The organism is Geobacter sp. DSM 9736 (assembly GCF_900187405.1).
GTDB lineage: Bacteria > Desulfobacterota > Desulfuromonadia > Geobacterales > Geobacteraceae > DSM-9736.
Window position 1 is genome coordinate 1,922,501 of record NZ_LT896716.1, and the last position, 57,671, is coordinate 1,980,171.

General features: G+C 53.4%; 55 protein-coding genes and 1 other annotated feature (2 of these 56 running past the window's edge). Of the genes, 7 read left to right on the forward strand and 48 right to left on the reverse strand.

Going from position 1 to position 57,671, the window contains the following annotated elements; all coding sequences use genetic code 11:
- The 7 genes from CFB04_RS08690 to smc all read right to left on the reverse strand — a co-directional run.
- On the reverse strand, positions 1–273 hold the 5' portion of the coding sequence (locus CFB04_RS08690) for a TIGR00282 family metallophosphoesterase (RefSeq protein ID WP_088534906.1). It extends 516 nt beyond the left edge of the window; only the first 273 of its 789 coding nucleotides appear in the window; it begins with the start codon at positions 271–273; the stop codon falls past the left edge of the window.
- Positions 263–1,825 carry a ribonuclease Y gene (rny, locus tag CFB04_RS08695; protein ID WP_088534907.1) on the reverse strand — a complete coding sequence of 521 codons (1,563 nt, stop codon included), beginning with the start codon at positions 1,823–1,825 and terminating at the stop codon, positions 263–265. Before rny ends, CFB04_RS08690 begins: the two co-directional genes overlap by 11 nt.
- 67 nt (positions 1,826–1,892) lie before the next feature.
- Complete coding sequence (locus tag CFB04_RS08700; protein WP_088536756.1) at positions 1,893–2,468, reverse strand: 5-formyltetrahydrofolate cyclo-ligase; 576 nt, start codon at positions 2,466–2,468, stop codon at positions 1,893–1,895.
- A 286-nt stretch (positions 2,469–2,754) separates the two neighbouring features.
- Positions 2,755–3,036: a cell division protein ZapA gene (locus CFB04_RS08705; protein ID WP_088534908.1), complete on the reverse strand. Its 282-nt coding sequence runs from the start codon at positions 3,034–3,036 to the stop codon at positions 2,755–2,757.
- Positions 3,033–3,218, reverse strand: a complete 186-nt coding sequence (locus tag CFB04_RS08710; protein WP_088534909.1) for a cell division protein ZapB — start codon at positions 3,216–3,218, stop codon at positions 3,033–3,035. Before CFB04_RS08710 ends, CFB04_RS08705 begins: the two co-directional genes overlap by 4 nt.
- Before the next feature lie 56 nt (positions 3,219–3,274).
- Complete coding sequence (ftsY, locus tag CFB04_RS08715) at positions 3,275–4,345, reverse strand: signal recognition particle-docking protein FtsY (RefSeq protein WP_088534910.1); 1,071 nt, start codon at positions 4,343–4,345, stop codon at positions 3,275–3,277.
- A 77-nt stretch (positions 4,346–4,422) separates the two neighbouring features.
- The gene (smc, locus tag CFB04_RS08720; RefSeq protein WP_088534911.1) at positions 4,423–7,965 is read right to left on the reverse strand and encodes a chromosome segregation protein SMC; all 3,543 of its coding nucleotides are present in this window, start codon (positions 7,963–7,965) and stop codon (positions 4,423–4,425) included.
- A gap of 252 nt (positions 7,966–8,217) precedes the next feature.
- Between smc and CFB04_RS08725 the strand changes: the two genes are divergently transcribed.
- Entirely contained in the window at positions 8,218–11,430 is a 3,213-nt protein-coding gene (locus CFB04_RS08725; RefSeq protein WP_088534912.1) for an AsmA-like C-terminal domain-containing protein, read from the forward strand.
- Between the two features lie 107 nt (positions 11,431–11,537).
- Positions 11,538–11,951, forward strand: coding sequence for a hypothetical protein (locus tag CFB04_RS08730; RefSeq protein WP_088534913.1), 414 nt, complete (start codon positions 11,538–11,540; stop codon positions 11,949–11,951).
- Between the two features lie 45 nt (positions 11,952–11,996).
- Here the strand turns inward: CFB04_RS08730 and CFB04_RS08735 are convergent, their stop codons facing one another.
- From CFB04_RS08735 to cdaA, 4 genes are all read right to left on the reverse strand, one after another.
- Entirely contained in the window at positions 11,997–13,676 is a 1,680-nt protein-coding gene (locus CFB04_RS08735) for a radical SAM protein (RefSeq protein WP_088534914.1), read from the reverse strand.
- Complete coding sequence (locus CFB04_RS08740; RefSeq protein WP_088534915.1) at positions 13,654–14,088, reverse strand: (deoxy)nucleoside triphosphate pyrophosphohydrolase; 435 nt, start codon at positions 14,086–14,088, stop codon at positions 13,654–13,656. Before CFB04_RS08740 ends, CFB04_RS08735 begins: the two co-directional genes overlap by 23 nt.
- A gap of 105 nt (positions 14,089–14,193) precedes the next feature.
- Complete coding sequence (locus tag CFB04_RS08745) at positions 14,194–15,222, reverse strand: C40 family peptidase (RefSeq protein ID WP_088534916.1); 1,029 nt, start codon at positions 15,220–15,222, stop codon at positions 14,194–14,196.
- 88 nt (positions 15,223–15,310) lie between these two features.
- Positions 15,311–16,723, reverse strand: a complete 1,413-nt coding sequence (cdaA, locus tag CFB04_RS08750) for a diadenylate cyclase CdaA (RefSeq protein WP_088534917.1) — start codon at positions 16,721–16,723, stop codon at positions 15,311–15,313.
- Between the two features lie 220 nt (positions 16,724–16,943).
- Between cdaA and ubiE the strand changes: the two genes are divergently transcribed.
- Positions 16,944–17,651, forward strand: coding sequence for a bifunctional demethylmenaquinone methyltransferase/2-methoxy-6-polyprenyl-1,4-benzoquinol methylase UbiE (ubiE, locus tag CFB04_RS08755; protein WP_088534918.1), 708 nt, complete (start codon positions 16,944–16,946; stop codon positions 17,649–17,651).
- Between the two features lie 86 nt (positions 17,652–17,737).
- Here the strand turns inward: ubiE and CFB04_RS08760 are convergent, their stop codons facing one another.
- From CFB04_RS08760 to CFB04_RS08800, 9 genes are all read right to left on the reverse strand, one after another.
- The gene (locus CFB04_RS08760; RefSeq protein WP_088534919.1) at positions 17,738–19,246 is read right to left on the reverse strand and encodes a cytochrome c3 family protein; all 1,509 of its coding nucleotides are present in this window, start codon (positions 19,244–19,246) and stop codon (positions 17,738–17,740) included.
- 21 nt (positions 19,247–19,267) lie between these two features.
- Positions 19,268–19,933, reverse strand: a complete 666-nt coding sequence (locus CFB04_RS18325; RefSeq protein WP_231934474.1) for a cytochrome C — start codon at positions 19,931–19,933, stop codon at positions 19,268–19,270.
- Positions 19,934–19,975: 42 nt separating this feature from the next.
- Positions 19,976–21,187, reverse strand: coding sequence for a hypothetical protein (locus tag CFB04_RS08770; RefSeq protein WP_088534921.1), 1,212 nt, complete (start codon positions 21,185–21,187; stop codon positions 19,976–19,978).
- A 228-nt stretch (positions 21,188–21,415) separates the two neighbouring features.
- Positions 21,416–23,092: a hypothetical protein gene (locus CFB04_RS08775; RefSeq protein ID WP_088534922.1), complete on the reverse strand. Its 1,677-nt coding sequence runs from the start codon at positions 23,090–23,092 to the stop codon at positions 21,416–21,418.
- A 17-nt stretch (positions 23,093–23,109) separates the two neighbouring features.
- Positions 23,110–23,808, reverse strand: a complete 699-nt coding sequence (locus CFB04_RS08780; protein ID WP_088534923.1) for a cytochrome C — start codon at positions 23,806–23,808, stop codon at positions 23,110–23,112.
- A gap of 15 nt (positions 23,809–23,823) precedes the next feature.
- Positions 23,824–25,041: a hypothetical protein gene (locus CFB04_RS08785; protein ID WP_088534924.1), complete on the reverse strand. Its 1,218-nt coding sequence runs from the start codon at positions 25,039–25,041 to the stop codon at positions 23,824–23,826.
- 558 nt (positions 25,042–25,599) lie between these two features.
- On the reverse strand, positions 25,600–26,436 hold the full coding sequence (rsmI, locus tag CFB04_RS08790) for a 16S rRNA (cytidine(1402)-2'-O)-methyltransferase (RefSeq protein WP_088534925.1): 837 nt from the start codon (positions 26,434–26,436) through the stop codon (positions 25,600–25,602).
- 11 nt (positions 26,437–26,447) lie between these two features.
- Complete coding sequence (locus CFB04_RS08795; protein WP_088534926.1) at positions 26,448–27,269, reverse strand: NAD+ synthase; 822 nt, start codon at positions 27,267–27,269, stop codon at positions 26,448–26,450.
- Complete coding sequence (locus tag CFB04_RS08800) at positions 27,269–28,120, reverse strand: nitrilase-related carbon-nitrogen hydrolase (RefSeq protein WP_088534927.1); 852 nt, start codon at positions 28,118–28,120, stop codon at positions 27,269–27,271. Before CFB04_RS08800 ends, CFB04_RS08795 begins: the two co-directional genes overlap by 1 nt.
- Before the next feature lie 165 nt (positions 28,121–28,285).
- On the opposite strand from CFB04_RS08800, the gene CFB04_RS08805 reads away from it, so the two are divergent.
- Positions 28,286–28,729 carry a DUF2383 domain-containing protein gene (locus CFB04_RS08805; RefSeq protein WP_088534928.1) on the forward strand — a complete coding sequence of 148 codons (444 nt, stop codon included), beginning with the start codon at positions 28,286–28,288 and terminating at the stop codon, positions 28,727–28,729.
- Between the two features lie 76 nt (positions 28,730–28,805).
- On the opposite strand, the gene CFB04_RS08810 is transcribed toward CFB04_RS08805, so the two are convergent.
- The 10 genes from CFB04_RS08810 to ffh form a co-directional block, all read right to left on the reverse strand.
- Positions 28,806–29,084, reverse strand: a complete 279-nt coding sequence (locus CFB04_RS08810; RefSeq protein WP_088534929.1) for a DUF2795 domain-containing protein — start codon at positions 29,082–29,084, stop codon at positions 28,806–28,808.
- A 128-nt stretch (positions 29,085–29,212) separates the two neighbouring features.
- The gene (locus CFB04_RS08815; protein ID WP_088534930.1) at positions 29,213–29,590 is read right to left on the reverse strand and encodes a YraN family protein; all 378 of its coding nucleotides are present in this window, start codon (positions 29,588–29,590) and stop codon (positions 29,213–29,215) included.
- Complete coding sequence (locus tag CFB04_RS08820; RefSeq protein WP_088534931.1) at positions 29,587–30,228, reverse strand: ribonuclease HII; 642 nt, start codon at positions 30,226–30,228, stop codon at positions 29,587–29,589. The genes CFB04_RS08815 and CFB04_RS08820 overlap by 4 nt, the downstream gene beginning before the upstream one ends.
- 159 nt (positions 30,229–30,387) lie before the next feature.
- The gene (gene rplS, locus CFB04_RS08825) at positions 30,388–30,741 is read right to left on the reverse strand and encodes a 50S ribosomal protein L19 (RefSeq protein ID WP_088534932.1); all 354 of its coding nucleotides are present in this window, start codon (positions 30,739–30,741) and stop codon (positions 30,388–30,390) included.
- A gap of 52 nt (positions 30,742–30,793) precedes the next feature.
- Positions 30,794–31,381: an RNA methyltransferase gene (locus tag CFB04_RS08830; RefSeq protein WP_088534933.1), complete on the reverse strand. Its 588-nt coding sequence runs from the start codon at positions 31,379–31,381 to the stop codon at positions 30,794–30,796.
- Positions 31,378–32,109: a tRNA (guanosine(37)-N1)-methyltransferase TrmD gene (gene trmD, locus CFB04_RS08835; protein WP_088534934.1), complete on the reverse strand. Its 732-nt coding sequence runs from the start codon at positions 32,107–32,109 to the stop codon at positions 31,378–31,380. The genes CFB04_RS08830 and trmD overlap by 4 nt, the downstream gene beginning before the upstream one ends.
- Entirely contained in the window at positions 32,106–32,627 is a 522-nt protein-coding gene (gene rimM / locus CFB04_RS08840; protein ID WP_088536757.1) for a ribosome maturation factor RimM, read from the reverse strand. The genes trmD and rimM overlap by 4 nt, the downstream gene beginning before the upstream one ends.
- Positions 32,627–32,857, reverse strand: a complete 231-nt coding sequence (locus tag CFB04_RS08845; RefSeq protein WP_088534935.1) for a KH domain-containing protein — start codon at positions 32,855–32,857, stop codon at positions 32,627–32,629. Before CFB04_RS08845 ends, rimM begins: the two co-directional genes overlap by 1 nt.
- A 50-nt stretch (positions 32,858–32,907) precedes the next feature.
- Entirely contained in the window at positions 32,908–33,174 is a 267-nt protein-coding gene (gene rpsP / locus CFB04_RS08850) for a 30S ribosomal protein S16 (protein ID WP_088534936.1), read from the reverse strand.
- 90 nt (positions 33,175–33,264) lie between these two features.
- Positions 33,265–34,626, reverse strand: coding sequence for a signal recognition particle protein (ffh, locus tag CFB04_RS08855; RefSeq protein ID WP_088536758.1), 1,362 nt, complete (start codon positions 34,624–34,626; stop codon positions 33,265–33,267).
- Positions 34,627–34,860: 234 nt separating this feature from the next.
- Here ffh and CFB04_RS08860 point away from each other — a divergent pair, with 234 nt between their 5' ends.
- A complete protein-coding gene (locus CFB04_RS08860; protein WP_088534937.1) occupies positions 34,861–35,616 on the forward strand; it encodes a phosphorylase in 756 nt (251 codons plus the stop codon).
- Here the strand turns inward: CFB04_RS08860 and CFB04_RS08865 are convergent.
- The 6 genes from CFB04_RS08865 to CFB04_RS08890 form a co-directional block, all read right to left on the reverse strand.
- Positions 35,594–36,475, reverse strand: a complete 882-nt coding sequence (locus tag CFB04_RS08865; protein WP_088534938.1) for a carotenoid biosynthesis protein — start codon at positions 36,473–36,475, stop codon at positions 35,594–35,596. The two genes, CFB04_RS08860 and CFB04_RS08865, sit on opposite strands and share 23 nt — an antisense overlap.
- A 15-nt stretch (positions 36,476–36,490) precedes the next feature.
- Positions 36,491–37,540, reverse strand: a complete 1,050-nt coding sequence (locus CFB04_RS08870) for an MlaD family protein (protein WP_088534939.1) — start codon at positions 37,538–37,540, stop codon at positions 36,491–36,493.
- Between the two features lie 61 nt (positions 37,541–37,601).
- On the reverse strand, positions 37,602–38,378 hold the full coding sequence (locus CFB04_RS08875) for an ABC transporter permease (RefSeq protein WP_088534940.1): 777 nt from the start codon (positions 38,376–38,378) through the stop codon (positions 37,602–37,604).
- Positions 38,375–39,871, reverse strand: a complete 1,497-nt coding sequence (locus CFB04_RS08880) for a hypothetical protein (protein WP_088534941.1) — start codon at positions 39,869–39,871, stop codon at positions 38,375–38,377. Before CFB04_RS08880 ends, CFB04_RS08875 begins: the two co-directional genes overlap by 4 nt.
- 152 nt (positions 39,872–40,023) lie before the next feature.
- A complete protein-coding gene (locus CFB04_RS08885) occupies positions 40,024–40,551 on the reverse strand; it encodes a 3-isopropylmalate dehydratase small subunit 2 (RefSeq protein WP_088534942.1) in 528 nt (175 codons plus the stop codon).
- An 86-nt stretch (positions 40,552–40,637) separates the two neighbouring features.
- Complete coding sequence (locus CFB04_RS08890) at positions 40,638–41,921, reverse strand: 3-isopropylmalate dehydratase large subunit (RefSeq protein WP_088534943.1); 1,284 nt, start codon at positions 41,919–41,921, stop codon at positions 40,638–40,640.
- Positions 41,922–42,089: 168 nt separating this feature from the next.
- Here CFB04_RS08890 and CFB04_RS08895 point away from each other — a divergent pair, with 168 nt between their 5' ends.
- Entirely contained in the window at positions 42,090–43,118 is a 1,029-nt protein-coding gene (locus CFB04_RS08895; RefSeq protein WP_088534944.1) for a TIGR00730 family Rossman fold protein, read from the forward strand.
- A gap of 213 nt (positions 43,119–43,331) precedes the next feature.
- Entirely contained in the window at positions 43,332–43,532 is a 201-nt protein-coding gene (locus CFB04_RS08900; RefSeq protein ID WP_088534945.1) for a cold-shock protein, read from the forward strand.
- A 75-nt stretch (positions 43,533–43,607) separates the two neighbouring features.
- On the opposite strand, the gene CFB04_RS08905 is transcribed toward CFB04_RS08900, so the two are convergent.
- The 12 genes from CFB04_RS08905 to CFB04_RS08960 form a co-directional block, all read right to left on the reverse strand.
- Complete coding sequence (locus CFB04_RS08905; RefSeq protein WP_088534946.1) at positions 43,608–45,404, reverse strand: MXAN_6640 family putative metalloprotease; 1,797 nt, start codon at positions 45,402–45,404, stop codon at positions 43,608–43,610.
- A gap of 1 nt (position 45,405) precedes the next feature.
- Complete coding sequence (locus CFB04_RS08910; RefSeq protein ID WP_088534947.1) at positions 45,406–45,891, reverse strand: hypothetical protein; 486 nt, start codon at positions 45,889–45,891, stop codon at positions 45,406–45,408.
- Between the two features lie 75 nt (positions 45,892–45,966).
- Positions 45,967–47,511 (reverse strand): 2-isopropylmalate synthase, encoded by a 1,545-nt coding sequence (locus tag CFB04_RS08915; RefSeq protein WP_088534948.1) that lies wholly within the window; start codon positions 47,509–47,511, stop codon positions 45,967–45,969.
- Between the two features lie 80 nt (positions 47,512–47,591).
- Positions 47,592–47,844 (reverse strand) — a binding site (T-box leader).
- 106 nt (positions 47,845–47,950) lie between these two features.
- Positions 47,951–48,691 (reverse strand): CDP-diacylglycerol--serine O-phosphatidyltransferase, encoded by a 741-nt coding sequence (gene pssA / locus CFB04_RS08920; RefSeq protein WP_088536759.1) that lies wholly within the window; start codon positions 48,689–48,691, stop codon positions 47,951–47,953.
- A 38-nt stretch (positions 48,692–48,729) separates the two neighbouring features.
- Positions 48,730–49,371 (reverse strand): phosphatidylserine decarboxylase family protein, encoded by a 642-nt coding sequence (locus tag CFB04_RS08925; RefSeq protein ID WP_088534949.1) that lies wholly within the window; start codon positions 49,369–49,371, stop codon positions 48,730–48,732.
- Between the two features lie 155 nt (positions 49,372–49,526).
- Positions 49,527–50,543, reverse strand: a complete 1,017-nt coding sequence (ilvC, locus tag CFB04_RS08930) for a ketol-acid reductoisomerase (RefSeq protein WP_088534950.1) — start codon at positions 50,541–50,543, stop codon at positions 49,527–49,529.
- A gap of 89 nt (positions 50,544–50,632) precedes the next feature.
- Positions 50,633–51,127: an acetolactate synthase small subunit gene (gene ilvN / locus CFB04_RS08935; RefSeq protein WP_088534951.1), complete on the reverse strand. Its 495-nt coding sequence runs from the start codon at positions 51,125–51,127 to the stop codon at positions 50,633–50,635.
- A gap of 35 nt (positions 51,128–51,162) precedes the next feature.
- Positions 51,163–52,863, reverse strand: a complete 1,701-nt coding sequence (gene ilvB / locus CFB04_RS08940; protein WP_088534952.1) for a biosynthetic-type acetolactate synthase large subunit — start codon at positions 52,861–52,863, stop codon at positions 51,163–51,165.
- 78 nt (positions 52,864–52,941) lie between these two features.
- On the reverse strand, positions 52,942–54,603 hold the full coding sequence (gene ilvD / locus CFB04_RS08945; protein WP_088534953.1) for a dihydroxy-acid dehydratase: 1,662 nt from the start codon (positions 54,601–54,603) through the stop codon (positions 52,942–52,944).
- Between the two features lie 161 nt (positions 54,604–54,764).
- The gene (gene tsaB, locus CFB04_RS08950; RefSeq protein ID WP_088534954.1) at positions 54,765–55,457 is read right to left on the reverse strand and encodes a tRNA (adenosine(37)-N6)-threonylcarbamoyltransferase complex dimerization subunit type 1 TsaB; all 693 of its coding nucleotides are present in this window, start codon (positions 55,455–55,457) and stop codon (positions 54,765–54,767) included.
- 12 nt (positions 55,458–55,469) lie between these two features.
- Positions 55,470–56,537, reverse strand: a complete 1,068-nt coding sequence (gene rseP / locus CFB04_RS08955) for an RIP metalloprotease RseP (RefSeq protein WP_088534955.1) — start codon at positions 56,535–56,537, stop codon at positions 55,470–55,472.
- Between the two features lie 89 nt (positions 56,538–56,626).
- Positions 56,627–57,671, reverse strand: the 3' portion of a protein-coding gene (locus CFB04_RS08960) for a 1-deoxy-D-xylulose-5-phosphate reductoisomerase (RefSeq protein WP_088534956.1). Its footprint extends 113 nt past the window's final position; the window shows 1,045 of its 1,158 coding nt (coding positions 114–1,158); the start codon falls outside the window, past its right edge — the gene reads right to left on this strand; the stop codon is at positions 56,627–56,629.

Below are 57,671 nucleotides of genomic sequence, written 5' to 3' on the forward strand. Positions count from 1 at the left end.
TGCTGGACGGAGAAGATAGGGAACATCTTTTACGAAATCAAGTGACTCCTTCTTGTCCCAGACATGGTTTCCGGATGTCAGGAGGTGAACTCCAGCTCGATGCAGCTCCAGTGCAACTTCTGCAGTAATACCGAAACCACCGGCAGAGTTCTCCCCGTTCGCGATTACCAGGTCGAGAAGATACCGGTCGACCAACCTGTCCAACTCGCGTGATACCGCAAGCCTACCGGGCTTACCGATAATGTCTCCGATGAAAAATACCTTAACGGGCATACTCGATTGCCCGCGTCTCCCTTATTACGTTGACCTTGATCTGGCCGGGATACGTCATCTCCGCTTCTATTTTCTTTGCCACATCCTTTGCAAGCACTACGGCCCCATCATCTGTAACAGCGTCGCTCGAAACCATCACCCGGATTTCCCGTCCGGCCTGTATTGCAAAAGAATTAGTAACGCCACCGAAAGAATTGGCAATACGCTCCAGATCCTCAAGCCGCTTCACGTACGTTTCCATCATTTCGCGACGCGCCCCAGGACGTGCCCCGGACAACGCATCCGCTGCCTGGACGAGAACGGCTAGGACCGACGACGGCTTTTCATCTTCATGGTGAGCCATTATGGAATGAACTATTTTCGGAGATTCACCGTATTTGCGTGCTAAATCCGCACCTATCACCGCATGAGATCCTTCTATCTCGTGGTCCACAGCCTTGCCGAGATCGTGCAGGAGGCCTGCCCGCTTGGCTTGTTTTACATTTATCCCCAGCTCTGCAGCCATTATGCCGCAGAGGAAGGCTACTTCCAATGAATGCTGGTAGACATTTTGGCTATAGGACGTGCGATAGCGCAACCGGCCAATAAGCTTGAGGATTTCCGGGTGAATCCCATGAACCCCCAGGTCAAAGGCTGCCTGCTCACCAGCCTCTTTCATCGCAAGCTCTACTTCCTCCTCAGCCTTTGCCACAACTTCCTCAATCCTTCCCGGATGAATGCGTCCGTCGGCTATAAGGCGTTCAAGAGCTATTTTGGCAACCTCCCTTCGAACCGGATTGAACCCGGACAAAATAACGGCTTCCGGCGTATCATCGATTATAAGATCAATACCGGTTGCTGCTTCTAGCGCCCTTATGTTGCGCCCTTCCCGCCCGATTATGCGTCCCTTCATTTCGTCTGAGGGCAGAGCGACTACCGAAACGGTTCGTTCTGCGACATACTCCCCTGCGTACCGCTGTATCGCAAGAGAGATAATTTCCTTCGACTTCTTGTCAGCTGTTTCACGGGCTTCTTCTTCAATGGCTTTCACACGTTTGGCTGCATCCAGCTTTGCTTCGCTTTCCATAGCCTCCATCAGTATTCGTTTCGCTTCTGCAGAGGAAAGACCCGAAAGTTCCTCTAGTTTTTTCCGCTCTTCTTCAATTATATGGTTAAGTTTTTCCTCTTTCTGCACCAGCCCCTGCTCCCGATTGACAAGACCCTGCTCCCGCTTAAGAAATTCCGTCTCCCGCTGATCGAATGCAATGATCTTCTTGTCAAGATTTTCTTCTTTCTGCTGAAGCCGCTTTTCCAGTGCCTGCAGGTCGCGCCTCTTGTCCTTCGTCTCTCTTTCAAATTCTGCCTTCGCCTGGTAGATTGCATCTTTGGCTTGCAAAGACGCTTCTTTGATAATTGTTTCAGCCTGGCGTTTTGCATCCTCCAAGGACTTTGATGCCATTTCCTCCGCTTTTGAAACCATGGAATCGGAGAACTTCTTCCTCAGCAGATTCCCGATGAAAAAACCAACAGCTGCAGCTGCTACAATAAGTATTATCGCTATTTCTATTTTCAACTCCTGCACCTCCCCTATATGATTAGCCGGTGAAAGGCCGTTGGGCGTTCCCGGCGTGTTTCCTACCTTACAAATCTGACTTTCGAGGCAAAACAACAATCTGCCGCTCAGTGATAATCATGTCCATCTGCACATCGTGTGGTTCCCCGGCAATCTCGTCTACGAGTTGGAAATCAAAACAAAAGCCTACGAGGCGACCACTCCCTTCTAACCTGTGCAGCGCCCGGTCGAAATACCCCTTCCCGTAGCCTATCCGACGTCCACTTCTGTCAAATGCAACCCCAGGAACAACAATTATATCTGCCGCTTCGGGGTCAACTATACCCCTTTCGGCTGTCGGTTCGCTGATGCCATAGGCCCCGGGACAAAGATGATGAACCGTTTCTACTGTTCGAAAGAGCAGGCCCTCGGGTGCCACGGAAGGAAACAGTACCGTTTTTCCCATCTTCAGTGCGGCAGCCAACACCTCGCCCGTCTCGACTTCATTCCTGATTGGAGCATACAACGCGATGCTCCGCGCCTGTATAAACAGGTCACAGGTAATGAAGGTGCGCTGGATCCTCCTGCTCGCATCTTTGATCGCGGAGAGAGGAAAAGCTGCCCGTTGAGCAAGCATGCGTCTTCGAATGTCTGTTTTAGGCATTAGATTGACGGCACCACGAAGGACAGGTGCCAATGGAACTACTCCGGGAGGAATTCGAAACAGGAGGTGTAAAGTTGACAGGCTATTAGGTAGAAATGCTGTGGCGAACTATGCAGGACTAACGCATAAGCGTGATCTTATGCAACTCCTTCGACATAGACGTATTCTCTTAGGCTACCTATCAGCAAAACGGGAACCAATTGCGCATTAATCCGCCGTTGATACTGGCAAAGCTTTACCAAACCTGGACCGAACATATATGTAAAAAATCTCCCAGAGAGATCGTTCAGCCTTTTTCTACCACATCGTCAATTCGCTGCAGCAGATCAGACAACTTCTCTTCCTGCCGCTTACTTACTTCGTACTTCGAAAACAAATCTAAATATGCTTCAGCTATATTAAGCAAGGCCAGTACGGCCACAATCTGGGGGTCTCCCCCCTTCACCGAAGCGGCAACTTCGGAAATCTTGTCATTAACAAAGGCTTCGACCTCCCGTACCTTCTCGGGAGGCGCCTCGCTCTTTACGAGCAATTCCCTGCCCAATACTCTGATACGGTGCGAATTCAAGAAGGTTGTATCTCCTCCAGCTTGGTGAGTATGGCATCAATGCGGGAGCGGAATCCATGACGCTCCGCCTGTAACCGCTGATTTTCTTCCCGCAGTGAATGGTTCTCCCGCTGTAGAGTGTGGTATCGCTCTATCAGCGTATCGATCCTCTTTTCCAACAGGTCCAAAACCTGATCATTCATACAGACACGTTCCCGGCGCTGAATACTAGATGACAAATCGTTTAAAGTCAAGGTTGTTATTGAAAAAGAGCTTCAACAAACTGTCCTGGGTCGAACTCGCGCAGGTCATCAACCCGTTCTCCTATTCCGATGTAGCGCACGGGGATGTTGAACTCGTTACCGATTGCGACCACTATTCCCCCTTTTGCCGTTCCATCCAGCTTCGTAAGCGCAATTCCAGTGACACCGGCCGACTCCTTGAACAGGCGAGCCTGTGAGATCGCGTTCTGTCCGGTTCCTCCGTCAAGGACCAGGAGTGTCTCATGAGGCGCACCGGGAATTTCTCTACTCATTACCCGACGGATCTTCTTCATCTCTTCCATCAGATTGACCTTAGTATGCATTCTTCCTGCTGTATCAACGATCAGTACATCCGATCTACGAGCCATTGCCGCTTTGCAGGCATCGAACACGACAGCCGAAGGATCGGCACCCTCCTGATGCCTGATCACATCCACATCGATCCTGTTTCCCCATACCTCCAGTTGCTCGGCTGCAGCGGCACGAAAGGTATCGGCCGCTGCGAGAAGCACTTTTCTCCCCTCAGCTTTGAACTTACTGGCCAGCTTGCCGATGGTCGTAGTTTTGCCTACGCCATTGACACCGATAACCATGATGACGAATGGAGAACTTCCTATTACGAGCGGTGCTGGCTGCCGCGCAAGCCGCGCAACGATCTCCTCCTTAAGGGCAGCTTTAAGGGCATCACCGTCGCGCAACTCATTCCGCTTAAGGCGCTGCTCAATGGTACGGATCAGTTCCACTGCCGTTGGGACTCCAATGTCGGCAGTTATCAATATCTCTTCAAGATCTTCGAGAGTATCGGCATCTATCTGCTTCTTGCCGAGAACAAGCGTATCTATACGACCCACAAGACTCTCATGGGTCTTGCTCAACCCCCGCTTCAATCTCTCAAAAAAAGAGTAAGTTTCCCCGGGAGGTTCGCTGGGAGTATCGGCTGGAACAACAGGCGACTCCGGCTGTTCGGGCGCAGGTTCTTCAGGCTGAAGATGTTGTTCCCCCCCGGTAAACCTGTCTATCCACCCCCGGAAGAATCCCTTCTTCTCTTCTTTCCTATCTTCAGACATCTACATGCTCCTTGAAAATTTCAAGCTTCAACAGCAAGTTTACCCCGTCCGGGGCGATAAAACATGCAACAAGAAGATTACATTCCGAGCCGCACCGATACCAATTTGGAAACCCCCGGCTCTTCCATTGTAATTCCGTACAATGTGTCGGCAACCATCATCGTGGTCTTGCTGTGAGTGATCATGATGAATTGCGAAAATTCGGTCATTTCTTTAACCATCTCATTGAATCGCCCAATGTTGGCGTCATCAAGCGGCGCATCGACCTCGTCAAGCAAACAGAAAGGTGAAGGCTTTATGAGAAAAATAGAAAAGATGAGTGCAACTGCGGTCAGGGCTTTTTCACCACCGGACAGAAGGGCGACGTTCTGCAGCTTTTTTCCTGGTGGCTGCACAATGATATCGATGCCTGTTTCAAGCAAGTCCTCCTCGTCGGTAAGCCTTAGTTCGGCCCTACCACCGCAAAAAAGGCGGGGGAAGACCTCCTGGAACTTCTGGTTGACCTGCTCGAACGTCTCGAGAAATCGTTTACGGGTAGTGCGATTGATCCGCTGAATCGCCTTCTGAAGACCCGTCAGAGAATCCTCCAGATCGACCTTCTGCTCCACTAGAAAGTTATAGCGGGTCTCCAGTTCCCGATATTCCTCTATAGCAGTGAGATTGACCTCACCCAACTCATCGACCAGCTTCTGCAGCTCAGACTGACGATGTCGTTGCGCCTCCTCACTCCAATCGTCATTGTCGTTAAACTCGTTAAATCGCTGCCGCAATGCATCCACTTCCAGACGATATTTTTCCATCACCGAATCACGGAGATGTGAAATCTTCATCGAAAGCTCTGTCGCCTGAAGGTTACGCTCCCCTTCCTCCCTGCGCACTACCCCTAAGGCCTCACGGAGCTGCCTCAGTCGCCCTTCCTCTTCGCGTACCTGCTCTGAAGATTTCTCATATGCCTCTCTTACTGTCGCCAGCGACTGCTCAGCGGCCAGCTGTCGCTGAAGCAGAGACGTCAGCTCTTCTTCCCCTGCTGCCGCTGCGGAAGCAAGCTGCTGTCGTTCCAGCTCTACATTCTCCAGCTCTTTGCCACGATTGGTTATCCGTCTCTGCAGATCGTGGGCATGCTCTTCAGAACGTTTTATGGCACGGAGGTTCGCCTCGCGTTTCTCCCGCAGCGCCGCGGCTCGTACTTTAATCCCTGTTACTTCCTCCCGGACCTGTTCGATCTTCCCCTTCTGCAGGGAAATCGCTTTTTGCAGCTCCTCCAAGGATGCTTCAAGACTCCCCTTCATCCCTTCCGTCACACACTTCCTATGCTCTGAGTCTGCCAGCTCCTTTTCGAGAAGGTTCTTTTCTTCCGAAAGCTGCTTATCCTCAACAGCCTGGACCGACAGCCGCTCCTCTATTCGCTGCCCCTCGTCACGAACCCGCTGCAGATCCTTCTCGTGATTCAGAATGGCTATCTCGGTCTGATGAAGATTCTGGCGCTTGCTTCGCAGGCCATCCTCAGCCGTCGAAAGCGCGCTCCGTGATTCCTGCTTCCCCGTTTCGAGCTCCTGAACTGCGCGCGTCAGGAGCGTCATCTCCTGCGACAGCTCCTTGATCTCCCGCTTCTTATGGATAAGCCCCTGCTGCACCGTCTCAGATGACCCTCCGTATATACAACCACCAAAGGCCATATCACCTTCACGGGTAACGAAAGTACAGCGGGGATAGTGACGAGAGAGTTCGACGCCTGCCTTAATGTCATCGCAAAGATGAACGTCCGCCACCAGCGGCTCTACCTGCGAACGGAAGCCCTCTTTGACCGTTATCAACTGCAGGAGCGGTATCGACTGACCACTCGTCGGAACAGGTTCAAGGGTGGAAGCACCCGGAACTACAAAACAACAACGCCCTCCCTCGGCTTTCTTGAGGTATTCAATGGCTTCGAGGGCTGCTCCCTCATCGCCTCCCATAACGTACTGGAGTCTTTCACCCAGAACCGCTTCCAGAGCTGCTTCATATTCGGATCCAGTTTCTATTACATCCGCCAGGACTCCCGCAAAACGACTCTTGTAGTGGTCCGAAAGCAACAACGTGCGGACCCCCTTGCCATAACCTGCTAGCTGGGCATCGAGTTCCTGGAGAGAATGAAGACGGCTGCTCTTACGGCTCAGCTCGTCCCTTTTTGCCACTAGCTCACGATCCTGCTTCTCCAGTTGCCGTTTCAGCTCCTCCTCACGTTGCCTGAGAAGATCGATCTCGGAAGCCAGCACGGCCTTGGCCTCCCTCTCATCTTTCAACTGCCCTTCAAACTGTGCAGTACGACCTGAAGTATCCGCGAGCTTCTCGCGCAGCGCCGCTTCCTCCCGTCGATTTCGCGCGTGACGCTCCGCGATTCCCTCTATTCTCTTGAGGAGTGCTCCCTTTTGGTTATTAAACTGAGCTATGCTGGAAAGAAGCGAGAATACCTCCCGTCGCTTTTCCTCCAGTCGCTCCGTCAGCTCTTTTTCCGTAAGGGACAGGTCATCCAACTCCCGCTCCTTCTCCTGCAGAACAAGGTCCTCGCCTGCGGCGTCCGTTCCAAGAACCCCCTTCTTCTGCTGAAGAGACGCCAACTCTTCTCCAGTATCCACAAGCTGCTTTTCCAGCGAAGCGAGTTCCTCCCTGAGCTTATCCCGCTGGCGCTCGATATTGAGAAGCTCCTTCCGTTGGAAATCGATACGGCTTTCACAGCTCTGGCAAGTGCTCTTGGCCCTGTATATCTCTTCCTGGGCCGAATTGAGCTTCTTCTCCTCCTCTGTCAGGGAGAGTCTGAGCCCCTCAAAATCAAGTTCCCCCTTTTCCAGCTCTGCGCCGAGAGCGGCCACACGCCCGGCCAGAGAAGCAGCCTCCCTGGCGGCATCCTCGTAGGTGCTGTTAAGCGAAGCATACGCTATAGCTGCAAATTGAAGCTCAATCTCCTTCAGTTCTTCACGATAAGTACGAAACTTCTCAGCCTTCTTTGCCTGACGATGGAGCGAGTTCATCTGACGACGGATCTCGGAAACTATATCCCCGATCCTCACCAGGTTCTGCTTTGTCACCTCTATTTTTTTTATGGCGACCTGTTTTCTGGCCTTGAATTTGGTAACTCCAGCCGCTTCTTCGATAAGGAATCTCCGCTCCTCAGGCTTTGAGAGGAGAATCATGCCGATCCTCCCCTGCTCAATCACGGAGTATGCCTTAGCCCCTACACCGGTATCCATGAAAAGCTCATGTATGTCGAGAAGACGACAGGATGTTTTGTTGAGGAAGTACTCGCTATCTCCGTCCCGATACAAGCGCCGGGTCACCTGTATCTCACTGTAGTTGAGGTATTTAGCGGGAACACGGCCATCTTCGGTGGAGAAAACCAGTGAGACCTCAGCCATCCCCAGCGGCTTGCGTGTCTCGCTGCCTCCGAAGATGACATCTTCCATGCTTCGCCCACGAAGGTTCTTCGCCGACTGCTCCCCCATAACCCAGCGGATGGCGTCTACGATATTCGACTTGCCGCAGCCGTTGGGACCGACTACGGCAGTAATGCCATGTGGGAAGTCGAGCACGACCCTGTCGACGAAGGATTTGAATCCCAGTATTTCGATGCGTTTGATCTTCATAAGCCGACGTATACTAACAGAGCGATAATCTGATTGCAACCGGCGGGCTTGCGTAGGCTTGAAGGGGAGAGTATACTTCCAGATCTCCGCCGGGCACTTACCGGCAGGTTGTTTTGAAAACTTCAATCAATACAGATCGTCGCACCCGCAGAAAGCCCGACAGAGGCGTACCAGCGTTACACCCCTACAAGAAGCGGCTTTCTGGGAGGCGCCAACAACTTCCTTAGAGCAATCAGACTAACGACTGATCCTATGAAAATGCCACAGAAGAACATACTTCTTGCCGTTCTCATTCTTGCAGCTGCTGTTGCAACAACGGGCGGCCTGCTCCTCGAAAAGATACTCGACCTCGACGCGTACAAGAATACCATCATCGAGACGATGCAGAGGGAGCTGAAAAGGGAGGTTCGATACCGTTCCGCAGAGTTCTCCTGGCGGTTCGGCCCCTCTTTTACCTTTAAAGATGTGATGATAATGGAACGGGGAACAGCCAGACCATTTGTGGGGGCCAAGCGATTAACCTTCAAAATAGCTCTCCTTCCGCTACTCCAGCGGGAAGTCTCGCTAAAGGAACTCCTCCTCGATCAGCCGAACATGCACGTTGTCAGGGACAGGGAGGGAAACCTCAATTTCAGCGACCTCCTGGAACAGAAGCAGGGATCAGTTCCTTTCCATATCAATCGGTTGCGAATCCGAAATGGCGCCATCGGCTTTATAGACTACGCTGCTGCTCCGGAAGGGGTAGCAGTGGCACTTACAGATATCCACCTATCACTTGCCCATTTTGCCAGAGGTAAGCAATGCTCTTTCAAATTAAGTACGTTGATCGGAGACGAAAGAAATAAGGAACGGGTTACTGTGCAAGGATCGGCCAAGCTGGCATCAGTCGACAGGCCGCTGACTGAAACGGATTTCAACTTCCGGATAACCGGGAAAAACATTGAAGCCAGCCCTTACTGGCCCTACTACCGGCAGTATGTTCCCTTCCAGAAGGTCACCGGGCAACTGACGATGGATGCGGAATTCACAGGAAAGCTGGCATCGTTCACGTCCAGGGGTAATTTCGGGGTAAGGAATCTTTTCTTTAACTATCCTGAAGTCTTCCGCTCCGTTCTTACACCAAAGACGGTGCAGGCGGATTATCAGTTGCAGTTCAACTCGCGGGACCTTACCGTCAGTTCTCTCGACCTCAATGTTGACGGCCTGCAGGTCCATGGGAATTGCGCCCTTCGCGATATCCCCAGCGGAGATCTTCGCATTACAGCCCGTGCCGGCATACTACCTTTTCGCCTTGAAGATTTCCGCCAGTATATCCCCTACGGCATCATAGTTACTGATACTGCCGAATTCATCGAGCGGCACATCAAAGGTGGGATATACCGGCTCGACGAAGGAGTGCTGGACGGAAGGGTCAGCCAGATTGCGCATATGGAAAGGGGAGAAAACTACAATGTCCTTTACGTTAGGGCTCGGGTTGAGAAGGGGCTACTGACCTTCGGTCGCGAAGTACCTCCCTTTAACCAGATCAGGGGGGAACTTGAACTTCGCGGCAAAGATTTCAATCTGAACCGCATGTCCGGCAACTTCGGCTCCTCTCCCTTTACCCTTGAGGGGAAAATAACGGACTATCCCCTTGATCGCCCCTCCGGCTACCCTTTCAAAATGGTCATGACGCCGCACCAGGAAGAAGTGGCATGGCTGCTGGACCGCAAGAAAACGGGAAAACTCGTCTTCTCCGGGCCTTCCGTGCTGCATCTCTCCGGCGAAGGCTTCACTTCGGGGTACAACCTGGATGGAGACTGGGATCTGTCAAGTGCTGCCTTCAGCTACCCCAACATCGTCAACAAGCCCGCCGGCAGAACGAGCAACCTTTCCTTCTTGGGCAGCATCTCGAAAGAGGAAATGAACCTGTCCAGGCTCAGTTTGAACCTTTCGCCACTCTCGCTCGCAGCCACAGCAAATCACAATTTCTCGGGCAAAGAGCGGTTCCTTTGCGAGCTCAAGACCAACCAATTCCTCATAAGTGAAATTGCTCCGATGCTCCCGAAGCTCTCAAAATATCAGCCAGCGGGAAAAGTCAGGGCTAGCATCCGGGGGGCCGGCAAGCCTGAAGATATTCACTGGTCAGGAGAGGTCTCGCTCACGGGAGCTTCTCTAAAGCCGTCGGCTAATATCAGCACCCTCAGCGGCATCACCGGTACGGTTCGCTTCAAGGACGAATCTCTGGAGTCATCTTACCTTACCACTCGGTTAGGTAATTCAGTCATCTCCGGGAAAGGCTCCTTGACTGGTTTCCGAAACCCGTCATTCTCAGTTGAGTTCTCTTCTCCACTTCTACATCTCTCCGATCTGGGTTTCAGCCTCCCCAAGGGCGGGGCAACCCTGACTAGCGTTTACGGGAACCTGTCGTTGAACGATAATAACCTGAAAATAAATTCCCTCACTGCCAGCGCCGGCAATTCTTCTCTCTCAATAAAGGGAATGGTGCAAGACCTGCAGAATCCAACTGTCGAAGTGGCGGCAACGTCCCCCTATCTGGACCTCGGCGACGTTCTTCCCCTCATGGAACTGAAATCGACAAAAACTGGGCCGGAACCGCCGACACCTCTTCGGGTAACGGCATCGTTATCAGCGGAAGCCGGGAAAGCAGGCCTGCATTCTTTCGAAAAATTGAAAGCCAAAGGGGTAGCGGAAGACAGCATTCTGTATCTGCAGTCATTGGAGAGTAATGCTTACGGTGGGCGCATCACCGCCAAGGGAAGATTCGACTTCACCAGCAAACAGACACCCCGTTATCATGTCGGCTATTCGATAGAACGAATGTCTGCAGAGCGTCTGACGAAAGCTATCGGTGCGAGTAAGCAGGAAATTTCAGGAACGCTTTCGGCGTCGGGAGAATTGACGGCAAAAGGAGAAACAATCGCAGAGCTGAAAAAAACGGCTCTAGGTTCTGCACACCTCGAAATCGAGGATGGAGCACTCCGCCGTTTTGCCGTTTTATCCAAGGTTTTCTCAATACTCAACATTTCCCAGCTTTTCAAGGGCAGGCTGCCGGAGATGGTCTCGGGAGGCATGCCATACAACCGGATAACCGCTGACCTCGCAATAAGAGACGGCGTAGTGAGCAGTCAGGACCTCTTCGTGGACAGCAATGCCATCAACATGTCGGCGGTGGGCAAGCTCGATGTTGTGCGGAATGAAATTGATGTGACCATCGGCGTTCAACCCTTGCAAACCGTCGACAAGGTCGTCAGCCGGCTTCCTCTGATCGGCTGGGTGCTAACAGGTAAGGACAAGGCACTGATCACCTACTTTGTGGAGGTCAAGGGAAACGTCGACAATCCTTCCGTCAAAGTTGTTCCTGTCAAGGCCATGGCAAAGGGAGTGTTTGATGTTTTCAAGAGACTCTTCCAGCTACCCGCCAAACTGATAACCGATACAGGAGAAGTAATTACAGGAAAGTAGTGAGTGCTGTTTTTCAACCCTTTGGAAGGTTTTTTTATTGTAAAAGAAAAAAGACCTGTGTTATTTTACCCAACGGTTGAAAACAAGCCTTTACAGGAGGAATTCAGGTGAAGAAGACATTAGTGGTAGGTTTGGCAATCGTTGCGCTCGCAGCCGCCGGCTGCAAGAAGAAAGAAGAAGCTCCCAAGGCACCGCAGACCGGTGCACCTGCCCAGCAGATGCCGGCTGACGCCACTCATGGCGGAGACCCCCATGCCGGGCTGAAACCTGTCGAAATTCCTGCCGGTGCCGGTCACAAGGGCAAGGTTCTCAACACCATGGACGCCGCTGGTTATACCTACATCGAGGTCGAGGAAAACGGCCAGAAACTTTGGGTGGCTGTGATGCAGACCAAGGTGAAGCCTGGCGATATGGTAGAGTTCCCCGACTCCCCCCCGATGGTGAACTTCCAGAGCAAGACCCTGAAGCGCACTTTCGACAAGATTATTTTTGCTCCCGGACTGCGCGTAGTAAAGCAGTAAGCACAAACCTTTTAATGCAGGTCATAGCGAAGCCTCCGGGCTTCGCTATTTTTTTGCCTTTCGCCCGTTTTCCAGCTTCTGCCGGGCCTCTTCGTCGAGCGGATCCAGCTGAAGTACCTGCCGGTAATATTGTTTCGCGTCGCTCCTGTCTCCCGAGAGCCAGATCAAGTCACCCAGCGCGCGGTATGCCGGAGCATGGGCCGGCACCAGACGGATGACCTCCGTGTATGCCTCGCGAGCCTCCGCTACCCGGCCCGACCCACCACACAGATCTCCCAGCGCCAGCCATCCCCAAGGATTCGCCGGCTGCTGCCGGACGATCTCAAGATACTCCCGCTCGGCAAGATCTTCCCTCCCCTCCCCTTCGTACGCCTCTCCAGCGAGCAGGTTAGTCACATGACTGTACCCAACGAACCGTTTCTGCTGCCGAAACTCCCGAGCCTTAAAGCAGCTGGCAGAAGAAACGCTCTCCAGAGCTTGCAGCAGGGTGCGCATGCGAGGTGCCGTCGCCTCAGCTGGCAGAACCGGAAACGCTGCTGCACTGTTTTTCTCAAACAGATCACCAGGCACGGTACCAGCCGCTACGGCTTCGGCGAACATGGCGGTACCCGGATAGTAAACAAGGGGAGAAATCTGGCCATCCTGAGGCCGTATTTCCTCAATAAGTTTCGATGTCGCCAACACGTCCTCCCTCGTTTCACCGGGAATACCGGTGATGAGGTAAATGGAGAGATTGATCCCGACACGTCGGATCGCCGATGCCGCTTGCCTGACCTGTTCCGGGGCGATCCGCTTGCCCAGCGCCTCAAGCAGTCGATGGGAACCGGACTCCACGCCTAGCTGAACGCATTCGCAACCGGCCCTTTTCATCGCCAGCAGCAGCTCTTCATCAAGATGGTTCACACGGGACTGGCAGTTCCAGAGGATATAGATCTGTTCCTCCAGCAACAACCGGCAGAGTTCCAGCACCCTCTTCCGATCGGCCGTAAAGGTATCGTCACGGAAGGAAAAATAGATGAGCCCGAATCGGTCCCTTATATATCGTATTTCCTCGACGATGGTCTTTGGAGAACGGAACCGCACCTGCCGAGACCAAAAATTGGGGGAGGAACAAAAGCGGCACGCTGCCGGACACCCGCGCGAAGTCGTGATGAACTCGAGTTGACGGCGCAAATCGAGACCCCAGGACTGAACCAGAGAAATTGCCGGTACCGGAAGGAGATCCATATCCGTGAGCGGAGGCCGACGCGGAGTAACGGCTACCGACCTGCCTTCCAGGAAGGCCAAGCCCCGTATGTCGTGCATGGAAGGGGATGACGACTTCGAAAGAGCGTCGACTACTTCCCTGAGGGTATCCTCGCCTTCGCCCAGAACAATGGCGTCTACATTGCTGGTAGAAGCAAGAATATCCCGATAACGTGATGTCGCATGAGGACCTCCCATGACAACGAATGATTTCGGATTCTGTCGCTTTACTTCATCAGCTAGACGCAACGACTCGAAGCGATTGTGAGTAAACTGGGAGATCGCAACGACATCGGGAGCCGATTCCCGCAGAAAGGAACGGATGGCGGGCCAACCTGAACGTGAAAAATTGGCGACGACAGCATGGTGACCGGCACTTATGAGGACACCCTGAAGATAACCTAGACCAAGCGGCGCCAAAGACGTATACGGGTCGTCTTTACCTTCACGGTTCGCTTTATAGGCAAGAACAACCCGCATCCGAATACTCACGTGCAAGCCTTTCGACCAGTGGGATATCGGCCGAGAGAAGGGGAAATGTAAGCAGTTTTTCCGGCGCAACCCAGCAGTGGCCGGCAACTTCCAACTCTACTATATTACCACCAGTCCAGCGGCAGCGATAAGCAAGAATGAGCACGGTCCGCTCAGGATACCGGTGGTACACAACATCAAAGATGCCCTCTACCACAACGTCGATACCCAGTTCTTCCCTCAGTTCCCGCACTATGCACTCGGCAGGATCCTCATGTGGCTCAAGCTTTCCACCCGGCAACTCCCACAGGAGCGGGTATGGTGCATCCGGCCGGCGTCTCGTCAGCAGCACCTTTCCCTCATGCTCAATGACGGCTGCCGTCACTAGTAAAGGATATCCCGAATCGATTCCAGTAGCCATAAAGTCACCCTGGTGAATCCCCAACCTAACAAGGAGTTATACAATAACTTTCGACAAGCTAAAAAAAAACCGGCCGGAGCCGGTTCATAAGGATATAGAGAAAAGCTAGTTACTTGCCCCAAGACCCAGAGTATCGTTCTGGAGGATATCCCCCTCAGTCTCCTCTTCCACGCCAATCAGCAGGTCGTCGAACCTGAATTCATCGGGATTTATCTTGCTGATCCTCTTTGCCCCCATATACCTGGAACGGTAGTAAGGAGTGTCGATGGAAGATACTACAACGCGACGGTCGCGTGAGGAGGCATGAATCATCTTGTTTCCTCCCAGATATATTCCGACATGGGAGGCGTAAGGAGCATAGGTACGGAAGAAAACAAGATCCCCCTTCTGCAGGTCACCCAGCAGGACCCTGTTGCCTATTTCGAATTGCTCCCTTGCAGAACGGGGCAGCGTCACATCCAGTTCGCGGAAGACCTGCTGAACGAAGGCGGAACAATCGAGACCACTTCTGGTATTGCCTCCGAATCTGTACCGTGTGCCCAGAAAACCATATGCCGTGGTCTTGAGCAGCTTCACGTTGTCCGTCTTCAGTTCCAGGTCCTTCTTAAGCACCACCTGCTGATCATCAGGATCGGGCTCGGTCAGCTCGGCAAGGCTCTGCTCATAGTCTTTTTCACTGAAGAGGTCGCTGTTCTTCAGGTAAATCTTTCTCGTCACCTTACGGGGTGCTTCTCCGGCAGGCTCCGCCTCCCTCAGTGCAAGCACCTGTCCCTGCTTTACCTTCTTTTTGCCCAAGTCATTCAGCCGTCTGAGTTCTGCAACCGATACCCCTGTCTTCCTCGCAATTTTGGTCAGATTATCCCCTTTTTTGACTTTGTATGTCAGAGATTTCTGATCCGCTACTGAGCGTTCCTCGGCAGCACGGGGAGGGATGACAAGCACCTGGCCTGCTTTGATTCGCTTGCTGACAAGGTTGTTGGCTGATTTGAGGTCGCTGACGGAGACGTGATATTTTCTGGCGAGGGAGTAGAGGCTTTCGTTTTTTCGGACTTTGTGGGTTTTAGCGGCTAAGACTAGGGAAGGAAACGATACGACGAGCATGCATATAATAATCAATCTTATGCATCTATGCATATTTCCCCTCCTTTGTTTTAAAAAATACAATGAATGGCGCTACTAATATAACAAAACAGCCTCTTTGTCAACCTTCACGATTACCAGCTCAGCGTTTCGCTGCCGAAACCCGAACCAGGACCGGGGCCTGTCGAAGTATTCGGACCTGCGGAGAGGGTGGAACCAGCCCGACCTCCACCCGAGAATCTCCGATAAAATTCTCAATATTCAGCTCTTCGGTATCAACCGCCGAGACTTGACGAAAAAAATGCGCCGGCCCTTCCAAAGTCACCTTCGCAGGCTCGATGCGAACCTTCTTCAAGTGAAAGTTGGAAGGCAACTTCCCTCTGGTTTTCAGCCGGACCGGCAAATCCCGGCGGACCTTTCTGTCAGTGATCACCTTCACTGCCCCTGGACGTATTTCCGTGAGGGTCACCCCCAACGGCAGTTTTATGTCTTCTCCGTGTATAGGGACATGATTCGCCCCCTCCTTGACTCTCGCCAGATTGACATCAGCCACCAGATCAAGATGCTTGGGGGAGTCGATCAGGCTCGAAAAGAACTTCAGCCTCACCTCCACCTCTTCAGGTGTGCTCGTCATGAAGGCGAGATTGTCAGGAAGGTTGTGAAATTTGATAGGTATTGTCATAGAGACGATACCACCCTGACGAGCCGTTATAACCGCCCAGCAGATTATCACCAGAAGCACGATTGAAAGCTTCGGCAGAGGATCGCGCAGCAGCCTCTCCCGCACCGACACACTGACGGCCTCGGGGGCGGGGAGAGCAAGCAGCATGACCAGCTTCTCGCTCAACTGTTCGGCGGTATGCACAGGCTGCAGCTCCCCTTCTACAGCAAGCGAGACCTCACCCCGCTCCTCGGACACGACAACCACGACGGCATCCGAACGCTCAGTAATGCCGATCGCCGCCCGATGCCTCGTTCCGTAATGATGTGGAAATTCCGCCTTGACCGAAAGAGGCAGATGGCATGACGCCTGCGTTATCCTTCCATCCGCTATGACGGCCGCCCCGTCATGAAGAGGCGTACCATTTCTGAAAATAGTGCCGAGAAGCTGAGGTGTGACGACACTGTCCAGGGGCACCCCGTGGAGGAGATATTCATCCAGGTGGTCCCGGCGCTGAAACACAAGGAGCGCACCGGTCCTTACAGATGCGAGGGAGAAAATTTCGGTCGACAAAGCCATGAAATCGAGGCGCCCGCCATTTCCGGGCCGTTCGAACAGGTTGCTGAGAAGGCTGAATCGGTATAGCGCCTGCCGGATTTCGGTCTGAAAAATCACAATTATGAGGACGAACAGAACCGTCCCGAGCTCCTGAAAGACCCAGCTCGTCATCAAAAGGCCAAGATTCTTGGTCACGACGTATATCAGCCCGAGGACAAGAAGACCGATGACTACCTGGAGCGCGCGCGTGTTCCTGAACCAGGTGTAGAGAAGATACACCAGAAAGCTCATGATAATGATGTCTGCGATATCCTGTGGACGAATGGCGGGAGACACTTCTTCTCCTTGGGTACGTAAGGTCACCTGCCGCCGACGGTGCACCCTTCGCAGGGGAGAATACAAGAGAGGGGCTGATCTGAGTTCTGGTCGAAGGGTGGCAGGTGCCGATTTTAGTGGCGGGGTTGCATCGATTGTGCTACAAACTGAGTCTCTCCGCTGCTTTACCGGCGGAGGACCCCGTTTTTATATCACCTTCCTCCTGCAAAGGATAGCTAAAATGTACAAGCTTTCGGAAAAGGGGGAGCGGATCCAGCAGATGTTCGACAGCATCGCTCCCCGCTACGATTTCCTGAATCGTCTGCTCAGCTTCGGTATTGACAGGAGATGGCGCCGGTTCGCTGTCCGGCAGATCCAGTGGCATGAAGGGGCGAGAGCACTGGATATCGCGACCGGCACCGGTGATGTCGCCTTGGAAATAGCCTCGCAGACACCTTCATCGGTAACCATAGTCGGTGCGGATTTCTCCCGCGAAATGGTGGAACTTGGAAAGGAGAAGGTCCGGAACTCTCCCCACGCGGCGAGAATCAGCTTCGAAATCGCCCCGTGCGAGTCGCTCCCTTTTGCAGACGGAAGCTTCGATGCAGTGACCATTGCGTTCGGCATCCGCAACGTCGTTGACCGACCCGCAGGTCTGCGCGAGATGTACCGGGTTCTGCGGGATGGAGGACGTGCCGTTATACTCGAATTCTCAACGCCTCGTTCAAAACTCTTCAAATCGATCTACTACTTTTACTTCCTCAAGGTTTTGCCGGTTATTGGGGGAGCCTTTTCCAAATTCAGCGCCTATAAATACCTCCCCGACTCTGTCCTCGAATTCCCCTCACAGGATCGATTTAAAGCCCTTATGACAGATGCCGGATTCCGCACCGTGCGGCATATTGATTTAACCTTTGGCATCGCCACTATCTACATCGGCGATAAATAGCACCCTCATTTTTCCCTCTGTCGCATAAAAAAAAACCCCACCTGTCATGGGTGGGGCTTTTTCTAAATAATGATTACTGTCTTATCTCATGGACGGCTACCACCCGGAGCACTCAGCAGGTAGTTGATGGCTGCTGTCTTCTGGGCAGCAGTCAGAGACGAAGCGTTGATGGCCGCTTCGACATCGTTGTCGAGTATACCGTTATTGGACCAGTCTAAAGAATCGTAGATTAGTCGCTTAATGTAGAAGCGGTTGTGTGCGTAAGCTCCTGGATCATGAAGCACCATATTGAGGTTGAAAGCTGCCCCCATAGTGTTCCTTCCGGTATCGAAATTAGCCGGAGAGAACTTGGCCCACTTTGTAACCCGAGTACCCGCCCCGTTCGGTTGAGTAAAGAAGTAGGGATTTGAATCAAAAAAGTGGATATTTAGGACTGCCAACCTAGCTTTAAGCGCTTCGGTAGCCGCAGCAAGGCCGGCCTTCTCTGATTCAAGTTCGGCAGGAGTTGGGTTGCCTGCACCATGGCACTCGGCACAGGCCGTACTGAGAACCGACGTTACGACGCCGTTAGCGTCTTTCTGGACAGGGAGAAATTCGTGACTCGTCGTGGTTTTCATATGACAGCCGACACATGGACCATCGCCGGTCGTCATCCCGACCTGATCATGCTGGTAGAAGGGGGGATTGTTATAACTGCGACCGGCATATTCGTAACCGCTAGCCGCATAGATAATGCCACCGGCAGTAAGGTAGTGGGAGTTTATAAAGTTAGTAGTGCCGGTGAAATTCAGGAATCCGGGGCTTTGCCTGATCGACGCTCCCGCCTCACGCCCCACATGACAGGTCAGACATATGTTTGATTCACGTGCATCGGGATAATGGATAGACGTGACATTGGCGTATCGGGGGTTAGTAACCGCACCGACGGGTCTCCGCTCCCAGCTGTAATCCGTGTGGCAGGTCTTGCAACCAAGAATTTCGTTTCGGCCCGTAAAAGTGGAGATCGTGACCCCGCCGGAATTGACATAGGTGACATATCCTGTGCTCGTATGGCAGCGGACACACGGATTCCTAGTGGGCCAGTTAACGTTGTCCGTGAACGCCGGGCTGTTTATATCACCGTGGCCTGAATCGGTAAAATCTCTATTTACCTGGATCACGGAGCTTGTGTCGTGGGGGTTGTGGCAGACACGGCATTGTTGAGCGTCCTGGGCACTGACGAACTGGGGCTGCCTGGCCGTCGTGAAGGTCGAGAAGTGCGGAGTGCCAAGACTTGTGACGGTATGACACTCAGCGCAAACAGTGTCGTTCGGGTTGTTCGTAATAGTGCCACCGTTGGGATGTCCCATCGGCTTATGGCAGTCGGCGCAACTGGCACCGTTTTTGGTATTGTGGGCAGAGGCTCTCCATTCATCGGCAATCTGCACTCCGGTTACCGGCGAAATTTTGTTGTTGCCGTGACAACCGATGCAGGCTGCTGAAGCTCGGAACGACTCGGTTCCTCCGTCCCCAACTTCCCTGTTGTCACTGCCACAACCGGCTATGGCCAGAAAGGAAACAACAAGCCAATACATACTAAGGCGACTTTTCATCATACCCTTCCTCCTTTGAGGTATTTATCTGAGTTCATGGCAGCGGCTACAGGCCCTGTCGCTTCGATCAAGAATGTTTCTTCCTTTGAAATTCTTAGGATGCGGACTAATCCCTGATCCCCCTTTCGATCTGGAACCATGACACCTTATGCACACATCCCCCTCAGGATGACATGACTGGCAGAATTGGAGGTTACGACGCGCCTCGGAGGCGTGTTCGCTGCTCCAAATAAACGCTTGTGTGTTCCCGCTCCGCAAATGTGACTTAATCCTGAAAGAGCCTCTGGGGAATCGGCTGTGACATTCGTTGCAAAATTGCTGATCATGACAGCGGTAGCAAGTCTGTGGATTACTCAAAGCCTTTATTGGGTGAATGCTGACGAAATCGCTCCGGTGGCTTTTGGGAATGTAATCTCGCCCGTAATTCTGCGTCCTGAGATCCACATCGATCCCTCCCCCGAAATGGCAGTCGAGGCAGTATCCCTGACTGTGGCACTGAGCACAGTTTGCTCCGGCCTTGCTAGATAGAATCCGGTGGCTCCTCATCCAGTCAGCATCGTGATTGGGGCTTACCCCTTCGGATTTATGACAATCATTGCATTCAACAATCTTCATAGAGCCATAGTCCTTGTGAGACTCTTTTTGGGCGAGTGCCTGATGAACAAAGAGAGCCGACAGAAAGATCAGCATTGCAGCGAACAGCAGGTATTTCTTCACAGTGTACCCCCCTTTCTAGAAATCATAATCAAGGATAAAGCGCCCTTGTAGGTTTTCATGGTAACGCGCGTTCACATCGTCCTCGATGCGCAATGACGCAGCCAGGTTTTTTGCCATGCGGTATTTCCCACCAATCCAATATTTTCTGGCAATCTCATCATTGGCCAGACTGTCACGCTGGTAGACATCGAACGTGAATCCACCTGCAGCCTGCAGGTTCCTGGTAAAATCATAGGCAGCATCCACGATGATCCCGTTGGTACTGCCGAAATAGCCCTGTCGGTTGTCATATTCAACGCTTACAAGGAGCGGGTCGATGGGGCGAAGGCTGCAACCGGCCTGATACACGTGCCCTAGCGCATCGTCACCAAAGTCTTCGTAGGTATATCCAAGATTGACTGCAAAGAGATCGCTAAACGTGTAATCGATCCGGAAAACCCCCTCCTGGTAACGATTGACGGCAAACACTGAATAGATTGAGGTCGCATCGAAGGTCGGGTAACTCTGATACCACTCTCCCGTGAGCACCAGGTTGGCTATCGGATAATATTTCACTCCACCGAGGACCTCATTGAAAACTTCGGTAATTGCATCAAAGCGTGCATTACCGTACATCTGGAGATTATTAAGAATATACTGTTTAAGCGAAGCACCTAAAATATCACGCGAAATATCGTTTTCGTCCCACTTCCGAAGCCAACTGACTTCAAGATCTGTTTTTCGAAAGCCGACAAGCCGGGCGGCAGTACCGACAGCATAATCCCCTCCCTGACTGAGCTCGCCTCGCAAGCCAAAAATTACATCCCGCCCGCCCAAGACAGTCAGCGCTACGGGGCCTATATTCTTCAGATCGACCATGCCGCCGTCAACAATTGCGCTCCCTGCGGAAAGGTTAATAAACTGCCGGCCAAGGCGTACATCGATTTTGTCGTAAATATTATTGAGGTCACCGTAGAGGTAATAAAGTCGTCCGTTCAGACCTTCACCGTTATTCAGGTCGGCTGTACCTCTTCCATACCCCTGAATAGAAAACTTTCCAGCCTGATCAATGTTTGTGATAGACAGTCGAAGATACTGAGCCAGCTCTACCTGCCGGCGGTCGATAAAATCGTTGTTGAACCAGAGTGCCTGTGTCGAGCTTCTGCCACTCACCGCGGCAGACCAGCAGGGAGTAGCGCCCAGCAGGCTGACTGCCATGATGATGCACAGCAATCGTGTCATCCGCATCTGGCTGACCTCCTTTCGCATTCGCACGCCAATTTATTTTCTTACTGCCGACAATTGTAAGAGGGGAATGTTGGATGTCAATAGATGGGCAGAAGGAATATTTTCTAACTAAAGAGGGTGGGATAGAGCTTCCTGAACCTGGCTCAAGGAATTAGGAACCGCGGGCAAAAAAAAGCCCCAAATTTCTTTGGGGCTAGATACTGCATTAAAGAGACTTAGCTGTGAGTATTAGCGTCTGTACCACTGGTTCGGAACACTGCGGTATCTCAGCAGTTCGGATTTAAGGGAACTAATCGAGACATCAGTGGCCACCCCTGATTTGGGGTCTGTGAAGGTAAAGGTCGGCTTTGATGTAGAATAGGCCGAGAATGAAATAATGCTGTTCGGGTCGGCCTGGCCATTAGTTCCACCCGCAAGGTTGTTAGCGGAAGAGAATGAATAAGTGTTGGACCCGGTCTGCAGGTATTGGATAGCATCGGTGATGAGGCGCTTGGCGAAGGTCCGGTTATGTGCATGTGCTCCGCCCTCGGCTGCTACGAATTTGTAGTTGAAAGCAGCCCCCATGTTCTTGGCACCGGTCCCACCAGTAGGTCCGACAGTGGTCCAGTTTTTGATGGCAGTCGTGCCGCCATCAGCAGTGTAGAAGTAAGGATGCGCAGAACCGTAGAAGATCCCTTTCTGGGCCAACTCATACTTGTAGAAGTCGAGGAAACGGGCAAATATAGCCTTTTGATGCTCGTTTTCTTCCAGAATCGTTGGTTCGCCTAGGGCAGGAGTATGACAACCGTAGCAGCCGCCTGCTCCATTTGTCAGGTCTGCGACTTCAAATGGATCGAACGTATGCGTGCTGTTGCCAACGGGGCCCAAGTGACATGCAACGCAGGCGCCATTTGTCCCGGTGCCGTTGTAGTTGCCTATACCGATTTGCGAATGGCTATTAGTGCTCTGATACTTCGCATTGGAGGTGTAGTAACGGAACCCTGACTTGGAGAACAACATAGCTGCAGCAGGGAAGTAATGCGGGTTTTTGAAGCTCGCATTGGTAAAATTGGTAATGGAAGTTACGCTATCTCCGCTCTCACGCCCAGAGTGGCAGGGAATGCAGAGGTTTGATGCTCCGGAATCAACATACTCTACCCTTGCGCCATTATACTTGTATGATGCAGTGAAAGCATCGGCAGGGCGGAGGTTATTTGCACTGAACTCAGAGGTGGAATGGCAGGCTTTGCATGCGATAACCTCGCGGGTCATGTCGCCAGCCGCAGCGAATCCTGTGGTGGGAGCAGTTTCAAACTCCGAATTGGCAAATCTTATGTAACCGGTCGTGGTATGACAACGGCTGCACGCTGCGCGGGAGTCGATTCCGAAAGACTCTTCAGCGAATGCAAGAGCATTCACGTTACCGTGCCCTTCTGCCCAGTCTTCATGTATCTGGGTCGATACGGGGCTGTGAGCGCTGTGGCAGAAGGTACAATCTACGTTAGGAGTCACGTAGCTTGCGGGAGAAGCTTCATCAACACCGGGTTTTGCCGTTGTGTAGTGGGCGGCGTCAAGAGGAGCATTCTCCTGGTGGCAGGTAAAGCAGCCACCGCCAAATTCTGCCGGGTTAGCATAGGGCAGGGGTCCGACACCGAAATGCATCGAGCCGCCGCCGTGGCACCCCTGACAGTCGGCCGTATTCTGGCTCAACCTGTAATGCAGGGACTGCTCTACCTGAGTACGGATTACCTGGCCGCTGACAGGATCGGTCTGACCTGCATGACATGTAGTAGCAAAGCATGATGACGGTGATACCCTTTCAGCAACGACTGCACCGTTTTTGTTGTCGGTGCCGCAGCCGCCAAGTGCTGCCGCTACGACGACTGTAGCTGTTGCTGTCACAAACGATTGCAAAGTTTTCCTCATCTTTTCCTCCCTTTGGTTTAGTAGGTCGTGTGGCATTTAACGCAGACCTTGCTACCTGCTTTGTTTTTGAAATTTCCACTTATGGACTTCCAGTTCTTCGGATGCGGATTGGTTCTCCCTTGCGCATGGCACTGGATGCAAACATCGCCTTGTGGGTGACAGCTCTGGCATGACTGCAGGTTGCGCCTGGCTTCGCGAGCGTGTTCAAGTGTGATAACGGCATTTTGACTGTATGCCTGGTTGTTAAGCCCGTTCATCATGTGCGACTTGATACGCATGTTCCCTTTCGGGAAGCGGTCATGACAGGCGTTGCAGAACTTCTGGTCATGGCAGCGGTAGCAGGTCTGCGGATTGTCGAGTGCCTTTATCGGGTGAATTGTGATGAAATCACTTCGATGGCTCTTCGGGATATAATCCCTGCCGAAGTTGCTGACGCTCAGGTCGGCTTCGATTCCACCCCCCTGATGACAATCGAGACAGAATGACTGTTGATGGCACTGACCGCAGTTATTGCCGGCTTTGCTGGCAAGGGAGCGATGGCTGCGAATCCAGTCGGAATCGTGATTGGGCGAAACGCCTTCCGACTTGTGGCAGCTGTTGCAATCAGTTATTTTAGAGTCCGCGTATTCCTTGTGTGGCTGCTTCTGGGCCGTCGCCTGATTGACGTAAAGGACGGTCATCATCAGCAGCATGCCTGCAAACAACAGTTTCCTCACAATGGCACCCCCTTTCTAAAAGTCATAGTCGAACGTCACACGTCCGGATACATTGCTGCTGTAACGCTCATTGACATCGTTCTGAATGCGGCCGGAGAGGGCCATGTTATTGGCAATCTTGTATTTGCCACCCGCCCAGTAGCGACGGGCAATCTCGTCACCTGTCAAAGCATCCCGCTCGTACACATCATAGTTAAACCCTGCAGCAACTTGTGCCACCTTGGTGATGTCGTACGCTGCATCGATGATGACGCCATCGAGGCTGCCGTAGTACCCGGAGCGCTTGTCATACTCCAGGTTGACCCTGAGAGGCTCGATCGGCCGCACCCCTACCCCCGCGAAGTAAACATCCGCATGGGCGCCGTCACCATATCCCTGCCTGTTGTACCCACCATTGACGGCGACTTTGTCATTAATGGTGTAGTCAACCCTGAAAACGCCCTCAGCATACCGATTTACGGCAAAGACGGAGTAAATTGAGGTGGTGTCGAACTGAGGATAGCTCTGGAAATACTCGGCAGTGAGAATCAGGTCGGATGTCGGGTAATACCGTACCCCCGCCTGAACTTCATTGAACGTTTCCGAGGGGAGATCGTAGCGTGCATTCCCGTATACCTGCAGATTGTTGAACAGGTACTGTTTTCCCATCACCCCGATAATATCGCGGGAGATGTCGCCGCCATCCCATTTGCGGAACCAGCTTACTTCCAGATCTGTCTTCTGGAAACCGGTCAGGTAAGCACCGAGACCGAGAACGGTATTCGTTGCATCACCGATTTCACCGTTGAGTCCGAAAACTACATCTCGTCCGCCAAGTACCGTGAAGGCAACGGGGCCAACGTTTTTGAGATCGACCTGTGCACCGTCCATTATGGCACTGCCTGCAGCCAGGTTCACAAACTGGCGTCCGGCCCGCACGTCCAGTTTGTCATAGAGATCCCGATATTCGCCATACAGGTAGTAGAGTCGACCATTCAACCCTTCGCCGTTAGAGAGGTCCTGGGAAGCCCTTCCATAGCCGTGAATGGAGAACTTCCCTGCCTTGTCGATATTGGTGATCGACAGCCGAAGATACTCGGCCAACTCCGTCTGACGCTGATCGTTCAGCCACTCATTGTTGAAAGAGAGAAACTGCGTGGAACTTCTACCATGTATTTCTGCCGACCAGGCCGTCGTCGTTGACGCCAACGAGGCCATGAGGAGAAACATTCGTGCAGCGGATTTAATCCCCATCAAACAACCTCCTTTCTCGCTGAATCGTAACTGTGGCAACGCATTTGAACCAAACCGTCCCCCTTTCTTGGAATTATTTTTCGAATCCTTTTCCAGATTCCGTCCTGGATTGGAAATGAATCTTTCCGAAGCCCTTTTACGATATCGGCTAGTAGCGCTAGGGGTTTAGAAAAAACTACAGAAAATATTTCTGTACAATATCATTGAGGAAAATCCGTGCCACCAGGTAGTGGTTCAACAACATGAAGAGGCGGAAACTTGTACCCGCTTTGTAACCCTCAGCAAGTAACATGCCCCAAGCTTTTCTAATCGCTGGTATTTAAGGGAGGGAATAGGAACGCCACGCGCTGATAGGCTGGAGAGGATTATGCGCCTAAAACGGCGCCGGGGAAATTATTCAAATCTAATCTTTATCGAAGCTTATTTTGACGAATCAAAAAACCGGAAGTCAATTTACCGACACCATTTCAGGAGAGAGCGTTCACAAGAGCTACTTTTGGGTTGGCACGGAGGGGTTTGTTACATTTTTTGCATTTCTTGCTGTCTAAGTGCCGCAGGTCAACGTTCTTGCTTCATTCTGAGCGCCTCGTCATAAACCTCGCTTCGCGGGCTCCCCGTTTCGAGGGCAACCCGCCGCACGGCATCTTTAACCGACAGCCCTTCCGTCTCGATGTACCGGAGGAGCAGGTCCGCAACCGCTGGCCCCTCGGCGGGGGCCGCTTCCTCTGCGGGCATTACGAGGAGCACCACCTCTCCCCTCACCGTCCCTTTCTGAAAACGCTCACGTAAGGTGGAGATCGTACCTCGCGCAAACTCCTCGTGGATCTTGGTCAGCTCACGGGCAACAACCGCCTGCCGGTCTCCGTACAGCTCAAACAGATCTAGAAGCGTGTCCGCAAGACGGTTTGGAGATTCGTAGAAGATTAGGACGCGGCGCTCACCCGCAACGGCGGCGAGCTTTTCGCGGCGCCTGCTTCGCCGGTTGGGAAGGAACCCTTCGAAGACGAAGGCATCGGTCGGAAGACCTGCCGCGGACAGCGCGGCGATGGCGGCACAGGCACCGGGAACCGGCACCACAGGAATCTGTGCTTCTACCGCATCCCGGACCAACTGGTAGCCTGGGTCGGAGATACAGGGGGTTCCGGCATCGGAGATGAGGGCGACCGACAGCCCTTCCCTCAACCGGTCGAGGATGTAGTCCCCCTTTAATGTCTTGTTATGGTCGAAATATGATGTAAGGGGCCGGGAAATGCCATAGTGGGCGAGGAGCTTACGGGAGTGGCGGGTATCTTCGGCTGCTATGAGGTCAGCTTCCCGCAGAATGCGTATGGCGCGATACGTAATATCTTCGAGATTACCGATCGGGGTAGCAACGATATAGAGGGTACCGGGCATCTGAGTTCCCTCTACTTCCCCCAGTCGCGCGAGTAGCGGAAGTCGCGGTCGATGGTGCGGTTGGAGACTTTGGCGATGATAGGCATCCGGCGCTTGAAGTGGGAGTTTTGAACCATCCTGTAAATCTTGCTTATGAAATCCGATTCGAAACCGTGTGCGAGCAGTTCTTCCCGGCTGTAACGAAGGTCCACCATGTGATACAGAAGCTCATCCACCTGGCGATAGGTAAAGCCAAGTTCCTGTTCGTCGGTCTGCCCCGCCCACAAGTCGGCCGAAGGCTTCTTTTCGATAACCTCCCGGGGAACCCCCAGTTCTTCCGAAAGCTGCCAGACCTGTGTCTTGTATATGTCGCCGATAGGATTCAGGGCGCTCGCCATGTCTCCGTAGAGCGTACCGTACCCGAGCAGCAACTCCGTCTTGTTGCTCGTGCCAAGGACGAGGCCGCCGTGAGCGGCCGAATGGTCAAACAGGATCGTCATACGCTCGCGAGCCATCTTGTTCCCGCGCCGCAGGTTCCCGGCGTCGGGGAAGTAGGCAAAATAGGCATCGATCATCTGTGTAATTTCGATCACCTGATAGTTGATTCCCAGTTGCTCCGCAACAAGACGTGCATGCTGCTCGCTTTCGGGGTTGCTCGTGCGATACGGCATGCAGTATGCGAAGACATTCCGGGGACCCAACGCTTCAGCGGCCAGATAAGCCACGAGAGCCGAATCAATTCCACCCGAAAGGCCCAGCACCACACGCCGAAGGCCGACCTTCTCCACCTCTTCCTTCACGAACCCGACGAGCATGGTCCTCAGGAGTCCCGCATTGACGATCAGTGCCGACATCAGGCTCCCCTCTCCGTCTCGATACGGCTCAGTTCCTTGATAGTGATCGTCAGGTTCTCGTCGCGCATCATCGGCGAAAAAATCCGCTCCCGTCGCAACTCGCCGGGATCTGCCCGACCGACAAGGAAGTCCTCCTCGAACATCCCGGCGCGAGCCTTAACGGATCCTCCGGGGCCCACGATTTCGGAGCCACCCCAGAAACTCACTCCATCCTCATAGCCTACCCTGTTACAGTAAAACACACGGCAGTTGAGGAACATAGCAGTCGTTGAGTTAAGTTTCTGCCATGCAGATGCGGAACCTAGAGATTCATCCCCGGAAATTCCTCTCGCAGGGCTGCTGGAGAGGCACAGGAGGCTGGCGGCGCCATCCATCGCCAGTATGTAGGGAGCCGAAATGTGCCACATATCTTCGCATATCAGCATTCCCAGCCGGCCGAATCGCGTATCGAAGGCACGGAGTCGCTCTCCGCGGGCCAAATAGCGCTGCTCGTCGAAGAGTCCATAAGTAGGCAGATAGACCTTCCGATGGCAGTAGCGGACATCCCCCTCCTCCAGATAGAGTGCTGAATTGAAGAAACGGTAATCCGCTGACGCTTCAACTATCCCGCAAGCTATGGAAATGTGCCGTGAAAGCTGCCTAAGTCGATTCACCTCCTGAGACTGGAGAGAAACTGCGACTTCCGGCACGAGATCCTTCAGAAAATATCCTGTAAGGGCGAGTTCCGGGAAAACAATCAGATTGGCTCCCTCGGCGATTCCCCGGTCGACAGCAGCCTCTACTAAAGCCAGGTTGTCTGCCACACATCCTAGCTTCGGCTTTATCTGCGCCAGGGCGACGGAAAAATCCATGACATGCTCCAATAAAATTTTCGTAAACGTAACACAGAAAGAAATCATTGGCAAATGCAAGGTTAGGGCTAGAAAATCAGTCACTGCAGTACTGTTGCTTACCCCTCGCAAGCTGATAGACTTTTTTCAACACTCGCTTTAGCAACTATCGAAAGGAGACCGAACATGGATCGAAAGGATTTGCTTGACCAACTTCAGAACCTGATAAAGCTGGACATCGATGCAATTCATGCTTACGACCAGGCAATAAAGCACATCGACCAGCCTATAATCAAAGAGAACCTGGTACGTTTTCAGGCTGATCATCGTCGGCATGTCGACCACCTTTCAGCAAAGGTGCGGGAACTTGGAGAAACTCCGCCGGCATTTGCGCCTGACTTCAAAGGTTTCTTTATCGAGGGTTTTACCGCACTTCGCAGCTTGACCGGCACCAAGGGTGCCCTTGAGGCTATGGAAACCAACGAGCGTCTTACGAATTCACGTTACGAAAAAGCATCCGCAATGGATGCCCCCAGCGACATTTCAATTCTTGTACAGGAATATTGGGCAGATGAGAAACGTCACCTGGCCTTCATCCGTGAAGCACTCAACAGCGGCGAGTTTAAATAATCCCTCCTGACCCATCCGCAAAAAAAGGGCTTGACCCAAAAGGATCAAGCCCTTACTTAAAAGCTGCATTGCCTTCTTACGCGCGTTTGCTCTGCCTGCTCTGAGTACTCGTAGATTTGGTCCGGGGCGAAGATGTATGCCCTTTCCCAAAGCTTTTCATTACATCTGCCATGTTACCGTATTCCCGGTCTTCAAACCCCTGAAGCTCCTGCAAGACCTCCTGGTCTGCCCCCTCATGCTTCGCGTGCTTTATTAGATCCTGCTTGTTCGCCGGGAAGTTTATGCCTTTGAGATGTTTAGTCACGTTGGCCGGTGAATGCCCGCCACCGCGCCCGACATTGCGACTGGTTGCCATTACCAAAACCCCCTTTCAACTTGTAGTGCCGGGACTACTGTCCCTATGAAAAGTCTAGCACTTGGAGTTGCAGGTACAAGGCGTTTTTTACTGATATTTAGAAGATCATGGAGGGCACTGCATTATGCTCAGAAAGCAAGGTCGAAGGCGTTCTTAATGTGGTCGATGTCGGGTACCTCATTGTCGCCGAGGACGACTGCGACAACATCGAACCGGGCGGGGGCTTCAAGCTGCCGGTGCTGTGACAGCCATACAAGTGCCGCCTTCGAAATTTGTCGCTGCTTGAATAGGGTTACCGCCTCCTGGGGCAAGCCGAAGGCGTGGTTTCGTCTTGTTTTGACTTCCACAAAGACAACCGTTCTACCATCCCGGGCGATAATATCAACCTCACCCCCCTTGCAGCGATAGTTTCTTTCCAGGATGACAAATTTCTTTCCCTTCAGGTAAGCCGCAGCGAGCTGTTCGCCACGGGCGCCCAGAGCCAGAGAGCGGGACGCTTCAGTCACTCCTCCTCCTGCACATGTTCACGTACTCCGCGAAACGTCTTGCGATGAATGGGTGAAGGACCGAGACCGGCAATGGCTGCAAGATGCGTCGCGCAGGCATATCCTTTATGTTCCCTGAATCCGTAACCCGGGTACACATCCTCGTAGGCTGTCATCATCCGGTCCCGGGTGACTTTGGCAATGATGGAAGCGGCCGCGATTGAAATGCTGGCGCTATCGCCCTTTTTTATCGTGCGCTGTGGAATCGAAACCGGAATCCCGGAGGTGCCGTCGATCAGGAGGTAATCCGCTGGCCTGCATAGAGAACCAACAGCTTCCCTCATTGCAGACAGTGTGGCCTGAAGAATGTTGATCCGGTCTATGACCTGATGGTCACTGATGCCGACACCTATGGCCAGCGCTTTCTCGTAAATGAGGTCATAAAGGCGTTCACGGGCTGAGGCGGAAAGTTTCTTAGAGTCATCGACTCCAGAGAAATCCTCTCCATCAGGAAGGATAACGGCAGCAGCCACGACGGGACCGGCCAGCGGACCGCGTCCTGCTTCATCGATACCTGCAACCAACCTGTAACCCATCCGCCTGGCGAGCAGTTCGAATTCCCATCGTGACTGCGGCTGCAGTTCACCGAAGAGGTCCATCAATCCTCCTGATATGTGCATGGCATGAAAGTTTGCAGGATAGATTACATGGGGAGATCAACCGGTGGCAATTGGAAAAGACGAAGAAGCACCAACAACTTCTGAAAGCATGAGAACTAGAAAGCCCCGATGAATCGGGGCTTTCAGAAAAACCGGTGCTTACACTGCAACGTATTTCCGCTCGCGGATGCGCGCAGCCTTTCCACGCAGCTTGCGCAGGTAGTATAGTTTCGCGCGGCGTACATGTCCGCGAGTCACAACCTCGATCCCCTCTATGGACGGCGAGTGCAGCGGAAACGAGCGCTCAACCCCAATGCCGTTGGAGATCTTCCGCACTGTAAACGACTCCCGGATGCCCCCGTTCTGGCGGCCGATGACAACCCCCTGGAAGGCCTGGATACGGCTCTTGTCACCCTCAACGATCCTGACGTGGACCTTTACAGTATCCCCCGGTTTGAAGGAAACGATTCCCTTCTTCATCTGCTCCATTTCGATAATATCGATCTTGTTCATCTGCTTGCTTCCTCCCTTATGTTGCAAAGCCTAAACTTGCAGTGGTGTGATGTTAAACAGACCGGTTCCCCAGGAGCCGGTCAAGAATTATCGATACTGCCGAACGTACTGAGAGGTGATTATAATCTCCTCGGCCATAGATCGGCTCAAGTACGAAATCTGCCTTGGTCATTATTTCTTCTGTAAGACCCCACCCCGTTCCGAAAACCAGGAGCCACGGCTGCCCAGGGTCATCAATCAGGCGACCCAGTTCTGTGTAGCCGATGCTGTTTCCTCTTTTACGCGCCCCCGTCGTTATCAGTTTCGGTTTATTACCATAACGTCGGGCAAGATCGGTCTCGACCTCTTGGAGATCGTTTGCCAGAACGATATTTTGCAAGGCTTCGCGGCGCTTCGGATTATAGGAGGCGCCCCAACCTTCACGCCAATGATCGATCACCCGCTGAACTAGCCGCTGCTGTTCTGGTACGGGTGTCACTATGTAGTAGCAACCTAGCCCAAAGGTTCGTGCAGCTCGAGCGATATCATGAATGTCCAGATTCGTCACTGCTGTTGTTACTATCTGACCATTCTTGTCGTAAACAGGATGGTGAAGCAGCGCAATGTAAACATTTTCGACAAGCGGCGCTGCGTCGGTCACAATACTTCCTCTGCTTCATCCAGAAAACGCCTCTCCTCCGCAGAAAGTCTGGCGGCTTTGAGAAGCTCCGGCCTAATTTTCCGGGTCCGCATCAGCGACTGATTGCGACGCCAGCGGACAATCTCCGCGTGGTTCCCCGACAGGAGAACCTCCGGCACCTTTTGCCCCTGGAATTCCGGTGGACGCGTAAACTGGGGGTACTCAAGCAACCCGTCACAGAATGAATCGCCCGAAGCAGATTCGGAACTACCGAGTACTCCAGGCACGAGCCGCGACACCGCGTCTACGAGCGCCATTGCGGGTATTTCGCCCCCCGTGAGCACGAAGTCGCCGAGTGAAATTTCATAGTCGGAAAAAAGATCGATCACCCGCTGATCAACCCCTTCATATCTGCCGCAGATGATTATAATACCTTCTTCTGCAGCCAGTTGACCGGCAAGTTGCTGATCAAGGGGCTTTCCCGCCGGAGAGGTCAAAACAACACGTGATGCGGGAGCTTCTGAGCGGACGGCTTCCAGGCAAGCCGCAATCGGCTCCACCTTCATCACCATCCCCGCACCCCCTCCATACGGCGCATCATCTACAGTCTTGTGGCGGTCGACGGCGTAATCCCTGATATTGTGCAGGCGTATTCTGATTAGGCCGCTGTCAACGGCACGCCGGATTATGCTCTCCGAGAAGGGTCCTTCGAACATCCCGGGGAACAGGGTAAGTATATCGAATTTCATAGATCAAGCAGCCCTTCAGGAGGGCTTACCGTCATGATCCCAGCATCAAGATCGATGTCGGTAACGATCTCTTCCACTGCCGGTATCAAATATTCTTTCTTGCCCCCGGTTACAACATACACATCGTTGCTGCCTGTAGGAATAAGGGAGGTCAGTTCACCCAGCAACTCTCCCTTATCCGTGCGAACCTTGAGCCCCTCCAGCTCGCACCAGTAAAACTCACCTTCGTCTAGTTCTGGCAACTGCTCCCGGCGCACATAAAGCTCCCGGCCAACCAAACGCTCCACAAGATTGATATCCGCCAAGCCCTTAAGGGTGATAAGTACCTTTTTACCATGAACTGCAGCCGCTGCCACCGTGAAGGTTTCCGTTTCGCCCGCAGTACCCTTGAGAATAAAAGAGTTAAGGGAAAGAATAGTATCCAACTCGCCGGAATAGGAAACGATTCGCAACTGCCCTTTGATTCCGTGGGTCGCTGCAACCTTCCCCAGCAGAACCAGCTTACCACCATCGACCATCATTCAACTATTTTCAGTATTGCTTTCTTGTTGTCTTTAGTCGACACGGCATTAAGCAGGGTTCGAATGGCCTTGGCTGTTCGCCCCTCCTTGCCGATGATCCGGCCCATATCCTCTTTGGCAACTGTCAGCTTGATTACCGTAGCTTCGTCTTCCATTTCCTCCGTTGCTCTTACCTGGGTCGGGTCGTCAACAAGTGCTTTCGCGATGGTTTCTACGAGCTGTTTCATGTCGGTAACCTCTGTACATGTAAATTGCCGGCGGGCCGGTAAAAACAGAATTACGCAGCTGCTGAAACGAATTTTTCCCAAAGACCGGCATTTTTAAGGAGCTGCTTCACGGTATCGGTAGGCTGCGCCCCTTTCCCGAGCCACTCCAGCGCCTTCTCTTCCTGCAGTTTCACAGCTGCGGGAGTCTGATTCGGATCATACGTGCCTACGTTTTCAATGAAACGTCCATCCCTCTTGTTCCTGCCATCTGTAACGACGATCTGGTAGAAAGGTTTCTTTTTAGCGCCTGCACGTGCAAGCCTGATTTTAACAGCCATGATTCCTCCTGGTTCGTTCCGGCTCGAAGCCGTGACTATGTTATATGCGTTGTTGTTAGAAAGCAACTAATTAGCTGCGAATAAGCAAGGTCATGAAAAGGGGAACATTCCCTTCCCCAGCCCTCCCATACCTTTCATAAGGCCTTTCGGCCCAAGCTTCTGAAGCTGCTTGATAACCTTTTGAGCTTCGGTGAAACGCTTCAGCAGCTGGTTCACCTCCTGAACGGAGGTTCCGCTCCCTTTGGCAATCCGCAGCCTGCGGCTGCCGTTGATGATCGTGTGGTTTGTACGCTCGGCACGGGTCATGGAATCGATGATGGCTTCAATCCGTTTAAGCTCTTTCTCACTCGGCTGGGCACCCTGCATCTGCTTCATCATTTTGCCCATTCCAGGAATCATCCCCATCAGAGACTCAAGAGAGCCCATTTTTTTGACCTGCTGCAGCTGGTTCTTGAAATCCTCAAGGTCAAACTGGTTCTTCTTCAGCTTCTGCTGGAGACGATTGGCTTCTTTCTCATCTATGGCGGCGTGAGCTTTCTCGATGAGGGTAAGAACATCGCCCATACCGAGAATTCGCGAAACCAGCCGGTCCGCGTGAAAAACCTCCAGAGCGTCCATTTTCTCGCCGATGCCGACGAACTTCACAGGCTTCCCTGTCACAGCGCGGATTGAAAGAGCGGCTCCCCCTTTGGCATCACCATCCAATTTCGTGAGAACCACGCCGGTCAGTTCGAGACGCTCGTCAAAGCCGCTGGCCACATTGACAGCCTCCTGGCCGGTCATGGCGTCGGCGACAAAAAGGATTTCCCGCGGCTCCACGGAATCCTTGATCCGAACAAGCTCGTTCATCAGGTAGTCGTCGATCTGATGCCGCCCTGCGGTGTCAAAGATTACGGTATCGAAGCCTGTACGCTCGGCATACTGGAGAGCATTGCGGCAGATATCGACCGGATCCTGCTCGGCCCGCGAATCGAACACCTCCAGCGAGAGCTGCCTTCCAAGGGTCTTGAGCTGCTCAATTGCAGCAGGTCGGTATACATCAGCAGGAACGAGAAGAGGTCGACGGCGCTCCTTCTTGAGGTAACGGGCAAGCTTGCCGCATGTCGTCGTTTTTCCTGAGCCCTGGAGACCGACCATCATGATTGATACCGGAGGTTTGGCAGCAAGATCAAGGCTGTTGCCCCCATCGCCGGACATCAAAGCGACAAGCTCGTCATGAACGATTTTAATAACCTGCTGCCCGGGAGAAAGGCTCTGCAGCACTTCGGTTCCGACAGCCCGCTCCCGGACTCGCTCGACAAAGTCCTTTACCACCTTGAAGTTTACATCGGCCTCAAGCAGCACCAGCCGTACTTCGCGTAGTGCTTCCTTTATGTTCTCCTCGGTCATTACACCTTGACCCCGGAGCTTTTTGAATACCAAATCGAGCTTGTCGGAAAGCGTATCGAACATAATGTTTTGGTAATGGACAGTTGTAGAAAGAGTACGGTATTCCGCATCTGCGCGCAATACGCCATTAGTAAAGGGGTAACTATAGTGGAGGGTTCCGGTGGTTGTCAAGCTAAAAAAACCCACCGGCAAAGGAGTTATCTCCGAAAAGCAGCCGCAGCACTCACTCTTCGACCTGCTTTTCCATTGCTATCGCATTAAGCCTTTGCTAGAGTCCCGTACCGGAGGTGTTCGCGCGTGGCAGAACGTACAATTGCACTTCTTGCTGCACTGCCTGAAGAAATTAGGACCTTGATCAGAAAAGCGGGGGGGAAGAAACGGAAAAGCGTTTCCAGGTTTCCCTGCTATGAACTCGACAGATACGGCGAAATAATTGTCGTAGAAACGGGTATGGGGCCGATAAACGCAGAAGAAGCGGCAAAAGCGATAGCCGTCAACCTGCGCCCGCACTTCTTCATCAATTTCGGTTTTGCCGGTGCAATTGCCCCTGGGCCAGCCATCGGCGACATTGCGGTAGGTCGACGGCTCTTCATTCACCAGAACGGCTGCCTTCGCGAGGAAGAAGGACTTACACCGGCTCTTTCCGAGATAGCTGAAAGCGCACTAGTGCCGGCCGCTGGCTACAAGAGCTTTGCAGCAACCATCGTCACTACCGCTCAGATTCTCGATAAAAAGATGTTGGAGAGAAGCCTACCTGCAGACGTTATTGATCCTGTTATTGAAATGGAAACGGCAGCAGTGGCGAAGGTAGCGGCGGAACATCAAATCCCGTTCCTGGCATTAAGGGGCATCAGCGATGCCGCAGAAGAAGAGCTTGGATTCTCGCTGGATGAATTCACCGACAGCAACATGAGAATCCGCACGCGCAAGGTCCTGCTGACCATAGCCCGACGCCCTATGATTCTACCGCAGCTCATAAGACTGGGGAGAAACTCACGTATAGCAGGACAAAATCTTGCAGAAGCCGTCCTCACCGTACTTCGGAAGCTTTGACATCATCTCTCGCTGCAGACCATGGGAAATCCCGGAGGTGCTCTGCAAGTTCCTCCCGGGTGTACCGATTGGCCCTCCTGAAGATGGATACCGCAACAATGGAGACCGGAAGGATGTATGTGAAGATGCCGGTCACCGCCATCAACCGTTCCCCTATAGATATAGTAACCACTATATTAAACACGAGCACCGACAGGTAGAGAATCGGTCCTATAAGTGAGCGCAGAGGAAGATTTCTGACCCCCGCCTGCCTCTCAGCCGGTTTCCCATCCCACGCGTCAATCAACTGCAGAGCGAGCACCATCAGCACACTGACCAAAAACCATCCAAGGTAATTTGAAAGAGGAACGCCGTAGTGGATTCCGCTCTCCCGGTAACCGTATATCTGACCGAGAAACCATTGCCCCCCCTGTAATGCAACCGGGTCGATGATAATGTCGAGAAACACCTGAAAAAGTGATGCAAGGAACAGAACACCCCACGACCTGCGAAGGGAACGGGTTTCGAGGGTTATGAAGTCTCCCCGCCTGGTCCGCACGGGTGAAACTACAAGCAGTGCAGTGGCATAGCTGCAGTAGGCAAGGAAGACGTAAGAAAGGGAATCAAAGAAAGGAACGCCGAAAACCCAAAGCTCTCGATCGCTCGTGGTGTCTATGTAGTAGTACCACCCGTACGGAATACCTGTATTGATCGAACTGAATTCGGAAATGAATGCAATGAGGTAGCCACAGACGGTAAAGCAGGCTGTCTTACGCCAGCCGAGATGAGTGACGGCTGCCAGGAGATACGCCGCAAAAAAAACGAACACGTAGGGGCGCATCGTGAAGGTGCCTATTATAATTTGCAGAATGTCGTGCAAGGGCGGCTCCTGGAACTAAAACAAGGTCCCTACGAAGCTGCCGAGAACGGAGATGGGACCGGAGTCTCCAAGTCCTTCAGCGGCTCTCTCCGCTTTTTTGAGGGCTGCAGTAGCATCGTGGTAGAGTTTGTCCTCATTTACAAGTTTGCCGATTGTCCCTTCTCCATCGTTTATCTTACGAGTTATTTCCTTGATGTTTCTGGATGCATCGCGAAGCTCCGTGTAAAGTGCATCATCGTTTACGAGTTTGCCTGCAGTGCCTACTCCACGGTTGATCTTGCCCGCTATCTCCTTCACATCCTTCATCCCGTCGTTGATGTTTACGATCGCGTTATTGGCATTGGTGTAGAGGGTCTCGTCATTCACAAGGCGACCGATTGTTCCTTCCCCCCTCTCTATCTTTCCGGTTATGGTCCTGAGGCTCGCTGCCGTATCTGTTGCATTTCTGTAAAGCGCCTTATCGTTAAGCAGCATGGCCAGCGAACCGTCTCCCCGATCAAATTTCGCAGTTATGCTGTTTAGGTTGCCGATTGCGCCCCGCAGGTTTCCCCGATTTTCGTCCAGGATTGCATTGATCTTGCCCATGACCTCATCCTGATTTTTGTTGAGTTGGGCGATGAATACCTTCGCCTCCTTTGTCAGTTCACCCACGTTATCAACGATCTGGTCTATGCTGGCGAGGTCCCTTCCCTTGACCACTCCACCGGGAGGAAGGAGAGGAGCCTCAGGAGAACCGAAGGTGATGCCCAGGAACTGCCCGCCCAGCAGGTTCGTCAGACGCAGGCTGGCAGTACTGTCCGTTTTGATCTTAGTGCCTGGCTGTACCTCGAAAGCCACTTCGATTTGCTGTTCGTGAAGTACGATCTCGGTTATTTTGCCTACGTCAACCCCCGCAAGCCGGACCGGATCACCCACCTTCAGCCCGGTAATACTCCCCAGGTAGGTTTTGTAGGGCAGCTTCTTCTCGAACGGGTTCCATTTTTCTCCCACTTCAAGCAGTGCTCCGAGAATAACCATCGCAGCAATGAAGAAAAGACCTACTTTTTTCTCCAGCGATATAGCCATTTAAATCATCCTCCCCTTCTACAGAAACACCGGCTTCCCAAATACAAGGGCTTGCCAGGCATTACATAAGCAACCGCGTCAGAAAATAGTCCGCAACGAGAATCAGCATGAACGAGAGAACAACCGACCGTGTGGTGGATACTCCGATACCCCTTGCGCCACCACTCGTTTTGAACCCGACATAGCAGCAAACCAGGGCGATAATGCCGCCAAATGCCGTCGCCTTTATCAAGCCGTTGCCGATTTCACGCAGCTTCAAAGCATCCGTGAGGCTGTCATAGTAGGTGGTGTAAGAAACGAATATCTGTGGATGCAGGTTGCTGATGATTGCGCCGCCGATAATGCCGATCAGGTCTGAGTAGATGACGAGTGCAGGTACGCAGATAAGGCAAGCGATGAGACGTGGCATGGCCAGATATCGAACCGGACTAATATCCAGGGTTTTCAGCGCATCTATCTCCTCGTATACCTTCATCACTCCTATTTCTGCAGCCATGGCTGAACCTGCTCGTCCTGCCACCAGAAAACTGGTCATGACGGGACCAAGCTCACGTACCATCGAGTGCCCCACAATGGCCCCAATGATGTTCTGACTGCCGTACTTCTGCAACTCCACCCCGGTCTGCAACGCCAGGACCATACCCACAAAAAAGGCCATTACCGACGCGACCGGAAGGGTCTCGTATCCGATGATCGCCATCTGAGCAAATATGCTCTGGATATTTCGTGGCGCTTCACGGAACGAACAGATAGTCTGGAAGAGGAGGATCAGCATCTCGCCAATGATCTCATGGAACTTCAGCACCTTCTTGCCGAGTCTCTCAACAGCGTCTGTCACTGATTGCTCCTTGGGGTATTTGATACAGGGCCGGCCTCACCACTCCCCCAATTCAGAAGGGGAAGCCATAGCAACGAAAGCGTGGCGTGCCCTTCGGCAGCGCGGTAGCCGACGAGCCCTTTCAAAATCCTTGTCTCGGTAATTCCCTTTTCCGCGCGGTGGGAGATGACTGGAAAAAACTCGTATGCCAGATCATTCCCGCGCACCTGATGCCAGTAAAGGTTCCAGAGAAATGAAACCGCCGAATCACCATTGTCCGCCCATTTCTGCTGATATACTCGCCAGAGAGGCGCCCAATTCTTTTCGATTCCATCCCGGTCAAAGATCGGCTCCGCCAGTGCCGGGAGAGAGAGCGATTTGACCCCTTTGACGTCGCGGCTGTAAAGGAAAAGCGGCCACAGAGCGACTCGCCGCCTCTCATCGCCTACCTTCGGCCACTGCTCTTTGGTATTTGAAAAAAGAAAAAACATCACCCGGTCCCGCTCCCACCGGAAGATGTCGGAGTTATCCTCTTCGTGCCTGTAGAGTGGCCACATGTACCAGGTCTTGCTGCGCCCCTTGTACTGCTCGTGGGAATACAGGGGGAGGTAGCTGTCTACATTCCGTTGCTCCCCCCGGATTTTTCGCCAGAAGGGCCAGAAGTAATCCCACTCCTCCTCGATCTTCGCACTGTCCGTCACGTGGCCGAAAAATGGCCACATATAATAGCGGGAGCGCCGATGTGGCGAATCGCTTGCCGCATAAAAAGGAAGCATGTACAGCTTCTTCGTCGGGTTGTCAGTGTCGAGCCCGCTCTCCTCGCGCAGGTAGAAGGGCCACAGAACGAAATTCTTGTTGTAAACTCCAGTTTTTTCGGATTGTCCATAGAGCGGCCAGAACTGGAAGCCCCTCTCATTTTCACCTTCTGTCGTCGAAAAGAAAGGATAGAGATAGTTCCGGTTCGTCGTCCCCTTTTTAACGGTTCTGCTGTACAGCGGAAAAAGAATGTAGTGATACTCGTCTTTCCAGAATCGTTCGTAGATATCTCCATAGAACGGAAACACCGATGTGTAAGGCCCGTATTTAGGAGAGGTGCCGCGTATGTAAAAGGGAAAGAGCATACTGTCGCTCTCCCGCATTTCACCCTCGTTCTTGCGGTACACATTTCTCTGCAGAAGGTGAAGCACTTCCACTCTGCTTGTATCGGGGGAAACATCTGAACGGGCGAGCGGGTAGAGGTATATGGTCTCGGCTGCATCCCCCTCACTGTTGGCACTCCGGTAAAAAAGAGGACGCAGTGCCGTATCAACATCTCCCTTGTTCGTCTGTATCTTGATCAGCGGCCCGAGGATAGAGAGGTTGCTGAAGCCTTCCTGGGGGCTCTCCCGATAGTCGAAGAGGGGCCACCCGGTTATTATTTCACCCTGTGCATCTCCTACTTCGTCGGCATGAAGAGGCCCTGCCAGAAGCAATCCGAGTAAAAGCAGGACGAAGTGGCCTTTAATGCCGTTCATGTAAGGGCACTCCTGTGGAATTACGAATCAAGTTTTTAACATTATCTACACGATTTAAGACGAGTCAATGGAAAATCTATGGATTCTTCATTATTGGCAGGAACAAAAAAGCCTGCGTGGTACGCAGGCTTCTTGTAACTTCGAGTTGCAGTTTAGTATTTGGCGTCGGCGTAATCCACCCATCCCCCGGCAAGGACGAGCGCTTTATCAAATGGGGACATTTGGAAAGAAAACGAAGCCGTCTTTCCTCCACCGGTGATAGTGAGAGTTTGCCCGTTGATATCCAGGCTGATCGCGGCATCCTCAAAGGAGGCGAAAGCGAAAAGGCACTCCACTTGATCCTTTGGGAGTTCGATGGCGGCCATTCCGCAATTGAACATGTTCTGCCTGAAAATCCGGGCAAACGATTCACCTATTACCGCAGTGATATCATTTACCTCAAATACCCACGGAGCATGCTCACGGGAAGAGCCGCAGCCGAAATTCGCACGTGATACTATCACCTTGGCGTTTTTGGTTTTCGACCCCTTCGGATCGAACCCCGGCAACTTCAAGTCTTCGAGGATGTATGGCTTCAGGTCTTCCTTTGTTATCTCGGTGAGATACTTTGCCGGAATGATTTCATCGGTGTTGATGTCCGACCGGTCCAGAAACAGAACCGGTCCGCCGAAATTTTTCATGGGATGCTCCTTGTGTATAAAAGTCTCGGTCGCCTCAGCGACAAAAAGATGCCGCCATGGCCCATCCTCTCAGAGAATCTAGAGTTTCACAGGTACTTGCGCGGGTCGGCCATCTTCCCTTCTATGGCGGTAGCGGCACTCGTTGCCGGGGACATTAGATGTACCATCCCCCCTTTTCCCATGCGCCCCATGAAATTGCGATTGGTAGTCGAAGCGCATACTTCCCCTTCGGCAAGAACACCGTTGCTCATTCCGAGACAGGCACCACAGGTGGGATTGGTGACGCAAAAGCCCGCTTCCATGAATACATCTATAATCCCTTCACGCAGAGCATCCTGGTAGATTTTCGGTGTGGCGGGTGAAAGGATTCCGCGAACAGTTGGTGCGATCTTCTTTCCTTTGAGAACCCCGGCTGCAATCCTAAGGTCTTCGAGACGGCCATTAGTGCAGGAACCGATATAAATCTGATCAACTTCAGTTCCGGCCATTTCACCGATGGTCTTTACCTGATCGGGCTTGTAGCCGAACGTAACCAGCGGTTCCAGGGATGTCACATCCAGATCCAGCACCCGGTCATAAACAGCATCATCATCCGCCCACCAGGTGCGGAACTCGGTCAGTGCCGCTTCTTTGGACGGATACTCATCCTTGATGAACGGCCACAGGTAATCAACAGTAACCGCGTCCGGCATACATATACCGGAAGTCCCCCCAGCCTCTATAGCCATGTTGCAGAGGGTCATTCTCGATTCCATAGTCATTGCTTCAACGACAGGTCCATGAAATTCAAGGACACGGTCGGTTGCGCCGTTTACGCCGAGAGTGCCAATGACGTGCAGTATGGCGTCCTTTGCATACACGCCCCGCGGCAAGGTCCCGACAAGGTTGACCTTAATGGTTTTAGGCTCCCGGAAGGCGCACACTCCCTTGAGTATTCCGACCTCAAGGTCGGTTGTCCCGACCCCGGCGGCAAACGCACCAAATGCCCCGTGAGTGCAGGTATGGGAGTCACCCATAATGACTGTGTAACCGGGGCGAATGAATCCTTTCTCCGGAAAGAGTGCATGACAAACGCCGTTGGCCCCTATGTCGAAGAAGTCCTTGATGCCATGACGCCGGGCCCAATCTCTGAGGATTTTGGCCTGTGTGGCCGTCTTGGTGTCCTTGCTGGGAGTAACGTGATCTATTACAGCCTTGATCTTGTTACTGTCAAAAACCCGGTCCTTGCCGCGTGACAGGAGGTCTTCTATGGCAATAGGGGTTGTTATCTCATGACACATGACCACATCGAGCTTCAGCACTTTCGTCCCAGGAAACGGCTCATCAACAAGACGGCTCGCGAAGATCTTTTCCGCTGTTGTCTTCCCCATATTTTTCATTCCTTTCGCTGCGGGAGAGGTCTCAGATTTTCGGCCTACAGGTATACCGAAAAGGAAATGGCAAATCAATGTAATATTTGTTCGATATTGCTTAACGTTTGCCTCCCTGAGGGGCCGATGCTATAATCCTGCGATTCTTGCAAAGGAGCCGATACGCCAATGGAACTGAGTTTTGCAAAAAACAACGGTAAAATAGACGAGATCATAAACGGCCTACTCAAAGAAGCCGGCGGCGTAAATCATCCACGTATAGTCCGCGAAATGATTATCGCAGCATTGAAAGCAGGTCAGGAATCGGACTACTTGGCGGACCTCAAACTGATCAACAACACCATGAAAGAGATGAGGTATACCAACAAGGTATTCTCTCCTTACCGCCAGACGAAGAAAGTGACCATATTCGGTTCCGCCCGCACTGCCCCGGATGAGGAAATGTACCAAAAGTGTCTGCGCTTCAGCCAAAAACTCGTTGATAAGGGTTTCATGATAATTACAGGAGGAGGCCCCGGCATAATGGAGGCCGGAAACGAAGGTGCGGGCAGTGACAATTCCTTCGCCGTCAACATCAAACTCCCGTTCGAGCAAGCACCCAATCCGGTAATGTTGGCCAACCCTCGTCTGATTTCATACAAATATTTCTTCAACCGAAAAGTTGCTTTTATCAAGGAATCAGATGCCATAGCTGTTTTCCCGGGAGGATTCGGGACCCTGGACGAAGCTATGGAGGTGTTTACGCTGATTCAAACCGGGAAAACTTCACCGCGCCCGCTCGTCCTTGTTGATAGCGAACAGGGTTATTGGGAAGACTGGTTCAAGTTCATAAAGTCGCATCTCCTTGGAAGCGGCTTTATCTCAGCAGAAGATTTCGCCATTTTCACTTTGACAAAGGATGAAGATGAAGCCATTCAGACCATAGAGGAGTTTTACCGTAACTACCACTCCTTGCGCTTCATCGATGGACGGCTCGTAATTCGACTGAACAAGCAGCTTTCGGATGTACAGATCGAGGAACTGGAGTACGAGTTCCCCGAACTGCGCCTTCCGCGAAAAAAAATAACCCGCACGACGCCATTTCCCGAAGAAGGGGATGAACCGGATCTCCTGAACCTTCCTCGCATCAGTCTCCATTTCGACCACAAGCATTACGGATTGCTAATGGCTTTCATAGGCAGAATTAACACTTTTTGACATAAAAACAACCTCATTGAAAAAAAGCTCTTGACACACCCCAGAACCGATGCTACCGTTGAGGATAGCAGAATCGGATGTTTTTGCAGAACCTGGAAAACCGGCAATGAACTTCTCACATTGTTCCTGTTTTCTTGCCTCAAGACTCCGGCAGCTGCAGTAAATCACCGTAGTCCGGCACAGATCCGGAGGGCAACAAAAGGAGGTAGGAAGATGGCACAGGGTAAGGTTAAGTGGTTCAACGACGCAAAGGGATTCGGCTTTATCGAGCAGGAAAACGGGGAAGACGTATTCGTTCACTTTTCGGCCATTCAGTCGGAAGGTTTCAAGTCCCTCGCTGAAGGTGAAGCGGTAAGCTTTGACGTTGTAAATGGCCCGAAAGGCCTCCAGGCAGCAAACGTAAGAAAGATCTAATAGCCGCTACAACTTAATCACAAAAGCCCCGCCAGAGATACTGGTGGGGCTTTTGTCTTTTCAGCGCATCTTCCTTCATCTGTGGCGTTTACGCGAAACAGCCTTACCGGCAGTTACCACTGCAGATAAGGATAACATCATCATTAGCCCAATCATGATCAAGCGGCTATATTCAATTACTGCAATAATCGGGATGAGCAGCGCCCTGACACATCCCCGAAGCATGTCGTTGCGTGCTATAAAATCTGCCACCGGCGGACTCATCCGATAGTAGAATGTCACGAATGCCCGCCCTGCCTCTGTCTTCATCAGAAACTGATCCCTGAAATCACGCAGCGTTTTGACCTTTGGATGGAGGTAGCTACCGAACGCTGCAGTCGCAATGAAACAGCCTCCACCACCGTCACCGCCTGTAGTGGCAGCAGGCGTTTGATTGGGAGGGGCAGCCCCTTCGGATGCGACAGGGGGGGTAGTCCCATCTGTAGTAAAGCTTCCGCCCGCGCCATCACTGTTACCCGCATTGGCAAACAGAATTGCAGCCTGTGCGGTATCGGAGCCTCCAAAGGGCGAGATGTTGAAATTGCCATTTGCATCCGGCTGTATCTCTGTGATGACATTTCCCGTAGTCTCCCGGAATGCTGATGTCCGTATACCTGAAGCACGTGACACTGTCAGTGCAAGGCTGGCCGGTGCTGCCACGGAAGGTTCGAAAAAGAAGAACGCAAAGGAAAAATGCGGCAGAGCTACAGCCGGAGGCGGGCTGGTACTTCCGTTTACCGGAAACACCTGATAGTTCGCCTCAGGAAGTATAGGATGCTGATATAGAAGATCAAGCTCTGAACGGTGCGTTGTCCAGGACTGCATGTATAGCTTTTTTGTGAACGAGAAGAACTCGTCGCTAAGACTGCTTCCCCTCCCCCTCAACACCTCATCGATCAAAGGAAGCATCGGAATGGTGTCGGTAGCGTTGGTGACTGTTCCTATCCTGGCCCAGATATCCCTGATGACTGTTCCGGTAAAACGCTCAGCCAGGTGACGATTGAATATCCACCTGCCGTACCCCCCACCGGTTGAGGTGCTGACATCCGTATCCAGAGGTAAATTAGTGTTGCGAAGATACGCTGAGGAGTAGCTGTATACCTGGTTTACATTGTCATAAACTTCATCTTCAATCCAGCTTGAAGTTGCCTCTGCATACCACGCATCAGCATTGATGTTGTACCCGAACTGTATGGCGTGGTGGAATTCGTGCGCCGCTGTTATCTGCAGAGCCGGCACCCCCCGATAAGCACCATAGGCTTCATCTGCAAAATCATTATCCAGAGTCATGAAGCTCGCGAATGAAATTCCATTCGTGCTCCCCTCGGTTTCAGTCACACCGAACGCCTGCGATCCGAGCTGCCGCAGAAATACATGAAAAGGAAGCGCTGGGGGTTCCCGGTACTCTAGACGGGTCACCTCTTCTGCATATACATGGTCAAAGACAGCAGCTACCGTAGCCACCCAGGCATCTACTGTGCCACTCACGGGTTGAGGCATGTCAGGACCTGCCGCGGAATAGTGGATCACAAAGCGACCCGACGGTGAAGGAACTGTCTGCTCATTCTGAAGAGTAGGTCTCGCATAGAAGGCCTTTCCAAGCACCCTCCGCGTCTCAGGCTCCAGCTTATTCCAGTCCTTCTTCAGCCCACGGTATACATGGGTCAGACACCGTTCGACGACGGCCTGGGGGGCTGCCTCCCCCTTCGCCATCGCTCTGGCTTGCTGCGGGACAAGACGGCTCAGATAGTAATCATCAAGGGCACCGGCATAGGCCGTAACTGCTGACATAATCAGAAGAACCAGAAAAAAGCCGGATCTCACACACGCCATTTTAATCCACCATCCTTTTCCCGACCCGTATCGGCAGGAGAACAGTTTTTCCCTTCTCGAGTTTTACTTTCTTCTTCATTCCCTGGACGGAAATTTCGTAATCCCCTGAGGGAAGGGCTACGACTGCATATCCAGAATCATCGGTCCTAATGGCGATTCTCCGGTCTCTCTCCCTGAATTCAACTACAGCGCCGGCCGCAGGAAAGCTGCCACTTTGGCTTGAGAGCTTGCCCCCGCTGCTCTGGATATAGCAGAACACAACAGCCGCACCAGTGCCTTTGGGCAAATTGACAGAGGAGGGTGTATTTCCCGTCACTTGGATGACAGGGAAACTTCCGTCACGCGAGAAAACCGCTGTTGTTTTTTGTGGTGCCCCTTCCCGGAACGTGGTCCCATCGAAATAGCTGCTGCGCCAAGCAGCGGTCTCGGCACAAGCAGTCCCCGCACCTAGAAGGATAAGCGAAGCAAGCATGAGGAGTGCCTTCATTTTTTCCTCCCAAAAAAAAGGGGTGCCCCTGTATCTGCAACCCCTTTCATCACAACTGTAGATCAGTTTACCCGATTACAGGCTATGCACAAGCCGTTCCCGTTTCATATATAGACGGTTCAGCGCGTTGATGTACGCTTTTGCAGAAGCTTCAATGATGTCGGTGGACGATCCACGTCCGATAGCGGTGGCATCATCCTCTGCCAGCCGCACCGTCACCTCGCCCTGCGCATCGGTACCGCCGGTTATGGAGCCTACGTTGTACTGCTGCAGCTCTGCCTTCGTTTTCGTGAGCTTCCTGATAGCCTTGAGGGTAGCATCAACAGGGCCGTCCCCAAGCTCCGCTGTCCGGACCTGTTTGCCTTCTATCTCCATCTGGACGGTCGCAGTGGCCACAGCAAATGAACCGCAAGTGACGGTGATGTGGCTAAGTTTAAACATTTCCTTTTCGGTCGAAGCCATAATTTCGTCGGCAACGATAGCGTCAAGATCCTCGTCGAACACTTCTTTCTTAAGATCAGCTAGCGCCTTGAATCGCTCGAAAGCCTTATTGAGTTTCTCATCATCCAGTTCGTACCCCAACTCTTCCAGGCGCTTCTTGAAAGCGTGTCGACCGGAGTGTTTTCCGAGCACTAGCACATTGGTTTTGAGTCCCACCGACTCTGGAGTCATGATCTCGTACGTCGACTTCTCCATAAGGACGCCATGCTGGTGGATTCCTGCTTCATGGGCAAATGCGTTTGCTCCGACGATGGCCTTGTTCGGCTGGACCACAATGCCGGTCACGGTCGAAAGGAGTTTGCTGGCGGGAGTAAGATGCTCGGTCGCAACATTGGTCTTGAACGGAAGGATGTCCGGCCTCGTCTTGAGCGTCATGACGAACTCCTCCAGAGAGCAGTTCCCGGCACGTTCACCGATACCGTTTATGGTGCATTCCACCTGCCCTGCTCCCGCCTGGACCGCGGCAATGGAGTTGGCGACGGCCAGGCCCAGGTCATTGTGACAGTGAACAGAAATTACCGCCTGATCAATGTTCGGCACGTTCTCTTTAAGGTACTTTATGATATTGAAATACTCGAACGGGATAGTATACCCGACGGTATCGGGAATATTCACTGTAGTCGCGCCCGCATCTATTACAGCCCCGACCACTTCTGCCAAAAATTTCAGCTGTGTACGTACCGCATCCTCGCATGAGAACTCAACATTCGGAGTGTACGATTTTGCCCGTTTGACGGCCTTCACAGCGGCGTCAAGCACCTGCGACGGCGACATTTTCAGCTTGTACTTCATATGAATGTCGGAAGTCGCGATAAAGGTGTGGATGCGACCTTTTTCACCTGCATACTGTAGCGCCTCCCATCCCCGGTCGATGTCTTTGTTGTTGGCACGGCAAAGCCCCGCAATCTGCGGTCCCTTTATCGCCTGAGCAACCTTGGACACAGCCTCGAAGTCACCCTCTGAAGCAATGGGGAATCCGGCTTCTATTACATCCACATTAAGCTTCTGGAGCTGCTTTGCAACTCGCAGCTTCTCCTCGATATTCATGCTTGCACCGGGAGACTGCTCACCATCTCTCAGTGTGGTGTCGAAAACTTTGATGGTTTTGAGATCCGCCATAAGTTGTTACCTCCTTTATGTGTTCCTAGTGTTGAAATTGGTGGTCTGTCAATAAAGCAATAAAAAAGCCTTCACCCCGACAAAGGGGCGAAGGCTTAAAGCTTCCGCGGTACCACCCTTATTCGTCCCCGCCGAGCTTGCGGCACGCGGGAACCTCATTCTACCCGTTACGTGGGCCGACGTCTCCCCCTACACAAGGTCATTGCCTGTTCAGGGAAGCGGCTCAGAGGCGAGTTCATCCTTCCTTCCACCGGTTTGCAGCGACCACCGGCTCTCTGTGTCCCGCAGGGGACGGAAAGGTGGAGGACTACTACTCCTCGTCACAGCCTTTGCATCATGTGCATAAGATAATAAGAGGTGCAATTGCGACTGTCAAGCCGTTTTTCACCGTAATATCCATTATTTCGGTCGAACAAAATAAATTTTTAGGCAGCCCGAATCAGCTCTCCCTCGGCGGCTTGTGAAGCGCCTTCTCAAGGCGCCGCCGGCGCGGGTAGCTCATGACGAATCCGATGGGTCCTGAAAGGATATAGCAGATAAACACGGCGAAGAGCATGATTACAGGTTCTGCCGCAATTATGATGAGTAGCAGGACTGCGAGGACGAGAAAAGCGAAGGGCTGGCGCTTTATGATGCTCGGGTCCTTGAAGGAGTAGTACTTGATGTTGGAGACCATGAGGAACGCAAGGGAGTATATGAGGAGGAGAATCGCGAGTTTCTTATATGAACTGGGCCAGCCGAAGTGATAGAAAAGCAGTACTGTGGCCGACACCATGCTCGCAGCAGCCGGTATGGGAAGTCCGATGAAGCGCTTGCTCTCGACTGTTGTCACTTGGACATTGAAGCGGGCAAGCCTCAAGGCGCCGCACACAACAAAAAGAAAAGCAGCGAGCCAGCCGAGACGTCCGAATGGGCGGAGAGCCCAGGAATACATGAGAAGACCTGGCGTGACTCCGAATGCCACAAGGTCCGCCAGCGAATCGTACTCGACACCGAATTTGCTGGCAGTGCCGGTGAGGCGGGCAACCTTGCCATCGAGGCCGTCGAAGATGGAAGATACGAGCACCCATATGGCGGCGGTGCGGAAATCGCCGTTCATAGTGGCCACCATGCTGTAAAATCCGGCAAAAAGGCTGCCCGTGGTGAAAAGATTCGGGAGGATGTATATCCCTTTTCTCATGCTCTCCGACATATCGACCTTTTCACGCTCTTCCCCTTTCACGGCAGCATCCCCAGAACAGTCTCACCTGCTACAGTCCGGTCTCCCAGCGAAAGCCCGACGACGGCCTCTTTCGGGAGGAATACATCGAGCCGGGAACCGAAGCGGATCAAGCCGTATATCTGGCCACGCTCGAGCCTGCTCCCGATCGCGGGGTAACATACAATCCTTCGGGCAATGAGCCCCGCAACCTGCACAACCACGACCTTAACCCCCTGCAAGGTCTCGATGATCAGGCCGTTCTGCTCATTCTCGAAGGTCGACCGTTCGTCCCGAACATCAAGGAATTTTCCCTTGACGTAGAATCGGTCAACAACCGTCCCCGTCAAAGGAGCACGATTGACGTGGACGTTGAAGACCGACATGAAAATGCTGATCTTGGTCATTTCACAACCCAAATGGGCTTCGCGCGCGCTCCCCAGATAGATGACGACACCATCGGCAGGCGCCAGAATGGCCTTTTTGTTATGAGGAATAGTGCGTTTCGGATTGCGGAAGAAAAAGGCGATAAACAGCGTTGCCGCAAAAGCGACGGCAGCCGGAATGGCCCAGGAGATAAAGAAGAAAAGACCGGTCAGGCCGGCGGCTACCGCGATGAAGGGATATCCCTCTACGGCTATGGGAGCCTTCTGGTTACGCATTGGCAGCCTCGCATAAACGGGATACTGAAATGGAGTTCAATATATACATTATCATTACACTATATCAGACTTGCACATGTAGGGAAGCATGACGGCAAAAGGCCGGAAGCGGAACGGCAACTCGTTCCGGTTCCGGCCTTTCGACGGAAATTTTCTCAGTTCTTGCTCTTATCAACGATCTTGGAAGCTCCGATCCAGGACATCATGGCGCGAAGACGAGCACCGACTTCTTCGATCTGGTGCTCTGCGCCTTTGCGGCGAAGAGCGGTGAATGTTGGCTTGTTGGCTTTGTTTTCCAGCATCCACTCCTTGGCGAAATTGCCCGTCTGAATCTCGTCGAGAATCTTTTTCATCTCCTTCTTAGTCTCAGCCGTGATCACGCGGGGTCCGCGGGTCAGATCGCCGTACTCAGCGGTATTGGAGATGGAATAGCGCATGTTGGCGATGCCACCCTCATAAATAAGGTCGACGATGAGCTTCGTCTCGTGGAGGCACTCGAAGTATGCCATCTCGGGTGCATATCCGGCTTCTACGAGGGTTTCGAACCCTGCCTGGATAAGTGCTGAAATCCCGCCGCAGAGAACAGCCTGCTCGCCGAAGAGGTCGGTTTCGGTCTCTTCCTTGAATGTAGTCTCGATGATGCCGGCCCGGCCGCCGCCGTTGGCCGAAGCGTAGGCAAGAGCCATGTCCTTGGAGTTGCCCGCCGCATCATGATAGACGGCGATGAGGGAAGGAACGCCCCCCCCGCGGGTGTACTCGTGGCGCACCAGGTGCCCCGGACCTTTGGGGGCGATCATTATGACGTTGACGTCGGGGCGCGGAACGATCTGTCCGAAATGGATGTTGAATCCGTGACTGAAGGCCAGGTAGGCCCCCTTCTTCAGGTAAGGTCCGATCTCCTCGCGGTATACGTCGCCCTGGATCTCGTCGGGGAGCAGGATCATCACCAGATCCGCCACCTTGACCGCTTCGGCGGTGGGAAGAACCGTAAGCCCTGCCCCTTCGGCCTTTTTCACCGAAGCCGAATCGGCCTTGAGCCCTACGACCACGTCTATTCCGGAGTCCTTGAGGTTATTGGCATGGGCATGCCCCTGGGAACCGTAGCCTATGATGGCCACCTTCTTCCCCTTGAGCAGCCCCAGGTTGCAGTCCTTGTCGTAATACACTTTCATATCCATCCTCCTATCAGGTTGAGGTTAAGGTTGAGGTTGCGGAATTTTTGCTGTTCCGTGACCTCAACCCTAGCCTGATTCATTCTGCCTTACTGTCCCTTCCACCCCTTGGCGCCGCGCCCGATGGCGACGGGACCTGTCCGCACAATCTCCTTCAGCCCGAGAGGCCGGAGCAATTCAAGTATGGCATCGATCTTCACGGGGGCCCCAGTTGCCTCGATAGTGTAGGACTTAGGCGTGACATCGATGATCTTGGCCCTGAAGATGTCGACGATCCGCAGCACCTCGGCTCGGCTTTCGTCCTCGGCGCTAACCTTTATGAGCGCCATCTCCCGTTCGATTGCGCTGCCATCGGTATAGTCGATCACCTTGATCACGTCGATCAGCTTGTTGAGCTGCTTGGTGATCTGCTCGAGTATCTGGTCATCCCCACGGGTGACGATGGTCATGCGGGAGATTGTCTCGTCGTTGGTGGGGGCGACGGAGAGAGAATCAATATTGAACCCGCGACCGGAAAAGAGCCCGGCTACGCGGGAGAGAACGCCGAATTCATTCTCCATGAGAACGGCTATAGTATGAGTCATTGTATTTCCTCCTGGGAGAGCGCGGAGCCGAGCTCCTACGCGTTCAGCACCATTTCGTTGAGGGAAGCACCCGCCGGCACCATCGGGAGCACCTTCTCCTCCCGGGCGATCTTGAACTCCATGATTACCGGCCCCGGAGTTTCGAACGCCTTCTTGATGGTCGCCTCTACTTCGTCGGGCTTTGCCGCCTGGAATCCGGCAGCGCCGAACGCTTCCGCCAGCTTGATGAAATCGATGGGGAGCTCCATGCAGGTCTGCGAGTACCGCTTATCGAAGAAGAGCTCCTGCCACTGCCGAACCATTCCGAGGAAATTGTTGTTGAGAATGACGATCTTCACCGGGAGCCGGTTCTGGACGAGTGTGGCCAGCTCCTGCATGTTCATCTGGAACCCGCCGTCGCCGCAGACGACGATGACCTGCCGGTCCGGAAAGGCGGCCTGGGCCCCCATGGCGGCCGGAAGCCCGTATCCCATCGTCCCGAGGCCACCCGATGAGAGGAGAGTGCGTGGCTTGAGGAACTTGAAGAACTGTGCCGTCCACATCTGGTGCTGCCCCACATCGGTAGCGATGATGGCATCCGGGGCCGAAAATTCCCGCAGCTTCTGAATAACGAACTGGGGCTTGATGGTGGTGGACGACTGCTTAAAGGACATCGGATGCTTGTCCCGCCACCCGGCGATCTCCTTATGCCACGGCTCCAGGGCACTAGTGTAACCCTTTATCGTGTCCTTTCTCTTCCCCAGTTCCTTGAGCATCTTGGAGAGCACGTCCCGCACATCGCCTACGATGGGAAGATCGACTCTTACGTTCTTCTTGATCGAGGTCGGATCGACGTCTATGTGTATGATCTTGGCATGAGGCGCAAACGTGGCGATTTTTCCGGTTACCCGATCGTCGAAGCGGGCACCCACTGCAACGAGCAGATCGGTGCTTGTCACAGCCATGTTGGCGTAATAGGTGCCGTGCATCCCAAGAAGCCCCAGCGCGTTCGGATCATCCTCCGGAAAGGACCCTAGCCCCATCAGGGTTGTGGTGACCGGTATGGTGAGCTTGCGTGCCAGGTCGGTCAACAATTCGGAAGCGTCCGCGGATATCACCCCGCCTCCGACGTAGATTACCGGCCTCTTCGCGTCGAGCAGCATGTCGACTGCCCGTTCGATCTGCTTCGGATGCCCTTCAAGGTTGGGCTTATACCCTCTGATATCAACCGTTTCAGGATATTCGAGGGTACCCTGCGCTATCTGCACGTCCTTCGGCAAGTCGATGAGAACCGGGCCGGGACGGCCGGACCGGGCGATGTAGAAGGCTTTCTTTACGATCGTGGCGATCTCCTTCACGTCCCGGATTAAAAAACTGTGTTTGGTACAAGGGCGGGTGATACCGATTATATCCACTTCCTGAAAGGCGTCGTTGCCGATAAGCGCCGTCGGCACCTGGCCGGTGATGATCACCATCGGCACGGAGTCCATATAAGCGGTGGCAATACCGGTAACCGTATTGGTGGCTCCAGGTCCGGACGTGGCGAGGGCGACCCCGACGCGGCCTGTAGCACGGGCATAACCGTCGGCGGCGTGGGTCCCAGCCTGTTCATGGCGGGGCAGAATATGACGGATTTCCTTGAAGCTGAAAAGTTCGTCGTAGATATTGATCACGGTGCCGCCGGGATAGCCGAAAACAGTGTCGACCCCCTCCCGCTTCAGGCACTCGAGCAGAATGCGTGCTCCTGTCATTTTCATAGTAATTCTATCTCCTGGAGAAACTTGAATGCGTCACGGCAGCTGCCACAAGACGCAATGTACGTAGTTCGAGGAATATCACTCAGCCGAAGTAACGGCTCCCGTATAGGCCGAGGTTACGACCCGGGCGTAGCGGGCAAGCCAGCCGGTTTTTATCTTCGGCTCGGGAGCCCGCCAGGTCGCCCGGCGCTCCTCCAGAATTTTTTCGTCTACCAGCAGTTCAAGCCGGCGCGACGGAATGTCGAGCAAAATCTTGTCACCGTCCTGCACGAAGGCGATCGGCCCGCCTTCGGCGGCCTCCGGAGAAATGTGCCCGATGCACGGCCCCCTGGTCCCCCCCGAAAAACGCCCGTCGGTGATGAGAGCGACCGAATCCCCCAGCCCGAGCCCCATGAGTGCAGCTGTTGGGGCGAGCATCTCCCGCATGCCAGGCCCCCCCTTCGGACCCTCGTACCTGATGACCACCACGTCCCCCGCAGTAATCTTTCCGTCCATGAGAGCGGCCATGGCTGCTTCTTCGGAATCGAAGCAGCGGGCGGTTCCGTTGAAGGTCATCATCTGCTGCGAGACTCCCGACTGCTTGACGACCGCTCCTTTAGGCGCAAGATTTCCGAAAAGGACTGCAATCCCACCCTCCTTCTTGACCGGATCAGTGAGCGGACGGACCACCGTCTCATCTACGTTCTCCACGCTTGCCGCGAGCTGCTTCGTCGTGAGACCCATAACTGTGGGAGCATCATGTATCTTGTCCCCCAGCTGCTTCAGTACGCCAAGAACGCCCCCTGCTACGTCGAGATCCTCCATGAAGTGTTCGCCGGCAGGGTTCATGGAAGCAAGCTGCGGCGTCTCCTTCGACAGGATGTCGAACGTTTCAAGAGGCAGCTCCACACCCGCCTCGCGCGCGATGGCAAGGAGATGAAGAACCGTGTTGGAGGAACCGCCAAGAGCCAGGTCGACCCGGATTGCGTTTTCGAATGCAGCGCGGGTGAGAATCTGACGCGGCGTTACGTTTTCCTTAACTAGCCCCACGATCCGCTCTCCCGACGCAAATGCAATCCGGCGCTTCAGAGCCGACACCGCAAGGGCGGTGCCGCAACGGGGAAGGCTCATGCCGAGGGTCTCGGTGAGGATCGCCATGGTATTGGCGGTGAACAGCCCCTGGCAAGAACCCATGCCCGGGCACGCATTGTCCTCGCAGACCTTCAGCTGTTTGTCATCGATGACGCCGGCCTTGTATCGCGCCATGGCCTCGAAGGTATCGGTAACGAAGGAATACCTGCGCCCCTCCTGACCTCGGCCTGACAGCATGGGCCCGGCCGTAACCACTATGCAGGGGATGTCAAGCCGTGCGGCGGCCATAAGCATGCCGGGGGTGATCTTGTCGCAGTTGGTGAGCAGCACGAGGCCGTCGAGGCGGTGCGCTTCGGCAACCGACTCCACCATATCCGCAATCAGCTCGCGGGTGGGAAGGCTGTAGTGCATCCCCTTGTGCCCCATGGCTATTCCGTCGCAAACGCCGGGTATTCCGAAAAACATGGCGTAACCGCCGCCGCTGTGAACCCCCTTCTCTATGAACCGCTCCAGGTCCCGCATTCCTACATGGCCCGGAATGAGATCGCTGAAGCTAGTAGCGACGCCGATGAACGGCTTATCCATCTCGCTTTCGGGAACTCCGGTCCCCTTGATGAGCGCCCGGTGGGGTGTACGTTCAAGCCCTTTTTTAATCATGTCGCTGCGCATGTTACATCCCCTGCAGGCTTCGACGATTGGCCTCAGCCTTGAAATTATTCGATTGACGAACCGGCGTCCTGGGTAAAAAGGAGGGAGTTTACGGTACCGGGGAAAAAATTGAATCACGAAAATAATACATCGGGAAGGATGTGTCAATGAATAGAAAGCTGTTATAACGCATCTTTTCTTATTTTAGCCAATTCCGCTTCCGATGCTCTTATGTAGACGGGAGCAAGGGAGTGAACGGGAATAGCTTCCCCACGCAGAAGCGCCTGCCGGGCCAATGAAGCCCCCCGCGCCGCCGACGGCTGATGGCACGGTACATCCGGAAATAAGGCCTCGCCGCCGAACCGATCCTCGATAAGATGCCGGTATGCCAGCGCCCCATCTCCGAGAAAAAGCACCGGACCGCTCAACCGTTCCAGAAACAGAGCCGGCGGCGCCACGCAATCCCCAACAAGAGGCTCAGGAACCTCCCCCATCCGGTACAGCGCGGCGTATATCTCCTTTTTCCTCGCATCGAACATCGGACAGACCGGCACACCGGCATGCGACACGTTGAGGGAGAGCATGGCGAGGGAGGAAAACCCGGCAACGGGTTTCCCAGTTGCAAGGGCAAGGGCCTTCACTGTAGCAACGCCGATGCGCACACCGGTAAAGGAACCGGGCCCCAGGGCGACTCCGAAGCAGTCGATATCCTGAATGTCCAGGCCGGCACCATGCATGACCGCAGCCACCATCTCCATGACCCGGGTAGACTGATGGCCCTGCACGTTCAGCAGTGACTCGGCAATGAGGCGGTCATCACTTGTCAACGCAACGCTGCATGCGCTGGTAGATGTGTCGATTGTGAGGATCTTCATCGAAGCGCGTTACTACCCCTGCCCAACGAAATAACGGGCAATGTCGTTGTAAAAGGCGAGAAGCATGAGACCCACCAGAAGAACCAGCCCCACCTGCTGGGCCACCTCCCGGGTCTTCTGACTTACCGGCCGCCCGGTGACAAGCTCGATGAAGAAGAAGAAAAGGTGTCCGCCATCCAGGATCGGCACCGGCAGAAGGTTCAGGATTCCCAGGTTCACGGAAAGGAGCGCCATGAAGGCTATGAAACTTGCACCTCCAGCGGCAGCCTGTTGTCCCGCCATCTTGGCGATCATGATGGGCCCGCCGACGGTATCGAGAGGCACTGTCCGCTCTACGAGCTTCACAAGGGAAAGGACCGTCAGCTTCACCACGTTCCAGCTCTGTACGCTCCCTTTCAACAGGGCGTCCACAGGCCCGAAACGATCGATCACCACATCTCCCGCCGCTACGACGCCGATTACGGGGGTGGTAACGTTCTCACCAAACAGATTCTTAGCCGTCCGTGTTTCAGGGGTCATCGTGAAGGAGTGAACAGCGTCACCCCGTTTCACCTGGACGCTCACTGGCTTTCCGGCACCTTCGGCAATTTCCTTTGCGAACTCGTCCCACCGGTCCACGCTGCGGCCATTTATTGCGGTAACGACATCTTCCGCCTTGATTCCCGCCTGCGCAGCAGGTTTGTCTTTTACAACTTCCCCGATTTTTGTGGTGACCGATGGAACACCGATCATAAACACGGCGATGAAGGCGATCCACGCAAAAAGAAGATTGAAGACAGGGCCGGCGGCAACGATGGCTATCCGCTGCAGCGGCGGCTTTGCGGCAAAAGATCGGGCCTTCTCCTCCTCGGAAAGCTCGACGTCCCCCCCCTCGCCCACCATCTTCACGTATCCGCCCAGCGGAAAGGCTGAAATCAGGTATTCCGTCTCTCCCCGCTTGAATCCGACGACTTTCGTACCGAAACCGAGGGAAAACTTCTCCACCCCCACCCCAAACAGCTTGGCGAAGAGGAAATGGCCGAGTTCGTGGACGAAAATAAGGACACCGAGGACTATTATTGCCGAAATGATGCTGACCATGTGGCTCTCTCAGTTTAACTCAGGTTAAGTTGAGGATAAGGCGAGCGCCTGAACCTCTTCCGTACACAAATCGAAGGGAAACATTCATCCTACTTCAATCCCAGCATCTCCCGCGTTTTCTCCCGCGCCCACCGGTCCACCATCAGGACCTCCTCTATCGAGCCGAGAGAATGGGGCTGATGGACATCCATCGTTTTCTCTATTGCGCGGGAGATGTCAGTGAATCCTATTCTCCCCTTCAGGAAGGCCTCTACGGCAACCTCGTTCGCAGCATTCATGACTGCAGGCATGCTTTCGCCGTCAGACATGGCGCGGTAAGCAAGTTGCAGCGCCGGGAATCGGAAATGGTCCGGCTTCAGGAAGGTCAATCCGGAAAGATCGGTCAGGTCCAACGGCTTAACTCCCGTAACCACACGCTCCGGATATGTAAGGGCGTAAGCGATGGGAGCCTTCATGTCGGGAACACCCAACTGGGCGATAACGCAGCCGTCGGTATATTCTACCATGGAATGGATGATGCTCTGGGGATGGATATTGACCGCTATGCGCTCTCCCGGCACATCGAACAACCAGCGTGCCTCTATGACTTCCAGTCCCTTGTTCATCATCGTCGCCGAGTCGATGGTGATCTTCTGCCCCATGCTCCAGTTAGGGTGGTTCAGGGCGTCTGCCACGGACACTTGCGCGAGCTTGTCGAGGGGGTAGTGAAGGAACGGTCCCCCGGACGCGGTGAGTATGATTCTTGTGACATCGGATGCTCGATGCCCCTGCAGCGACTGGAAGACCGCGCTGTGCTCGCTGTCCACCGGAAAAAGGTTCACCCCCTTTTCCCGGACCCTCGACATGATCAGGTGCCCCGCCGTCACAAGGGTCTCCTTGTTGGCTAAAGCCACATCCTTACCAGCCTCGATGGCTGCGGCCGTCGGCACGAGCCCCGCTGCGCCGACTATCGCGGCGACCACCAGGTCGGCATCGGCTGCGGTTGCCGCCGCAATGAGACCTGGCACCCCCCAGGCTATTTCCGGGCGCGCGCCGGCAGGCAGCATACCCTCCAGTTGCCGGGCACGCTCTTCAGTAAGCACCGAGACGAGGCGAGGGGAGAACGTCTTTATCTGCCGGACGAATAGCTCAAGA

Coding starts and splice junctions, on each gene's coding strand:
- ilvD (WP_088534953.1), bottom strand. CDS start 54,603: ATGCGCAGCGACATGATTAAAAAAGGGCTTGAACGTACACCCCACCGG.
- CFB04_RS08905 (WP_088534946.1), bottom strand. CDS start 45,404: ATGGCGTGTGTGAGATCCGGCTTTTTTCTGGTTCTTCTGATTATGTCA.
- CFB04_RS08725 (WP_088534912.1), top strand. CDS start 8,218: ATGAAAATGCCACAGAAGAACATACTTCTTGCCGTTCTCATTCTTGCA.
- CFB04_RS08845 (WP_088534935.1), bottom strand. CDS start 32,857: ATGAAACAGCTCGTAGAAACCATCGCGAAAGCACTTGTTGACGACCCG.
- CFB04_RS08890 (WP_088534943.1), bottom strand. CDS start 41,921: ATGGGGAAGACAACAGCGGAAAAGATCTTCGCGAGCCGTCTTGTTGAT.
- rsmI (WP_088534925.1), bottom strand. CDS start 26,436: ATGCCCGGTACCCTCTATATCGTTGCTACCCCGATCGGTAATCTCGAA.
- CFB04_RS08700 (WP_088536756.1), bottom strand. CDS start 2,468: ATGCCTAAAACAGACATTCGAAGACGCATGCTTGCTCAACGGGCAGCT.
- pssA (WP_088536759.1), bottom strand. CDS start 48,691: ATGAGAAAAGGGATATACATCCTCCCGAATCTTTTCACCACGGGCAGC.
- CFB04_RS08925 (WP_088534949.1), bottom strand. CDS start 49,371: ATGCGTAACCAGAAGGCTCCCATAGCCGTAGAGGGATATCCCTTCATC.
- CFB04_RS08775 (WP_088534922.1), bottom strand. CDS start 23,092: ATGAGGAAAACTTTGCAATCGTTTGTGACAGCAACAGCTACAGTCGTC.
- trmD (WP_088534934.1), bottom strand. CDS start 32,109: ATGAAATTCGATATACTTACCCTGTTCCCCGGGATGTTCGAAGGACCC.
- ubiE (WP_088534918.1), top strand. CDS start 16,944: ATGTACAAGCTTTCGGAAAAGGGGGAGCGGATCCAGCAGATGTTCGAC.
- tsaB (WP_088534954.1), bottom strand. CDS start 55,457: ATGAAGATCCTCACAATCGACACATCTACCAGCGCATGCAGCGTTGCG.
- CFB04_RS08910 (WP_088534947.1), bottom strand. CDS start 45,891: ATGAAGGCACTCCTCATGCTTGCTTCGCTTATCCTTCTAGGTGCGGGG.
- CFB04_RS08735 (WP_088534914.1), bottom strand. CDS start 13,676: ATGCGGGTTGTTCTTGCCTATAAAGCGAACCGTGAAGGTAAAGACGAC.
- rplS (WP_088534932.1), bottom strand. CDS start 30,741: ATGAACAAGATCGATATTATCGAAATGGAGCAGATGAAGAAGGGAATC.
- CFB04_RS08745 (WP_088534916.1), bottom strand. CDS start 15,222: ATGCATAGATGCATAAGATTGATTATTATATGCATGCTCGTCGTATCG.
- CFB04_RS08915 (WP_088534948.1), bottom strand. CDS start 47,511: ATGGCGGATCTCAAAACCATCAAAGTTTTCGACACCACACTGAGAGAT.
- CFB04_RS08885 (WP_088534942.1), bottom strand. CDS start 40,551: ATGAAAAATTTCGGCGGACCGGTTCTGTTTCTGGACCGGTCGGACATC.
- CFB04_RS08805 (WP_088534928.1), top strand. CDS start 28,286: ATGGATCGAAAGGATTTGCTTGACCAACTTCAGAACCTGATAAAGCTG.
- CFB04_RS08800 (WP_088534927.1), bottom strand. CDS start 28,120: ATGGATTTTTCCGTCGCCCTGGCGCAGATAAAGCCGAAGCTAGGATGT.
- CFB04_RS08810 (WP_088534929.1), bottom strand. CDS start 29,084: ATGGCAACCAGTCGCAATGTCGGGCGCGGTGGCGGGCATTCACCGGCC.
- rseP (WP_088534955.1), bottom strand. CDS start 56,537: ATGGTCAGCATCATTTCGGCAATAATAGTCCTCGGTGTCCTTATTTTC.
- rpsP (WP_088534936.1), bottom strand. CDS start 33,174: ATGGCTGTTAAAATCAGGCTTGCACGTGCAGGCGCTAAAAAGAAACCT.
- CFB04_RS08795 (WP_088534926.1), bottom strand. CDS start 27,269: ATGTCGGCACTGATCGTCAATGCGGGACTCCTGAGGACCATGCTCGTC.
- CFB04_RS08710 (WP_088534909.1), bottom strand. CDS start 3,218: ATGAATGATCAGGTTTTGGACCTGTTGGAAAAGAGGATCGATACGCTG.
- ffh (WP_088536758.1), bottom strand. CDS start 34,626: ATGTTCGATACGCTTTCCGACAAGCTCGATTTGGTATTCAAAAAGCTC.
- ilvB (WP_088534952.1), bottom strand. CDS start 52,863: ATGAAAATGACAGGAGCACGCATTCTGCTCGAGTGCCTGAAGCGGGAG.
- CFB04_RS08760 (WP_088534919.1), bottom strand. CDS start 19,246: ATGATGAAAAGTCGCCTTAGTATGTATTGGCTTGTTGTTTCCTTTCTG.
- CFB04_RS08900 (WP_088534945.1), top strand. CDS start 43,332: ATGGCACAGGGTAAGGTTAAGTGGTTCAACGACGCAAAGGGATTCGGC.
- CFB04_RS08770 (WP_088534921.1), bottom strand. CDS start 21,187: ATGCGGATGACACGATTGCTGTGCATCATCATGGCAGTCAGCCTGCTG.
- CFB04_RS08785 (WP_088534924.1), bottom strand. CDS start 25,041: ATGGGGATTAAATCCGCTGCACGAATGTTTCTCCTCATGGCCTCGTTG.
- ilvC (WP_088534950.1), bottom strand. CDS start 50,543: ATGAAAGTGTATTACGACAAGGACTGCAACCTGGGGCTGCTCAAGGGG.
- rimM (WP_088536757.1), bottom strand. CDS start 32,627: ATGGTCGATGGTGGTAAGCTGGTTCTGCTGGGGAAGGTTGCAGCGACC.
- CFB04_RS08870 (WP_088534939.1), bottom strand. CDS start 37,540: ATGGCTATATCGCTGGAGAAAAAAGTAGGTCTTTTCTTCATTGCTGCG.
- CFB04_RS08820 (WP_088534931.1), bottom strand. CDS start 30,228: ATGGACCTCTTCGGTGAACTGCAGCCGCAGTCACGATGGGAATTCGAA.
- CFB04_RS08740 (WP_088534915.1), bottom strand. CDS start 14,088: ATGGCTACTGGAATCGATTCGGGATATCCTTTACTAGTGACGGCAGCC.
- ilvN (WP_088534951.1), bottom strand. CDS start 51,127: ATGACTCATACTATAGCCGTTCTCATGGAGAATGAATTCGGCGTTCTC.
- ftsY (WP_088534910.1), bottom strand. CDS start 4,345: ATGTCTGAAGATAGGAAAGAAGAGAAGAAGGGATTCTTCCGGGGGTGG.
- CFB04_RS08895 (WP_088534944.1), top strand. CDS start 42,090: ATGGAACTGAGTTTTGCAAAAAACAACGGTAAAATAGACGAGATCATA.
- smc (WP_088534911.1), bottom strand. CDS start 7,965: ATGAAGATCAAACGCATCGAAATACTGGGATTCAAATCCTTCGTCGAC.
- CFB04_RS18325 (WP_231934474.1), bottom strand. CDS start 19,933: ATGCTGATCTTTCTGTCGGCTCTCTTTGTTCATCAGGCACTCGCCCAA.
- CFB04_RS08880 (WP_088534941.1), bottom strand. CDS start 39,871: ATGAACGGCATTAAAGGCCACTTCGTCCTGCTTTTACTCGGATTGCTT.